Annotated in this window: 54 protein-coding genes (1 of these 54 running past the window's edge); 13 read left to right on the forward strand and 41 right to left on the reverse strand. The window is 45.7% G+C overall.

Annotated features, from left to right (window positions below; genetic code table 11):
* Positions 1 to 34 precede the first annotated feature (34 nt).
* The 10 genes from ACESTD_RS12605 to ACESTD_RS12650 all read right to left on the reverse strand — a co-directional run bounded on the left by ACESTD_RS12605 (position 35) and on the right by ACESTD_RS12650 (position 10,345).
* Positions 35 to 397, reverse strand: a complete 363-nt coding sequence (locus tag ACESTD_RS12605) for a hypothetical protein (RefSeq protein ID WP_173675129.1) — start codon at positions 395 to 397, stop codon at positions 35 to 37.
* A 462-nt stretch (positions 398 to 859) separates the two neighbouring features.
* Positions 860 to 1,969, reverse strand: a complete 1,110-nt coding sequence (locus ACESTD_RS12610) for a glycosyltransferase (RefSeq protein WP_117887257.1) — start codon at positions 1,967 to 1,969, stop codon at positions 860 to 862.
* A gap of 73 nt (positions 1,970 to 2,042) precedes the next feature.
* Positions 2,043 to 3,155, reverse strand: coding sequence for an acyltransferase family protein (locus ACESTD_RS12615; RefSeq protein ID WP_178068866.1), 1,113 nt, complete (start codon positions 3,153 to 3,155; stop codon positions 2,043 to 2,045).
* Positions 3,156 to 3,159: 4 nt separating this feature from the next.
* Positions 3,160 to 4,140 (reverse strand): glycosyltransferase, encoded by a 981-nt coding sequence (locus ACESTD_RS12620; protein WP_117887259.1) that lies wholly within the window; start codon positions 4,138 to 4,140, stop codon positions 3,160 to 3,162.
* A gap of 5 nt (positions 4,141 to 4,145) precedes the next feature.
* Entirely contained in the window at positions 4,146 to 5,219 is a 1,074-nt protein-coding gene (locus ACESTD_RS12625; protein ID WP_117887260.1) for a glycosyltransferase, read from the reverse strand.
* 2 nt (positions 5,220 to 5,221) lie between these two features.
* Positions 5,222 to 6,334, reverse strand: a complete 1,113-nt coding sequence (locus ACESTD_RS12630; RefSeq protein ID WP_117887261.1) for an EpsG family protein — start codon at positions 6,332 to 6,334, stop codon at positions 5,222 to 5,224.
* A gap of 8 nt (positions 6,335 to 6,342) precedes the next feature.
* Positions 6,343 to 7,872, reverse strand: coding sequence for a hypothetical protein (locus ACESTD_RS12635; protein ID WP_117887262.1), 1,530 nt, complete (start codon positions 7,870 to 7,872; stop codon positions 6,343 to 6,345).
* Entirely contained in the window at positions 7,872 to 8,801 is a 930-nt protein-coding gene (locus ACESTD_RS12640) for a glycosyltransferase family 2 protein (RefSeq protein ID WP_117887263.1), read from the reverse strand. The genes ACESTD_RS12635 and ACESTD_RS12640 overlap by 1 nt, the downstream gene beginning before the upstream one ends.
* On the reverse strand, positions 8,798 to 10,219 hold the full coding sequence (locus ACESTD_RS12645; RefSeq protein ID WP_373158914.1) for a lipopolysaccharide biosynthesis protein: 1,422 nt from the start codon (positions 10,217 to 10,219) through the stop codon (positions 8,798 to 8,800). The genes ACESTD_RS12640 and ACESTD_RS12645 overlap by 4 nt, the downstream gene beginning before the upstream one ends.
* A gap of 3 nt (positions 10,220 to 10,222) precedes the next feature.
* Positions 10,223 to 10,345, reverse strand: coding sequence for a hypothetical protein (locus ACESTD_RS12650; RefSeq protein ID WP_255343536.1), 123 nt, complete (start codon positions 10,343 to 10,345; stop codon positions 10,223 to 10,225).
* A 289-nt stretch (positions 10,346 to 10,634) separates the two neighbouring features.
* Between ACESTD_RS12650 and ACESTD_RS12655 the strand changes: the two genes are divergently transcribed.
* Positions 10,635 to 11,264 carry a BT4734/BF3469 family protein gene (locus tag ACESTD_RS12655; protein ID WP_008663369.1) on the forward strand — a complete coding sequence of 210 codons (630 nt, stop codon included), beginning with the start codon at positions 10,635 to 10,637 and terminating at the stop codon, positions 11,262 to 11,264.
* Positions 11,265 to 11,318: 54 nt separating this feature from the next.
* Positions 11,319 to 13,094 (forward strand): DUF3987 domain-containing protein, encoded by a 1,776-nt coding sequence (locus ACESTD_RS12660; RefSeq protein ID WP_120151752.1) that lies wholly within the window; start codon positions 11,319 to 11,321, stop codon positions 13,092 to 13,094.
* Between the two features lie 124 nt (positions 13,095 to 13,218).
* On the opposite strand, the gene ACESTD_RS12665 is transcribed toward ACESTD_RS12660, so the two are convergent.
* Entirely contained in the window at positions 13,219 to 13,437 is a 219-nt protein-coding gene (locus tag ACESTD_RS12665; RefSeq protein WP_005829478.1) for a DUF4248 domain-containing protein, read from the reverse strand.
* A gap of 208 nt (positions 13,438 to 13,645) precedes the next feature.
* On the opposite strand from ACESTD_RS12665, the gene ACESTD_RS12670 reads away from it, so the two are divergent.
* Genes ACESTD_RS12670 through ACESTD_RS12680 form a run of 3 tightly spaced genes read left to right on the forward strand, consistent with a single transcriptional unit; the run spans position 13,646 to position 14,694 of the window.
* Positions 13,646 to 14,131: a DNA-binding protein gene (locus ACESTD_RS12670; protein WP_005829481.1), complete on the forward strand. Its 486-nt coding sequence runs from the start codon at positions 13,646 to 13,648 to the stop codon at positions 14,129 to 14,131.
* A gap of 39 nt (positions 14,132 to 14,170) precedes the next feature.
* The gene (locus ACESTD_RS12675) at positions 14,171 to 14,278 is read left to right on the forward strand and encodes a smalltalk protein (protein WP_005829485.1); all 108 of its coding nucleotides are present in this window, start codon (positions 14,171 to 14,173) and stop codon (positions 14,276 to 14,278) included.
* A gap of 2 nt (positions 14,279 to 14,280) precedes the next feature.
* The gene (locus tag ACESTD_RS12680) at positions 14,281 to 14,694 is read left to right on the forward strand and encodes an N-acetylmuramoyl-L-alanine amidase (protein ID WP_117588785.1); all 414 of its coding nucleotides are present in this window, start codon (positions 14,281 to 14,283) and stop codon (positions 14,692 to 14,694) included.
* Positions 14,695 to 14,707: 13 nt separating this feature from the next.
* Here ACESTD_RS12680 and ACESTD_RS12685 read toward each other — a convergent pair whose 3' ends face one another.
* The 17 genes from ACESTD_RS12685 to ACESTD_RS12765 all read right to left on the reverse strand — a co-directional run bounded on the left by ACESTD_RS12685 (position 14,708) and on the right by ACESTD_RS12765 (position 30,777).
* Entirely contained in the window at positions 14,708 to 15,415 is a 708-nt protein-coding gene (locus ACESTD_RS12685) for a PIG-L deacetylase family protein (protein WP_229084531.1), read from the reverse strand.
* Positions 15,416 to 15,421: 6 nt separating this feature from the next.
* Positions 15,422 to 16,432: a pseudaminic acid synthase gene (gene pseI, locus ACESTD_RS12690; RefSeq protein WP_117887268.1), complete on the reverse strand. Its 1,011-nt coding sequence runs from the start codon at positions 16,430 to 16,432 to the stop codon at positions 15,422 to 15,424.
* 2 nt (positions 16,433 to 16,434) lie between these two features.
* Positions 16,435 to 17,115, reverse strand: a complete 681-nt coding sequence (locus tag ACESTD_RS12695) for a methionyl-tRNA formyltransferase (RefSeq protein WP_117887269.1) — start codon at positions 17,113 to 17,115, stop codon at positions 16,435 to 16,437.
* 25 nt (positions 17,116 to 17,140) lie between these two features.
* Positions 17,141 to 18,568: a UDP-2,4-diacetamido-2,4,6-trideoxy-beta-L-altropyranose hydrolase gene (gene pseG / locus ACESTD_RS12700; protein WP_117887270.1), complete on the reverse strand. Its 1,428-nt coding sequence runs from the start codon at positions 18,566 to 18,568 to the stop codon at positions 17,141 to 17,143.
* A 21-nt stretch (positions 18,569 to 18,589) separates the two neighbouring features.
* Positions 18,590 to 18,943 (reverse strand): DUF86 domain-containing protein, encoded by a 354-nt coding sequence (locus ACESTD_RS12705; RefSeq protein ID WP_229034671.1) that lies wholly within the window; start codon positions 18,941 to 18,943, stop codon positions 18,590 to 18,592.
* A gap of 7 nt (positions 18,944 to 18,950) precedes the next feature.
* Entirely contained in the window at positions 18,951 to 19,244 is a 294-nt protein-coding gene (locus tag ACESTD_RS12710) for a nucleotidyltransferase family protein (RefSeq protein WP_117887272.1), read from the reverse strand.
* A gap of 103 nt (positions 19,245 to 19,347) precedes the next feature.
* The gene (gene pseF, locus ACESTD_RS12715; RefSeq protein ID WP_117887273.1) at positions 19,348 to 20,031 is read right to left on the reverse strand and encodes a pseudaminic acid cytidylyltransferase; all 684 of its coding nucleotides are present in this window, start codon (positions 20,029 to 20,031) and stop codon (positions 19,348 to 19,350) included.
* On the reverse strand, positions 20,028 to 21,191 hold the full coding sequence (pseC, locus tag ACESTD_RS12720; RefSeq protein ID WP_005829502.1) for a UDP-4-amino-4,6-dideoxy-N-acetyl-beta-L-altrosamine transaminase: 1,164 nt from the start codon (positions 21,189 to 21,191) through the stop codon (positions 20,028 to 20,030). Before pseC ends, pseF begins: the two co-directional genes overlap by 4 nt.
* Entirely contained in the window at positions 21,188 to 22,210 is a 1,023-nt protein-coding gene (gene pseB / locus ACESTD_RS12725) for a UDP-N-acetylglucosamine 4,6-dehydratase (inverting) (RefSeq protein WP_373158912.1), read from the reverse strand. Before pseB ends, pseC begins: the two co-directional genes overlap by 4 nt.
* 14 nt (positions 22,211 to 22,224) lie before the next feature.
* Complete coding sequence (locus tag ACESTD_RS12730) at positions 22,225 to 22,713, reverse strand: UpxZ family transcription anti-terminator antagonist (RefSeq protein WP_117887275.1); 489 nt, start codon at positions 22,711 to 22,713, stop codon at positions 22,225 to 22,227.
* Positions 22,714 to 22,748: 35 nt separating this feature from the next.
* Entirely contained in the window at positions 22,749 to 23,285 is a 537-nt protein-coding gene (locus ACESTD_RS12735) for a UpxY family transcription antiterminator (RefSeq protein WP_057098066.1), read from the reverse strand.
* Between the two features lie 542 nt (positions 23,286 to 23,827).
* On the reverse strand, positions 23,828 to 24,937 hold the full coding sequence (locus ACESTD_RS12740) for a PspC domain-containing protein (RefSeq protein ID WP_195391391.1): 1,110 nt from the start codon (positions 24,935 to 24,937) through the stop codon (positions 23,828 to 23,830).
* An 82-nt stretch (positions 24,938 to 25,019) separates the two neighbouring features.
* Positions 25,020 to 25,346 (reverse strand): PadR family transcriptional regulator, encoded by a 327-nt coding sequence (locus ACESTD_RS12745; protein WP_005825341.1) that lies wholly within the window; start codon positions 25,344 to 25,346, stop codon positions 25,020 to 25,022.
* A gap of 222 nt (positions 25,347 to 25,568) precedes the next feature.
* Positions 25,569 to 26,759 carry a [FeFe] hydrogenase H-cluster maturation GTPase HydF gene (gene hydF, locus ACESTD_RS12750; protein WP_057281193.1) on the reverse strand — a complete coding sequence of 397 codons (1,191 nt, stop codon included), beginning with the start codon at positions 26,757 to 26,759 and terminating at the stop codon, positions 25,569 to 25,571.
* 11 nt (positions 26,760 to 26,770) lie between these two features.
* Positions 26,771 to 28,189 (reverse strand): [FeFe] hydrogenase H-cluster radical SAM maturase HydG, encoded by a 1,419-nt coding sequence (hydG, locus tag ACESTD_RS12755; protein ID WP_117588774.1) that lies wholly within the window; start codon positions 28,187 to 28,189, stop codon positions 26,771 to 26,773.
* Between the two features lie 52 nt (positions 28,190 to 28,241).
* Positions 28,242 to 29,300 (reverse strand): [FeFe] hydrogenase H-cluster radical SAM maturase HydE, encoded by a 1,059-nt coding sequence (gene hydE, locus ACESTD_RS12760; RefSeq protein WP_117964394.1) that lies wholly within the window; start codon positions 29,298 to 29,300, stop codon positions 28,242 to 28,244.
* A 16-nt stretch (positions 29,301 to 29,316) separates the two neighbouring features.
* Positions 29,317 to 30,777 (reverse strand): monomeric [FeFe] hydrogenase, encoded by a 1,461-nt coding sequence (locus ACESTD_RS12765; RefSeq protein ID WP_005825346.1) that lies wholly within the window; start codon positions 30,775 to 30,777, stop codon positions 29,317 to 29,319.
* A gap of 107 nt (positions 30,778 to 30,884) precedes the next feature.
* Here ACESTD_RS12765 and ACESTD_RS12770 point away from each other — a divergent pair, with 107 nt between their 5' ends.
* On the forward strand, positions 30,885 to 31,382 hold the full coding sequence (locus tag ACESTD_RS12770; protein WP_057255989.1) for a GNAT family N-acetyltransferase: 498 nt from the start codon (positions 30,885 to 30,887) through the stop codon (positions 31,380 to 31,382).
* Positions 31,383 to 31,471: 89 nt separating this feature from the next.
* Here ACESTD_RS12770 and ACESTD_RS12775 read toward each other — a convergent pair whose 3' ends face one another.
* The 3 genes from ACESTD_RS12775 to uvrA all read right to left on the reverse strand — a co-directional run bounded on the left by ACESTD_RS12775 (position 31,472) and on the right by uvrA (position 36,441).
* A complete protein-coding gene (locus ACESTD_RS12775) occupies positions 31,472 to 32,992 on the reverse strand; it encodes a peptide MFS transporter (RefSeq protein WP_061411889.1) in 1,521 nt (506 codons plus the stop codon).
* 117 nt (positions 32,993 to 33,109) lie between these two features.
* Entirely contained in the window at positions 33,110 to 33,589 is a 480-nt protein-coding gene (gene ybaK, locus ACESTD_RS12780) for a Cys-tRNA(Pro) deacylase (RefSeq protein WP_005825350.1), read from the reverse strand.
* A 17-nt stretch (positions 33,590 to 33,606) separates the two neighbouring features.
* Positions 33,607 to 36,441 carry an excinuclease ABC subunit UvrA gene (gene uvrA / locus ACESTD_RS12785; protein WP_373158911.1) on the reverse strand — a complete coding sequence of 945 codons (2,835 nt, stop codon included), beginning with the start codon at positions 36,439 to 36,441 and terminating at the stop codon, positions 33,607 to 33,609.
* Positions 36,442 to 36,630: 189 nt separating this feature from the next.
* Here uvrA and ACESTD_RS12790 point away from each other — a divergent pair, with 189 nt between their 5' ends.
* A complete protein-coding gene (locus ACESTD_RS12790) occupies positions 36,631 to 38,421 on the forward strand; it encodes a LysM peptidoglycan-binding domain-containing protein (RefSeq protein WP_373158910.1) in 1,791 nt (596 codons plus the stop codon).
* 73 nt (positions 38,422 to 38,494) lie between these two features.
* On the forward strand, positions 38,495 to 39,196 hold the full coding sequence (locus ACESTD_RS12795; RefSeq protein ID WP_373158909.1) for a porin family protein: 702 nt from the start codon (positions 38,495 to 38,497) through the stop codon (positions 39,194 to 39,196).
* A gap of 168 nt (positions 39,197 to 39,364) precedes the next feature.
* On the opposite strand, the gene ACESTD_RS12800 is transcribed toward ACESTD_RS12795, so the two are convergent.
* The 5 genes from ACESTD_RS12800 to ACESTD_RS12820 form a co-directional block, all read right to left on the reverse strand.
* Positions 39,365 to 39,826: a DUF4293 domain-containing protein gene (locus ACESTD_RS12800; protein ID WP_373158908.1), complete on the reverse strand. Its 462-nt coding sequence runs from the start codon at positions 39,824 to 39,826 to the stop codon at positions 39,365 to 39,367.
* A complete protein-coding gene (locus tag ACESTD_RS12805) occupies positions 39,826 to 40,161 on the reverse strand; it encodes a DNA-directed RNA polymerase subunit omega (protein ID WP_005825356.1) in 336 nt (111 codons plus the stop codon). The genes ACESTD_RS12800 and ACESTD_RS12805 overlap by 1 nt, the downstream gene beginning before the upstream one ends.
* Before the next feature lie 34 nt (positions 40,162 to 40,195).
* Positions 40,196 to 41,017: an outer membrane protein assembly factor BamD gene (locus ACESTD_RS12810; RefSeq protein WP_005836575.1), complete on the reverse strand. Its 822-nt coding sequence runs from the start codon at positions 41,015 to 41,017 to the stop codon at positions 40,196 to 40,198.
* 197 nt (positions 41,018 to 41,214) lie between these two features.
* Positions 41,215 to 41,640: an amino acid-binding protein gene (locus ACESTD_RS12815; RefSeq protein WP_005825359.1), complete on the reverse strand. Its 426-nt coding sequence runs from the start codon at positions 41,638 to 41,640 to the stop codon at positions 41,215 to 41,217.
* A 45-nt stretch (positions 41,641 to 41,685) separates the two neighbouring features.
* Positions 41,686 to 42,984, reverse strand: a complete 1,299-nt coding sequence (locus ACESTD_RS12820; RefSeq protein ID WP_005825361.1) for a phenylacetate--CoA ligase family protein — start codon at positions 42,982 to 42,984, stop codon at positions 41,686 to 41,688.
* A gap of 116 nt (positions 42,985 to 43,100) precedes the next feature.
* Here ACESTD_RS12820 and uvrB point away from each other — a divergent pair, with 116 nt between their 5' ends.
* From uvrB to ACESTD_RS12840, 4 genes are all read left to right on the forward strand, one after another.
* The gene (gene uvrB / locus ACESTD_RS12825) at positions 43,101 to 45,161 is read left to right on the forward strand and encodes an excinuclease ABC subunit UvrB (protein ID WP_005825363.1); all 2,061 of its coding nucleotides are present in this window, start codon (positions 43,101 to 43,103) and stop codon (positions 45,159 to 45,161) included.
* An 87-nt stretch (positions 45,162 to 45,248) separates the two neighbouring features.
* On the forward strand, positions 45,249 to 46,304 hold the full coding sequence (locus ACESTD_RS12830) for a linear amide C-N hydrolase (protein WP_117588770.1): 1,056 nt from the start codon (positions 45,249 to 45,251) through the stop codon (positions 46,302 to 46,304).
* Positions 46,305 to 46,436: 132 nt separating this feature from the next.
* The gene (locus tag ACESTD_RS12835) at positions 46,437 to 49,763 is read left to right on the forward strand and encodes an exodeoxyribonuclease V subunit beta (protein ID WP_117990896.1); all 3,327 of its coding nucleotides are present in this window, start codon (positions 46,437 to 46,439) and stop codon (positions 49,761 to 49,763) included.
* Positions 49,764 to 49,806: 43 nt separating this feature from the next.
* Entirely contained in the window at positions 49,807 to 52,698 is a 2,892-nt protein-coding gene (locus ACESTD_RS12840; RefSeq protein ID WP_117990895.1) for a PD-(D/E)XK nuclease family protein, read from the forward strand.
* A 121-nt stretch (positions 52,699 to 52,819) separates the two neighbouring features.
* On the opposite strand, the gene ACESTD_RS12845 is transcribed toward ACESTD_RS12840, so the two are convergent.
* The 5 genes from ACESTD_RS12845 to ACESTD_RS12865 all read right to left on the reverse strand — a co-directional run bounded on the left by ACESTD_RS12845 (position 52,820) and on the right by ACESTD_RS12865 (position 57,307).
* On the reverse strand, positions 52,820 to 53,947 hold the full coding sequence (locus tag ACESTD_RS12845; protein ID WP_005836562.1) for a response regulator: 1,128 nt from the start codon (positions 53,945 to 53,947) through the stop codon (positions 52,820 to 52,822).
* A gap of 41 nt (positions 53,948 to 53,988) precedes the next feature.
* Positions 53,989 to 54,924, reverse strand: a complete 936-nt coding sequence (locus tag ACESTD_RS12850) for a UDP-glucuronic acid decarboxylase family protein (RefSeq protein ID WP_005825375.1) — start codon at positions 54,922 to 54,924, stop codon at positions 53,989 to 53,991.
* 165 nt (positions 54,925 to 55,089) lie between these two features.
* Entirely contained in the window at positions 55,090 to 55,623 is a 534-nt protein-coding gene (locus tag ACESTD_RS12855; RefSeq protein WP_005825377.1) for a ParB/RepB/Spo0J family partition protein, read from the reverse strand.
* Complete coding sequence (locus ACESTD_RS12860; protein WP_005836560.1) at positions 55,620 to 56,909, reverse strand: DUF3440 domain-containing protein; 1,290 nt, start codon at positions 56,907 to 56,909, stop codon at positions 55,620 to 55,622. Before ACESTD_RS12860 ends, ACESTD_RS12855 begins: the two co-directional genes overlap by 4 nt.
* A 2-nt stretch (positions 56,910 to 56,911) precedes the next feature.
* Positions 56,912 to 57,307: a hypothetical protein gene (locus tag ACESTD_RS12865; RefSeq protein ID WP_117990893.1), complete on the reverse strand. Its 396-nt coding sequence runs from the start codon at positions 57,305 to 57,307 to the stop codon at positions 56,912 to 56,914.
* 192 nt (positions 57,308 to 57,499) lie between these two features.
* Between ACESTD_RS12865 and ACESTD_RS12870 the strand changes: the two genes are divergently transcribed.
* On the forward strand, positions 57,500 to 57,671 hold the 5' portion of the coding sequence (locus ACESTD_RS12870) for a chromate transporter (protein ID WP_005825383.1). It continues 380 nt past the right edge of the window; the window shows 172 of its 552 coding nt (coding positions 1-172); it begins with the start codon at positions 57,500 to 57,502; its stop codon lies beyond the right edge, outside the window.

Genomic DNA, 57,671 nt, shown 5'->3' on the forward strand with positions numbered 1-57,671 from the left:
CGGACATAATAAAAATGATTCAGACCGGTAACACTCAACATAACCCCTCCAACTTCTCTACCATACGAACCAAATCCTGGTAGCTTAAATTCTTTTGGGACAAATGCAAGCCATTGCTGATACGAATCCCAACCCAAATACGAACCGGGTGATCATCTCTGCTTGGTGATACCGGTTGAGGTTGATCACTAGCCCTGGATTTTTCCTCATGACCAATTGCAGGAGCACCATCAACCTGGACTTCAACTACTTTTTTACGGGTATCCTTGTACCATTTCTGAAAGATGTTATAAGGAACTTTGTTCTTAACGCAAAACGATTGGAGAGATTCTCCATGAGGCAAAGCCTCGGTCTGGTATTGAAAGTAAAACCTTTCAAGATCTTCACTGCTATACATAAATTCTAAAATTTTTGTTCGCAGCGAAGATAGAGGTTGCAATCAATAGCCATTTTTTGACTGCTTACAAAATTGTAGAAGGATAAGCACCCAAGCATTCCTTCTCAACAAGCACCTTTATAAGCTAATACAAATCCTCCTCTATTTCGGAAATAAACACGACTTTCATTCAAACAAGACCTTTATATATACGAGGTTGAGGTCTATTTAAAACTCCTCACTGAAAATAACACATCGTATATCATCACGCGCATCCGCAATGACATTTGAACTCTTTCTATTGTTCGTGTAAGTAACCATAGGTTCGGTAGCTTTCTTCATTATTGAATATTGTTCTTTATATGGCTTAATTTTATTCATTGTTCCAATCTTCCTCCTACAATGATACCAATGATTCTAAAAAGTTCTAATTATCTCCCACCTATTTGTACTTTTAAGTGTAACTTCCACTGATAGTAGCTACTATTTCAATAGTTTATCATAGATCTCCAAATAAGCTCCCCCACAAGAATTTGCACTGAATAGTTCATTGGCACGTTTTTGCGCATGTGCTCCCAATATTCTGCTTTGTTCCGAATTGTCAAACAGATAATTCATTTTTTCAGCTAAGACATCAGCATCTCGCGGTGCGATAACAAACCCAGTCTCATTTGTATTCACCCAACTGGTGCCTGTCCCCAGTTCCGTTGAAATCATCGCTTTCCCATAATGACACGCTTCCAGAAGAACCACTCCAAAGCACTCGCCACGAGTAATGGAAGGCAGCACTACGAACGAACATTTCTTGAATAAATACGCAACATGCTCATTAGATTGATAGCCCAACAAATGAACATTATTGATGTCCTCATCTCTAATTCTCCGGTTGAGTTCCTTAAAAAGAGGGCCACGACCTGCAATCAGGATATTTTTGTTTACCTTTTTAGCTGCATCAAGCAAATAATGTAGCCCTTTGTATGTACGAAGCACTCCCACGAACAAGGCAAACTGCCCATATTCATTCACTTGCCGGGCAAACTCTTCTTCAACCGGATGATGCTCATTAAATCTCTCGTCTGAAACCCATAATCCTATCGGATGAATTTTATCCTTGCAGACATTTAAGATAGACTCGGTCGAAGCCAGATTAGGACTGGTGGGCACAATGACACTCGCTTTTTTAAATAACCTTTTCACAAAAGGTGCATAACCATTCATCAGCACTCCCCGCCCTTCTATAGGTGCATGAAAAGTTATCACGATAGGCTTACTCGTTTTATGAAACAGCGTAAGAAGTTCCGCAAAAGGGTAAGGATAATGCAGATGTATAATATCTGTATTCTTTATTATCCTTGAAAAATTCTTCATCAAACCGACACTCATAGGCATTGAAGAAAGACGGATATTCGTCTTATAAGAAATGCACTTTATTCCATCATAGTCACAGACTCCCGGCTTTTTTGAAAGGGATATTACTTCCACTTCATATCCATGCTTCATCGACATCAGACCAAGTTGATGAATCACTTCTTGGATACCACCGTCCGGTTCATCCGGATAGAATGTTTTAAAAATGTGAGTTATCTTCGCCATCTTTCGTATATTGGTTTTGAATTAAAATTCCCTTAAGCTTATTTCGAATTGTTGCCGTAACTTAGGATTCCCTTTACCTTCCTCCAGTAATAATTGCAGTAAACTTGGGAGAAATCTTTTTCAAGCAATAGTAAAGAGCCAATGCAATCGTAACTGTCAACAAAATATTAAAGAAATAGACAACAACCATTGCGAAGTCACTTGCCGGATGCAAAGTGACATACAACAACTTGCGAATGTTCGATAACAACCAAGGATCGTGTATTGCAAAAACAAAAAAGCTGGCAGAAGCTAAAAAAGTTGTGCTTCTAAAATTATGCTTAGCCACTATTGCAGCAGACAAATTAAGAGTACTAAGAATGCCTGCTATTTTTATTAATTTAAATAGCCATTGAACATCATGTCCTTGGACCATAAAAGCATAATGAACAGCCACCATTAGTAAGTAGAAAATATATGGATAATATCCATATATTCTAACTATATTTACAAAGTTACGCTTGTAGATACTAAAGACTGCACCTAATGAGAAAAAGAATAAAGCTTCTGTGCTTAAACCTCTTATACCGATATAGGGCAATGAATAGCCGCAAAGCCAGAATACAGCAATAAGCCAAATAAGAAGACCTTTAAAACGGCTAAGCAGACAATAAAGAACTGGAGAGAATAAAGACAGAACCATTAAATCTCTTATGAACCAAAATTGATAAGCTATAGGATATGTCATCGTCTTCTTATCATCAAGTATTCCCCAAAACGAAGACAAATAATAATCCAGCCCGGCATTATTAGGAAATTGAAACCATTGTCTCGTTAGAGGAAGGTGAGATACCGCAAAAAAACAAATCAAAAAAGAGGCATTCCAAAATAAATAAGGTATCAGCAAAGTACTTATTCTACGTTTTATCTTGTAAATGTATGTTTGCAGAGAATAATCAGCTTTGTAGAAGAAGAGAAAACCTGAAAAGAAGAAAAACAAAGGCACAGAAATCCAACCTATATATTGTGAGAACAATTGACCTATAAAAGAATAGGTAGGCATGTGTGTTTCACTCCCCATTACCTCATTGCCTACAATAATAGAAGGTCTATAGTTATGAATAAACACAACTCCCACTATGAGAGGAAAACGCAAAAAAGCTATAACCCTACTTTGCAATTCATCCGCATTTTGCTTGCTAAACATAAGTTCAAGACAGTTTTAGTATATTTCGAAATTGCCCCAATGCATAGGCTTTATCATAATGCTTAAATCCGCGTGGCACCCTCCGTTCTTCAACAGCTTTTATCATATCGTCTAAGCTCTCAAAAGTACTATTTGATAATAAAAAGCGATTGATTATGGTGTCGTATGCCAATATGGACAAGTCGGCATTTATTGCCTCCACCAAAGCCATAGGCAACATTTCTTGAAGAAAGGAAGAAAATAAATAAATATCTGAAGATATTAAATAACGTTCTACATCATTTACACATCCCACAGCAATAATGTTGTTGCCCCTATATTCATCTATCAAGTATTGTTCTTCTCCCTCGCCTGCAATCAAGAATTTCACGTTGGGCTCATTGCTCATCAGCGAAGCCATTTTCAAGCAATCTGCCAATCCCTTGCCTGGCTTGAAGATAGCAGAAAACATAATAATCAAATCATCATCGGCAATATGCAGTTCCTCTCTTACCGTTTGACGAATAGTAGAATAATCTTTTTTCTCATATCTTTGAATATAAAAGTTTATAAAAGTATGAACGGGTATGCGGATATATTTCTTTACCAACTGTTCTGTACGAGGAGTTATCAAAAAGAAATCTGTGCATATCCAATTAATGAGAAGCGAGAGAATAAAAAACTTCCGTTCACAGAAGAAGAGGTGCTGCAAGTAAATTACTTTTTTACCTTTTAGCTTAGCTGCAATTTTGTACTTTATCAGCCGCAGAAGATTTATATTACTATGAATAAATATGTAGTCAGCCCCGGCTATCAAGTCACCGGTAAGCCTATTCTCTATGTCATGGTTCTGATTGCGAATCATCGCCTCATATTCAGCACTGTGGCTTTTGGCTATAAAGCAAGAAGACACGCCCATTTCGCTCAAGGCAGAAGCATAGTTAAGTGCCACATTTTCAGCCCCTCCCCGCTTCAATGTGTTCAAAAGTTGTAATGCAATTTTCATTTAAATTATTTGTTGGATACGTATTGATACAACACTTCAGCCAAGTGCTCCCATTGCAAACCATCTGCCAAAGATTGTAAATGTTGTTTTTTATAAAGATATTCTTCGGCATTGGCAGTGGCTGCATTAATTGCTTCAGCCAAAGCTTCAGGCGAAGCCTTTTCCAGAAAGTAAGCCGTATCGGCAGGTAACTGTTCGGGAATTCCTCCCACCTGCGTTGCGATTGCAGGAATGTTATATCCCAATGAAACAGCAGCAACGCCGCTTTGCGATGCTTCTAAATAAGGCATCAGCAGTAAGTGATTCTCATTCACAAACTTATCAAACTCGTCATTCGTCAAGTATTTATTGACTATCCTTACATACAAGTTGTTATCAAATTTTAAAGTAGAGATACATTCATCAAATTTTCCCGCCAAAGTGATTGTTCCTATTCTGTCGTAGTCTATCAAAGGTAATGCGTCTGCCAACAAATCAACACCTTTATAATAATTGATTCGACCTATCATCAATAAGTTATATCTCTTGGGCAATACTTCAATTTTGGTTTTATTATCACCATAAACAATTACTCCGTGAGGTATAATAATGGAAGGTTTTTGCACGCCTATATGTACTTCCACCCTTTGGCGCACAAACTCAGACAAGAACACCCAATGAGCAGCATTCTTCATTGCCACATCCATCATCTTTTGATGAATTACCGAAGTCTCGCCTACATGCATCACTCCATCATGTATAACTAAAAAAGTGGGTACCTTGCACCACTTACATAGAGACACAAAGACTGTATCCCAATTGTGAGGTCCAAACACCAACACCCTATCATATCTGCCCCGCCAAATCTTTAGCAGAAGAAGCAATAAATAATAAGGCAGAAAGAAAGTCCACGACCAAAGCTGTCCTATTAATCCCTTATAGACTTTTATCTTCTTCGCTTTTCCGCAAAAGGGTTCTTCGGTTGAAGCAGCTATCCATACATCTATTTTATCAGTAGGAAAGTGGTTGAGCAGTTGGTTGGCATAGTACACGCATCCCCCTTCATATCCCAAACTGACACACAATATCTTTTTACTCATAATCAGCCAAACAATACATTGTGATATAGATAGTGTTCATCTTGTCCCAATTGGAACACTCTGATAACAGCATACAGACACACAACAGCCAGAAAAACTATCTTCCACCTCATATTCAGTTCTTTGTAGATTGCGGGATAGAGAATGCAATAAGATGACATAAACAAATAGCTGAAGCGTACGGGTAGCGTATCGAATTCCGCAAGAAAGAGCCTGCAAAACAGCATACAGAAAAACAGATTGTAGAACAATGTCATATTCTTCCCCAAAGCATTCAGTTTATCATAAAACAGTAGTAACAATATTCCGCTGCACATCCGTTCCAGATAGCCGATAGAAACGGCTGAATAATTATTGAACATACTCTTTACCATATACTCCTCCGTACTACTCAAAACACGCCCCCCTATCATAGATGCACCTTGAATCAAAAGATTGGAAAAAAGATTAATATGCGATAGAACCATAAAGTTTCCCACTAAGAAGATACCCCAATATACGTATTTATGATACTTCTTTGTAAGAATGAAATAGAGTGGAAAATAGACAATGGAACTCGTGTGAAATCCAAAGCCTATCAGATTCAATATAAAATAAGGCAATGCCTTGCGTTGTATCAAGAAAGGAATGGAAAGGTAGAAAAACGAGATACTCTTCATGTTGCGCATCACATTTACCGAATCCAGAAACAATGCAAAGTATATAAGCATTGAAAGCATAAAAAAAGACGAATACCGCCGGAACAACCAACATATCACCACCAAATCAATTAGGGTGGATAGGGTCATAAAAAAACTAAGATTGTCCCATACACTGTTTTTTACGAAAAACATGTAATACTGGAACAATGGCTCAGCATTTGAATTTTCCAAACGTGCTACAAAACTATCAAAATCTGTATGACAATCATGAAAAAATGCATCGTATGCTTCCCAATCGTATCCCACCTCGTGACGAAGGCCAATAAACAAGAAGTAAATGATCCCCCCAAAAAAGGTATCTACATTGTCGGTATCAATACCTCTGCACCGTTGCCTTGTGTTCCATGCAATAATAGCAATAAAACACAAAGCAACAAGTACATAGGGTAATGACTGACTTGTACTTGCACCCATATATACAGTTAAGCTTCTGCAGTAGGTAAATTCAAAATCTTTTTCTTGAACAATTTACTATAAACACCAATGAAGCTTTTAGTTACCAAATAATAGAGTAATCTGGAACCCAATAGCTTTTGGTTATCATAAAGCAAACATGAATGTTTAAACGAGCCGAGATGAAATCTATAAGTCTCAAAATTGTACTTCCAAAACGTAGAGGCCGGTGAAAGATATTGCAAGTAATAAAATCCCATCTTGATTGCATTGGTTCTATCCTTGGGCGGGAGAACGGATTGAAGCAGCAGACGATGCAGCTCTTCTTCATTCTCGGGATTATAGGTAATACCCAGCTCGCGATATACTGCTCCACCCAACAATATCACCGGCTTACCATGATATACAGCTTCGGCACCGGTAGTAGAGCCCCACACCACTACTACGTCTGCCCTATCTATCAGCGCATAAGTACTTAAACTGCTTCCGCCCGGGATAACAGTCATGTTAGGATATTTCTCGCCTAATTTCAGCAAGTCTGTATGATACTTGTAGGGCACATTCGTTAGATTGGGATGAATACGTAAATAAACTCTCACTTTGGGGTTGTTCTTTAAGAATTCGGCTATATTTACAATCGCATCCAACTGTGTTGGGAATAGCCTAGCTTTATCATACTCATCACCCACTGCTGCAAATTCATCTTCCGAACTATTGAAAATCACGATATTTCGATAGCCTTCATCCCAATTGTCGGGCAGTTTTGCTTTGTTCTGATTAGCTATGTAATTTTTATCACCCGCATAAGTACCCGTCTTTCTTTGTATGAAAAACATATTTCCAACATGTTCTTTTTCAGCTTCAGACAGCACAGACTGATTCCAAGTATTATAAATCATCTCTGTATTTAAAATAATGCTGTGAGGAATATTCCCACAAAAATATCTTTTAAGGTATTTGTGATGGAACACGCAGATTGATTCACACGAAACGAAAGGAATATTGTGCAATTGGCTTATCTCCCATTCGGGACGTGCATCATTAGCACGGCCATTGAACAACAACACCTTATCAGGCTGTACATCAGTAATGATTCTATCTACCATTAAAGTGCGTCGAACGGTAGAACGTAACAACTCATCAAAATAGGCACGGAACACACCATCCAGTTTAGGGTTGCAGTTGCGTGTGTGTGAGATATAGTTGGAAAGACTCGACATACCTACTGATACACCATTATATTTAAGTGCTTTTATCTCTGACAAAGATTTGTATTGAGGATGAAAGTTTTTAGCCTCTACCTTTATTTTCTCTGTTAAAACACTACATAAAGAGATTTGGTGTATACCCTCGGAAAGTTTCTTTCGCATACGCGTAGTATAACAACTACACAATTTACACTTCATGGGGTTGCGTTTCATATTCTCCCAACATATTTCCGCTTGCGGATCGCAATACACGAAATAAACCTCATGCCCCAATCGGTAATATAACTCGGCCTCGTCCATCATATACACAAATGTATTGGGCGAAACACCTGCAAAAATCAATATTTTCATCAGTCAAATTTATGTTTTATGTGATAGATTATTTTAAACAATCCTATCCTTTCCAAAAAATCCATGATATGCTTTTGGCGTACCTGCTTTTTTATCTGCACCCTAAACAGTGCTTTCATTTCATCTTTGGTACGAGGCAGACTAAACATTTTCTGCATACTATCATAATTCTTGTCAATGAAATAATCATTGTTGCGAATGGCATTTTCAGCCCAATGTCGATGATTCTTACTGCGTGCTCCTCCGGAACACATCGCTGAAGGCAGATTTATTTGGTTGGCCGAACTGGTATAATAAATGGTATATCCAGCCAAAGTAGCCCGAATCAAAAAGTCTGTCTCTTCACGATAGGCATTTCCTTCTATTTTCACATCAAACTGCATTTCGCGCGCTACTTGGGTCTTACAAAGACAAGAAGCATGACAAAATGGGACCCTAATCGGCTCTTTCACTGTATATGTAAAGTTTGTGGACAAAGTGGATAAATCAACAATCTGATTAGCCTCAGTAGCGATTCGATTGCGATAATGTGACAAAAACTCATCCAGTTCATCGATTTGTTCAGGAAAGAAAAGCGCCAATGCTCTTCCTCCCACAATATCGGCATTTTTCTCTCTCATTACATTCAGCAAGTTACGGATAGAACCGGGATAAAGCACCGAATCATCGTCACCAAAATAAATATACTCTGACTGAACTTTGCTAATAGCAACATTTTGTGTGTAAGGTTGCTTCGAGTTTACTTCATTACGGAAATAACGTAAAGTGGGAAATCTTGTTTGCAACTCCTTCACCACTTCAGCTGTATTGTCTGAAGAACAATCATCAACCAATATCACTTCACTCACATCCTCCTGAAAATAAGTAGGAATAGTTATGGGCAACAGACGAGCTCTGTTGAAAGATGGTAACACAACGCTTACATTCATTGAAATATCTTTTTAATTTGAAATTTGTTCAACATAAAGAAATAGACTAAAACAATAGGAATCATTACCATAATCTTAATCCACCACAACGTTTGTGACAAATATTGCGCCACCACTACCGCTAAAAGCACTATCAATAGGATAACGATGATTCTATTCAATTTACCCATCCAAACCTTCGTGTTTTTATGAAAATAAGGTACAAAAAATGGAATAATAGCTATTGTCCAATAAGACACCAACGTAGAATATACCACTGATACATACCCCAATATTGGAATCAAAATAATGGAAAGAAAAATATTCACTGCTCCCGGCATAAAAATAAGCCATAAAAGTTGCTTTGAGTCTTTCTTTATGAAAGCCACATTGGAAGTAAAATTATAGAAAGGTAACAATACATTGGCAAAACATATAATACTTGCAATGGCACTGCATGATTGGAAACTCTCGTTACGAATAACGACTCGATAAATATCCGGCATCCAAATAGCTACTGTAAAAACGGCAGTCAAGGTTGTAAATTGACAAAAATAATAGAGACTCCTATAATCACTAAACCTTTTATCCCGATAAGTTTTTTGCAACTGCGGAACCAGTGCAACGACTAACGAAGTGGTAATAATAGTAATATAATCGCCCATCATATATCCATTTGAAAACAATCCAATATCTTCCAAGGATACTTGATAGAGATTCATTATAATACGCGAAGAAGAAGAGAGCAATACAAAGCCAAGAGCATGAGGAATGAGCGGCCATGACAACTTCAACATATCCACTAATTTTTTCCACTTTCGGTCTATAATAGGTTTTATGCCTTCTTTTTTGAAAAGTAAGGGACAAAATAAGGTAAATGATACAATAGCTGTGACAGCTACACCAAAAAGAAAGCCCCAATAGCCAGCCTTAAAAAAATAAATAGATACAAACGAGACAGTCATACCACAGATACTACCTAACAAAGTACGATAAACCAATGGCTTCGGAGTTCCTTTCAAAGGATAGAGATGCTGTGCAATCACAGTATTTCCAAAAAGAAGAAGAGGTACACAACTAATCATAGCAATCAGAAACCTTTTTTGAATACAAACTTCTGACAACATTCCCATTATAACACAAATATAGACAATACTCAGTAATATACCTGAAAGATAGAAATAACATATAACTCTTCCCCATAATACCCTCCAATGGTTAGAATATTCATAATAACTATTGGTAAGAAACAGATTAAGTCCCAAAGGAGCTATAGTAATAAATAGTCCGGAATAAGAGGTAATCACTCCCCAAATGCCATAATCAAAAGGGGTAAGAAAAGGAGTTATTAAAGGCAAAAGCAAAAGGTTTACTAATGAAGCCAATTTGGGCATCACACCAAAACCAAATGCTTTCTTTAAGATACTGATTAGAAACATAAATTACTCCCTTTTTCTCACCTTCAGCCATTCCTCCAGCCACTCATTCACCATCTGCCTGATTTCATCATCCTCCAAATCCATGGAGTAGTAATAAAAAAGTGACTGATAAGCACTTAATCTCACATCCAGCCCTTTTTTATTTTTCCATACGTAGTTGTACAAATATGGGCTTCTTTGGCAAGAGTATTAATATTCAAGTCTTTCTCTTTACGCCATTTCTCAAATAAAGCACCCAGTATAGGGTGGTCACTGTTTACATTCATCGTCGTCTTGTATTATGTTATCAGAATTAAAAAAGTACATGTTATTAAACGTTATTTTAGGTTTCTCACATTTAAAATATTTTCCATATACAGAAAATATTTAATGAGAAAAGAGCCCTAACTTCGCACAAAATCTTTAAAACAACAAAATGGAAAATCTATTCAAAATGTCACTTTTCATGCCGCCCATATCGCCGATAAAAGACGAAAACACCGGAAAAACCGTAAAAAGTGCCACACTCACCCCATTCAGGACAATGAGCATTGACGAAGTACACCGTCTTATCACCTCCGACCAGAGACTTGCCGAACTGACACTCGCCATAAGAAATGCCGCAGCACAAGGAGACGAAATTACCGCACGATTCCTCAAACAACAGACACTACCCTACGTCACTCCCTGCGGCGTATTCACCCGACGACGGAGCGACTGCCTCACGGAACCCTCCGGCCTGGTTGTAGTCGACATCGACCACCTTGAATCCGCAGAAGAAACGGAAAACTTACGGCAACAACTGTTTGATGACCCCTATCTATGCCCTGCGCTGGTGTTCATCAGCCCCACCGGACGGGGCGTAAAAGCGTTTGTTCCTTGTCTTCACGGACAGAATCCTGCAGAAGGAATACAATGGGCCATGAACTACGTCCACTGCATGTATGACGCCGAAAACACACAACCCGGAAAAGGAGTGGACACTTCGGGGAAAGACCTCGTACGCGCCTGTTTCCTCTGCCATGACCCGAAAGCACTGCTCAGAAAAGTTGTGAACTTCGAATGATGAGTCATTGCAAATCACCGACTACAAATTACTAATTATAAATTACCCAATCCGATGGAACCACTATCTTCATTGCACCTTCTGGCCGAAGCAGTCAGAAATGCAGGAGCAGACATTGCTCCAACCTATCAAGAATATATACAACTGGCATTTGCCATTGCCACCGACTGCGGAGAAGCAGGACGGCATGATTTTTTAAGTCTGTGCAGCCTGTCGTCCAAGTACGACCGACGGGCAGCCGACAAGCTCTTCAGCAATGCCCTGAAGACCGGCCGTAACGACGTGCATCTGGGAACCGCCTTTCATCTGGCCGAGCTTTGCGGCGTGAAGATTCAGCATGAAGCCGCACCCGCCATTGGTACACTTGGTACACAAAGTTCACCCCTCTCTTCTACCTCACACACACGCGCACGCGAGGAAGAGTCCGCATCGGGCATTGAACCACTGTCTCCATTACCCACTTTCGACGAACACCTCCACTGGCCTTATCCCCTGAATCGCATCATGAGCTGCGGAACCTCACTCGCCCAATACGATGTACTGCTACTGGGTGCCATCACCGTATTGGGTGCCAGTATGGGAAAACACGTCCGATGTTCCTACGGAGGAAAAATGATGTCCCCCTGCCTGCAAACCTTTGTAGTAGCCCTACCTGCATCCGGCAAAGGAGTGCTCTCCTTGGTACGCCTGCTTGCCGAACCCATTCACGATGAAATACGTGAGCAGGTAGACGAAAGTATGGCATGTTACCGCCGCGAAAAAGCAAAATACGACACACTGGGCAAGGAACGCGGAAAAACGGAGACTCCCGTAATGCCTCTCAACAAGATGTTCCTCATCTCGGGCAACAACACCGGAACCGGCATCCTGCAAAACCTGATGGACTCCGACGGTACCGGACTGATATGCGAAAGCGAAGCCGACACCATCTCCACCGCCATCGGTTCGGAATACGGACACTGGAGCGACACCATGCGCAAAGCCTTCGACCACGACCGACTGTCCTACAACCGGCGCACCGACCACGAATACCGAGAGGTAAAGAAAACTTATCTTTCCGTACTTCTGTCAGGCACCCCCTCACAAGTGAAACCACTGATTCCCACTGCCGAGAACGGGCTCTTTTCCCGCCAGGTATTCTACTACATGCCTGCCATACATCATTGGCAAAACCAGTTCGACCGTAATGACGGCAATCTTGAAGATACCTTCAAGGCTCTGGGCATGGAATGGAAGGACAAACTGAAAACCATTGTCATGAACGGAATATTCACCCTTCACCTTACGGACGGACAGAAAGATGAATTCAACCGGCTCTTCTCCCGGCTTTTCGTACGCTCCGGACTGGCCAATGGAAACGAGATGTCAAGCAGCGTGGCACGTCTGGCCATCAACATCTGCCGCATCATGGAAGTGGTGGCCATGCTCCGCGCAATGGAACAAGGGGAAATCACCGCCTCGCCTTACGTGTCGCCCGACCCCCACACAGCCACAGACAATCTGAAAGACCACATTGTCAGCCGATGGAATCTCCTCATTGCTTCCGATGACTTTCATGCCGTACTCTCACTGGCCGAAAGCCTTTACCGGCATACCACCCATATCCTCTCCTTCCTGCCCAACACCGAAGTGGCAAGCCGCGGCAATGCCGACCGGGATGCGCTGGTAGACAGCATGGAAGAAGAATTCACACGGGCCTCTTTCCTGCAGAAAGCCGGAGAGATGGGCATCAAATCGGAAACCGCCTCCACCTGGCTCAAACGTATGCAGAAACACGGGCTGGTGGAAAATGTGGATGGCAAGGGAAACTACCGGAAACCCAAAGTCTGACATTCACTTCGCTTCACGCACGCGTATGTGTGTGAGGCGAAAGGATGGATGAACCTCTGTACCAAGTGTACCAACCTCAGGTTTACGCTTCCCAACCTGACCTTTACGCCGCCCAACCTCAAGTTTAAGGCTCTCCCAGTGCAGCCACTATCAGCCGCACCTGGGCAGGCGTATAAGAGCGGGAACGGGAAGAACCGCCCAAGGCGGAAAGTCCGTCACGCAAATCGGGACAAAGGTCTATCCAGTGTTTCAGTTTGCGGAAGGCAGCCTCCGGACAAAGATTGGGACAATAGATTTGGGCCAATTCAGTACGCCCGTATGTACGTATGACAAAAGAATCCATAGTTGACAGTTACGATTTATATTTCATCAAAAGTAACTATAAATCATGACATTATCAAACTTACAAGCGTAAATAACCGACTAAAACAGACCCAAACAGACGAGAACCTGCAAAAACCGGCAAACGCCCGTATCCACAGCCTTATCTTTGCATCGTTGAGTTCAACACAGCAAATGTTTTTATCCTTTAACTTCTAAATTTTAATTGTATGATTCGTTACAAAAAGTATCAAGTGACGGGCGAAGACAGCCCACTGAAAGGCCTCTGGTATGCACGCCCCGTAATCGAAGAAACCTTCGACATCGAAAAATTGGCCAAGCACATGTCCAATCACAACACCCCCTATTCGAGTGGTGTCATCAAGGGGGTACTGGCAGACATGGTTTCCTGCACCAAAGAATTGATTCTGGACGGCAAGAACGTGAAACTGGATGACCTTGCCATCTTCTCCGTAGGAATCGTCAGCAAGAAAGGGGCGCAATCCGCTGCCGACTTCTCGCTGGCCAACAACGTGAAGGGGCTGAAGCTCCGCGCCCGTGCCACCGGCGAACTGAGTAATGCCCAAATCAACCTGGATGGACAGCTGAAGGAATCTTCCCTGTACACCGTAGGCGGAAAAGCTCCCGATGGCAGTGGTTCCGACGGCGGTTCCGGAGGAAGTGACGGCAATCAGGGCGAGAATCCGTTAGGATGAGAATAATTACAAATTACTAATTATCAATTACCAGTCATCATGAGTGAAGACAAAAAGTCAAAATCCGTATGGGGCATTGTCCTCAAAGTAATCATCACCGTAGCTACCGCCATAGCGGGAGCTTTAGGTCTGGGCGCTTGCAAATAGCCATGCGTACGATTACCCTGCTCATTGTTCATTGCTCAGCCACGCCTCAAGGCGTGGCCCTGGGCTTTGAGGATTGCCGCCGCGACCACATCCACCACCGCGGCTTCCGTGACATCGGCTATCATTTCTATCTGACCCGCAACGGCGAAATACACCGCGGTCGCCCGTTGGAAAAAATAGGTGCGCATTGCCTCAATCACAACCGCCATTCTATCGGCATCTGTTATGAAGGAGGACTAGACGCTGCAAGTTTTCCTGCCGATACCCGTACATTGGAACAGAAGGCTTCGTTACTGGCACTGCTACGTGAGTTGAAGCGTATCTTTCCACGGGCGCTGATTGTGGGGCACCATGATTTGAATCCGACGAAAGCTTGTCCGTGTTTCGATGCGGAAAGGGAGTATAGGGGGCTCTAAAAGGCTCCCTTCTTCATTCTATCATCCGCACTATCTGAAATGCCTCGGCCAAGTGTTTGCCTACGGTATAGCCGCGAAACCGGGCAAGGGCTTTCAATGCCTCCGAAGAGCGCGGATGCGGAAAAGCACGGCTCTCAAACTCATAGGCTGCCATGGCAGCACATTTTGCTTTCAAATCATCCTCCGAAATCTCCATATAGAAATTGGCTGTGAAATGGCGTGGGTCGCAAGTAGCCTGCCACTCACTGGCTGATGGGGTCTCGAATGTAAAAATAGCCTTCACCGGTTCGTCCTCCATAGGGCGTGTGGCAGTCATCACTGCTTGAAAAGTCATCTGATGGTCAATATTAAGGTCGCCACCATGGTGGGTAAAGATAAAGTCCGGACGAAACTGTTCCTTCTCATGCTCCACTACCTTTACGATATCAAGCAGTGCATGGCTGTCAAAACGATTGTCGGAAAAATTATATGCCTGCACGCTGTGATAGCCTATCAACTGCCGCGCCGTCTCCACATTCTGATGATGCCTTTCCAAGACTTCCTTCCACTGTTCCGTGTCACGGGTATCTGAGCGTGAAGTAATCCCCTCTCCCATAATGATGACCCGGGTCTGTACTCCTTGTGTCTTGACTAGTTTGTGCATGGTAGCGCCTAGGCCCAGCAGTTCATCATCGGGATGGGCGGCAACAACCATGATACGTTTATTGGTAAACATAGCCATAAAAAATTATTCTAATATATCATTAAAGCTCAAGGGAGTACCTCTTTCAATGTCATGAGCAGCCTTTTTACCTAATACTTCGTCTAAATATTTAGGCTCCAGCCCATTCCCCGGACGTATCGAACGAACATTATTTTCCGTGAAAACATCACCGGCTTTCATACTGTTCACAACAAATAAAGAACGACAAAACTCACGTCCTTTTATCATTGTTGTATCTGTAGGATAAATCACATGCCCTATAGCATCTTCAACCTCCCTGACCTGCTTCACCATTAAAGCAAACTCATCGGGTTCCATCGAAAATGAGGCATCAGGTCCTCCAATTTTACGATCCATGATAAAATGCTTTTCTATCACGGTGGCCCCCACAGCAACGGAAGCCACAGAAACGGTTGTTCCCATCGTATGGTCAGATAATCCCACCGGAACTTGGAAACGTTTCCTCATATCTGCAATTACAGACAGATTGGCATCTGAAATCTGGGCCGGATAAGCAGACGTACATTTCAATAAAGTCACCTGCTCATTTCCTACACTTCTACATGTCTGCAAGGCAAGCTCTACATCATTCACCGTAGCAATACCGGTAGAAATAATCATAGGCTTACCTTTAGATGCAGCATATTTTATCAATTCTATATCGGTAATCTCGAAAGAGGCAATTTTATATATCGGATTATCCAAGGTTTCCAGAAAGTCAACAGCACTTTTGTCAAAAGGGGTAGAAAAACAAACTAACCCCTCTTCTTTTGCCACATGAAAAATTTCTTCATGCCATTCCCATGGAGTATATGCCTTTTGATACAAATGATACAAATTTTCTCCATTCCAAATAGTACCATGAATTTTGAACCATTCTTGGTTACTGTCAATAGTCATGGTATCTGCCGTATAGGTCTGTATCTTCACGGCATCCGCACCGCACCGCTTTGCCGCACGAATAGTGTCAAGAGCCACCTGCTTATCATGATTATGATTTGCCGATAGTTCGGCTATAATAAATGTCTTATTCATGATTACTTCTTTGTTATTTTTACGTCAGCCACAATACTACCATCCGCTTTGATGGACGCACGTGTAAACTCATATCTGAACTCTCCTTTTTCAATATAGGCATGAGGATAGCCATCAGCATCCAGCATACGAATATAATCGAAAATCTCCTCCAATTTTTCCAGTCCACTCATATCGCTCTGTTCAGGCTTTCGTCTTTTAAAGACAACGGGGTCTCCCTCTTGTGGCACCGGCTGCAGATTATTTTGAATAATTTCAACTATCATCTTTCCAACAAGCTTATTGACCCTGACAAAAATTTCTTCGGCAGTTCCCGATAAAGACAAATCCATTTTTAAATAGACCGGTCCGGTATCTAATCCCACTTCTACACGGAGAGCTGAAAGTTTTGTCGCCGTCAGTCCCCGAACAATAAGATTTTGCAATGGGCTTCCCCCACGTCCATAGGGTAAATCAGTCATGTGGAATACGATACATTCATATCGTTCAAAAATAGCAGAAGGAATTATATAAGACCAATGCGGAATAAATATTTTAACCGGTGATATTGAACCAATCCGTTCAACTGTGAAATCCTCTTTTTGAGATATTAAGTAAAAAGCATATTGAGGCATTGTTGACTGGAGATAACTAACCAACTCTTTATTCCAACTCTTTTCAGAAACGATTAAAATATTTTCCATCTAGTTCTACTCTCTAAAATAATGTTTAGTTATTAATATCCTCATTAATCAATAACTTATATATCAAAATATCGTCAGAAATCAAACTGTCTCTACACTCAAGAAAACCGTTTTTGAGAAAAACCTTTTGGGAGGATACATTTGCCGCCTTTACATGAGCAACCAAAGAATTAACATTCTTCATGCATTTAACTTTCTCACTTATTAATTCTATAATGACATAGCCTAAACCTCTACCCCGATATTCCGATGCAATGGAATAATCAATCAGAGCTTCACCCTTTTCAATATTCAGCCTCACTTGTCCCACTGGCATACCGTTCTCTATTAAAATATAAATCTTCACATCTTCCTTTTGCAAACATCTGGTAAACCAATTACAATGCTCCTCATAATTAATCTCATCTGTATTAAATGCGCTCTGCCTGACTATGGGGTCATTTACCCACTTATAAAGCAAATCCCTATCCATAGAACGAACTTCACGTAAATAGCAGTTATCCGCTAAGTTTCGGAAAAATGAAATATAACGCCTCTGAACACAATTATTCACACTGGTATTGCTTAATCGCAAAAAGCTCACATTACACAAATCAACAGACGGTTGCCTTACATTCCCTAACCCTATGATCCAACCATTTGAAATGAGCAAATCATAAAACTCCTTTTGATTGTCTACATACCATCCCGCCGCAACTTTAGCACCACATGCCAATGCTTCTATACAAACCGAACTGGCAGAACAAATCACTAAATCGGAGTCGCAGAAAAGGTCTGCCATTTCTTGTGCCGTAAGGCGCGAACGATAAACAAGGCGACTGTCCTGCACACACGATGAATGAGGAGTGTAAGCATCTCCTACTACTGCCGTAATACTGTTCACAGTACAGAGTCGAAGTACCTGATTCACAAAATAACCAGTTATATCATGAATGTCACTTCCTCCGAAACATACAGCCACTTTCTCTATTCTATCTGAAGAAATACTTTTCCTTTTTGCCGCCTCTAAGAACGGCTTGCGCAACAGTGCCCAATCAAATCCCAAACAGAGCCTGGTGTAAAATTCCACGTCGAAAAGTGCAGGATTGGTCTGACCATGGTTAATCACAACATCAGCCACATAGTGCTTGTCGTGCATATCATCCACACACACCAGGCGGCACCCTTTTTGCTTGATGGCACGCTGGTAATCGGTAGTGAAGAAATAATTGTCGAGCACCACAATTTCATCACCTTGAAGACTAGAAAGGAACTCATCATAATGCGCTTCCTCTTGCAAGGTGACAAAAGGACACACTTTCTCCATCTCACTTACCTGATATGAGGTGGGATGGCAAGTAAAGAAGGTACAATCAAAATCGTCCTTCAGCATATCGGCCAAAGCCAGAGTACGGATAAAGTGGCCGTAGCCGATGGTAGCGCTTGCGTCGGCACGGAAATAGATTTTTTTCAAGAAATGAAATGAATTAAAGAATTACAATTCTTTTCTAATCTTCTTTATAGTTGCCAGCATGAAAGGAAGATAATTCTTCACCACATCATAAACAACTGCTGCATCAAGGTCAAAGTAATGATGTGCTATGATATCTCTCATTCCCATTGCACCTTTCCAATCAACTTCCGGATATTTAGCAAATAGCAGTTTTTCTGTAAGTTTATCAATACCTTTAAGTCCTTCACCTATAGCCATCAGAAGCATGCAGGTACTTTCAAGGCGTTCCATCCCTCCGGGAGATACAAGGTAGTAATGATAAGAATCTATAGGACGAGAATTATCCAAGATTCGCTCAATCGCTTGCTCTATCTTACCCAACATGGCTTCAACCATTTCCCTTTTATGCATAAACGCCTTCCTCTATTATGTTCTGTTTCAATATTCCATCCATATCTTCACGTAGCCTCACAATATCCACTGCACAGCCAAACAGGTGTTGAAGCTCTTCTTTAATGTGAACCAAACTGAACATATTGGGTGTCTGCAATTCTACACAAACATCCACATCACTCTCAACCGTTTGTTCACCACGCGCTACAGAGCCGAATATTCCCATACGCATAATGCCGTATTTAGAAGCATTTTCAGCCATATATTTACGCAAAAGAGTAATGTATTCAGACGTTGTCTTCATATTTCTTTGTTTTTACTACATACAAAGATAGGGATAAATATCAAAACTAAAAACATTCAGAATCTTTTTCTACCTACACTCCCTTTAAAACCATACACGAAAGTTATTTATGAAGCAACTCATACTTCATCTCTGCCAATGCCCAGTCAGTCAGTGTATCAAGGTCCTGCACTTCAAGTTCGGAAAGTACCAACCCGGCTGTATTCTCACCCCAAAAAGTCCGGCTCTCCACAAAGGGAGCAGTGCGAGAGAAATAGAACTGACCGGCATCGTGATAAATCGGTTCTAAATCTTGGGAACGTGTATTTTTGTATTCGGGATAAACCATACTAATTTTTCCATCCACGATGTGAAGGCTGCGCTGTATGGGATAGGAATAAGCCACACAAGTGAAGACGGAATCTATCTCCGAATTCATTTTTCCGTATGCTTCCCGGAGTCTTTCGGGAGTGACGAAAGGAGCCGTTGAATAAATGCAACAAACCGTTTCAAACTTCCTGCCTTGCTCTTTATACTTCCTCAGTACTTCAAGAATTACATCATCAGTACCGGCATAGTCATTTGACATCTCGGCACTCCGCATAAAAGGAACTTGAGCACCATATTTACAAGCTATCTCAGCAATCTCTTCATCATCGGTAGAAACCATCACCTCATCAAAAAGACCGCTTTGTAAAGCTGCCTCTATGGAATATGCAATAATAGGTTTACCCATAAAGGGCTTGATATTCTTACGCGGAATACGTTTACTGCCGCCACGTGCAGGAATGATTGCTATATTTTTCATTTCGCTACAAATTCTATAACCTTTTCAATCACATACTCCTGTTCCTCGTCCGTCAGCGTGGGATACATCGGAAGACTCAGACAATGTTCGTAATACTCTTCTACTATAGGTAAATCGCCTTTCCTATTGCCCCACTGCTGATAGTAAGGCATCAGATGAAGCGGAGCATAATGAACCTGCGCATAGACATTGTTCTCGTGCAGATAATTATAAAGACCCAAGCGGTCAGCTACTTGAATGATATAAAGGTGATAAGCATGATAGACATCGGCAGTATTGAACGGAGTCTTGATACCATCTATTCCGGAAAACGCTTCATTATAGCGTCTTACGATTTCATGACGACGTTCAAGACCTGCTTTCGCACGCTCCAGCTGAGAAATACCCAAGGCAGCCTGAAAATCAGTCAGACGGTAATTATACCCTAACTCCTGCATCTCGTAATACCAGCCACCATGATGCTCGTGCAATAAGGCAGGGTCTTTCGTAATGCCATGCGTACGGTAAAGACAAAGCTTGTCATAGAGCTCCTTGCTGTTGGTGGTCACCATGCCTCCCTCACCCGTAGCGATATGTTTCACGGGATGGAAAGAGAATACGGCACAGTCGGCAAAACAACCGTTGCCACAATGTTGTTTCTTGCCTTTACTGTCCATGAAATAGCCACCGGGAGCATGACAGGCATCCTCGATAATCCACAAGCCGTACTCGTCGGCAAGCTTTCTGAACTCTTCCAGATCCAAAGGATAGCCTGCAAAATCAACCGGAACAATACCTTTGTAAGTACCGCGGGGAGAAGCTTTAAGCATGGCTTCGAGTTTACGGATATCCATGAGGTAAGTATCCTTGTCAATATCACAGAATACCACCTCGCCGCCACAATAGCGGATGCAGTTGGCACTGGCAGCAAAGGTCATGGGAGTGACAATCACCTTGTCACCCGGCTTTACATTCAGTGCGGTAGCTGCAAGATGAAGCCCTGAAGTGGCATTGTTCACCGCTACGGCATATTGTGCACCTACATATTCGGCAAATTTCGTTTCAAATTCCCTGATTTTGGGACCTTGTGTCAGGTAATCGCTTTTCAAGGTATCGATGACTGCCCGGATATCCTCATCTGTGATATGCTGACGACCGTATGGAATAGGCTTGCTTATCATTTCACCTCGAAATTAGGGTCAACGTATTTCTTTATATTCTCGCGCATAGTCTCTACTGTCTCCCACTCCGTATTGTTGTCACTGCTGTAGTGGAAACCGTCGGGAACGGGTACTGCATTGTGATGTCTGATGAACTCTTCGCGACTGTGCTTGAAAGATACGGAAGGAAGAATGACATAATATCTGCCCAAATCGATTGTATCAAGAGCATCGGTTACAGTAATCATCTCCTCGTGCATCTTCTCTCCCGGACGGATGCCCACTTCCACCTGCGGCAGATTGGGTGCAATGGCGGTAGCCACGTCCTGGATATGATAGGAAGGAATCTTAGGAATAAAGATTTCACCACCCAGGTGATGTCCGATGGCATACATGACCAAAGCGACACCGGCTTCCAGCGAAATGTTGAAACGGGTCATGCGCATATCGGTTATGGGAAGTTCCTTCGCCCCGTTGTCACGCTTGTTGATAAAGAAAGGGATTACGGAACCGCGGGAACCCATCACATTGCCATAACGGACTACGGAGAACCGGATGTTCTTGGAACCGCTGATATTGCTGGCGGCAGTAAACAGCTTGTCGGAAGTGAGCTTGGTGGCGCCATAAAGATTGATGGGGGCACAAGCCTTGTCGGTAGAAAGGGCCACCACATGCTGTACACCGGTGGCAAGAGCAGCCTTTATCACATTCTGCGCACCGTGTACATTGGTTTTGATGCACTCTTCGGGATTGTATTCAGCGGTATCCACCTGCTTGATGGCGGCTGCATGGATAATCACGTCCACTCCTTCGCAAGCCCGCGTCAGACGTTCGAGGTCACGGACATCACCGATAAAGAAACGCAGTTGCGGATACTTATGACCGGGATATTTCTGTTTCAGCTCAAATTGCTTCAGCTCATCGCGGGAGTAAATAATGATTTTCTTTACTTGCGGATAATCACGGAGGATGGTTTCCACAAACTTCTTTCCGAAGGAACCCGTTCCTCCGGTAATCAATACGGATTTATTGTTAAGCATTATAATGAAAAGTTTTATTCATCGATATATTCCCACGGATAGGGATTGTCTGTCACATTCTGAAACTCATCAACCGCTTCCTGCTGTTCGGGAGTAAGTGATAAGGAATCCCAGGAGGCGATGATGGAACGGCCCTCGTCGGCCAAAGACTCGTCGAACACTTCACCGTAGCAGGCGGTAAGCAGACGGAGCTTCAGTAAGGAAGCGGGAAGGGCATCGAGCACATCCCAACAACAGTCCAGCACTTTCTGGACATGCCGCTGCTTTTCGCCATGGTCGACAAAAGAGGCGCTGTAACCCATAAGAAGGGCAAGACAGACATTTGCCTGCTCGTCGATGGTAGTGCCTTTTACACCCGACCGGTACAAAGCCATGGTAAGACGGTAGACCTCACCGTTCCGCCGTGACAAGTCATCGCTATAGACGGGACTGCCGTCCATACCCAAATACATCAGTTCGTGCGCAGCACGCTGAAGAGTGATTGCTTCTTCGGAAAGAGACATAAGCAATTATAGAATTAAGAATTAAAAATTAAAGTTCAGCCGATTACTTCTATAAGATCGGGATGGATAGTGGCCATGGCAACAGCTATGACACCTTGTATTTCGATAACCACGCGACGGTCACGTGCGCCCTTTACCTTCAGAAATATCCCCTCTTGCCCCTCAAATTCACCGCCGGTAATCCGGACTTTGGTACCTTTGGACAAGTTCAATTCATCCGGTTGAAAATAAAGAAGATGATCATCGTAAGTGCCGGATACGGCAATGAAACGCTGCATCTGACCGTCTGGGACAATAATCTTCTGCCCACTGCGGGTATCGGTGATATATTGCAGATAAGTGACTTGAGACTTGACACGCTGCACATCGGAAGGACGGGCATGGACAAAAAGCAGATTATGAACGACCGGAACCAGAGCACGGACTTTTTTCCTTTTTTTTATACATATCTTGTATTGCATAGGAATGAAACAGCCCAAGTTTTCTTTCTTGAGCAGATGCATGGCATCCGGTTCTCTGCGGTAGGTGGCACGCATAGCATACCAGATTTCGACCTCTTTCTCTATTCCCATTTTTATGCTTTTGTTCAGACAAGGGTGTTCTCCTGGGGCTTTAAATTCCTTGCATACACTTGGAATTCAATCACTTGCGGACACTTTATGTAGAATACGACAAGCTTTATGCCCTTCTTGTCAACAGATTTTTTGCAGTCATTCATTACCTAACAGGTAAAATGCTGTAAACGAATCTATTGCAAGCAAAAAGCGTTCAATAGACGTTCGTTTTTTGAACGTCAATATTTAAGAAAATTAAAGAGGGAAGATTACTTAAAAATTAGTAAAAGGAAGAAGTTAGAGAAATACAATGCAACAGGCTTACTGACAAAGTATTATACTCACTAAAAAGAAATTTATAGAATATTTTTATTAAACATTTTGCGAGATTCAAAAATACACGTTATCTTTGCGTTCATTAAACGAACGTTTAAAAAACGCCTTTTCCAAACGTAATATTTCACTGTATAACAACCAATTACAACCAAATAAAAAATATCGTGTTTATAGAAATCAGATTCCTACAAACACGATATCAATTAAAAAAGAAATTACTATTCTCAGAAGTTAAATATACCCAATTCCGGGAAAGTAGCCCCTTGCACTGCAAAACAGATTCCGAAGCAAGCCGCACTTACAATCCAAAGGATAACCAGCGTCCACTTCAAACCGGAATTCATCGGCTGCCATTTGAATATCTGACTGAAGATGGCCCATACAAGACTGACCAAAGGAATTCCTACCAGCAAGATTCCTGCAATGTACATCACAATGGCAGACAACGGAGAAGTAGGCAGTACCACATCAGCCATCGGGAAAAAGGAAATGAGAGCCGCACCACCACCAACAGCCACCGCTATCGCAGCAAACAACAGCGCCACGAATACCACTCCAAACACAAACAGTATCGGACTGCAAATAATGGCGAATATCACCAGACAGATTTTCAACAGCCAACCGACTACCATCACCAGCGTATCTCCCAACTTCTGCAAGAAAGTACGGGGCTTGTCCGACCTCATATAATCATTCACCCCATTGGCAACCTTCTCGAAGCCATCCGTCACCGTCTTTCCGATATTCTCTACCGTAACAGCCTCACCGCGCATGCTTAACTTCTCGGCAGCCGTGCGGGCTTCCGGGATAATCAGCCAACATACGATATAAACCGGTATCAACGTTCCTACCCCACAAATCAAGACGACAAGCAGCAACAGACGGAGCAAAGTCACATCCCAACCCAAATAGGCAGCCATTCCACTGATGACACCACCCAGCATTTTGTCATCCGGATTGCGGTATAGACGACGGCGTGTAGTGCCATAAGCGGTATTATTGCTCCATGCACCGGCACCATAACCACCTCCGGCATTTGTACTACCGGCATCGGCACTGCTGCTCTCTCCTTCTGTCTCCATGTCCTCCGGTTTTCCCATGCGGGCAATCACCTCTTCCACATCGGCTATTGTGATTACTTGCGAACCGGCCGACAATTTCTCGGCAAAGAGTTCGGAAATACGGCGTTCAATATCATCTACAATCTCGTCGGCACCGGCTTCCTTGCGGAAGTGCATCTTGAGATTACTCAGATAATTATCCAAAAGACGGTATGCGTCATCATCAATATTGAAAACGGTTCCACCTAAATTTACAGTTAATGTCTTTTTCATAACACACTATTTATTTACAATTTGACTATTTACGATTTACTATTTACCATTCGACGAATGCGGCATATTCTCTGTGGTCATTTCAAGAATTGCTGATGTGATTCACCGTCTCGTTCAACTCTTTCCAGGATGTTTCCAGTTCACCGAGAAAGACTTCTCCTTTTTCCGTCAACCGGTAATATTTACGGGGAGGACCTTGCGTAGACTCAATCCATTCATACCCCAAAAGGTCGTCGTTCTTCAAGCGGGTGAGCAACGGATAAAGTGTACCTTCCACCACAATCAGTCTGGCTTCTTTCAACTTCTGAATGATATCCGAAGCATAAGCCGGCTCTTTGTGAAGCAGCAGCATGATGCAATATTCAAGCATGCCCTTGCGCATTTGCGACTTTACATTGTTTACATCCATAATGGTATTTACTATTTGACAATTTACGATTTACTATTTGGCTGCACAATAGAGTAATGAGTATCCTTATTCATTCTATTGTTGTTCCTTGTATGGCACAAATATATGTATTATACCAGTACCTTGCATTACAAAGTACCATATATTAAACATTATTAACAAGAAAAGTAGTTCACGCTACTCTATAACATCAGTAACGTGAACAGAGAGGAAGAGGGATATTTACTGATGGATAACAATTTTATCCAATATACCGGTCAGACTCGCAATTGCTACTCCGTAGTTGGTTATGGGGATGTGCTGTGCGCGGGCATGGGCTATACGATTGAGAACGTACTTCCGGTTGAACATGCAAGCGCCGCAATGGATAATTAAATCATATCGGGACAAGTCTTTGGGAAAGTCATTTCCAGATACAAAGTCTATCTGCAATTCCTCGCCGATGCGCTTTCGTAACAGGCGGGGAATTTTGACGGTGCCGATGTCCTCGGTCAGCGGGGCGTGGGTGCAGGCTTCAGCTATCAGCACACGCGATTGGGGTGTCAGGCTATGAATAGCGGCAGCTCCCTCTACAAAGGCATTGATGTCTCCTTTGTAACCGGCAAAAAGAACCGAGAAGGAAGTAAGACTACTCTCGGCAGGCTTTTGTTGATAGACGATGGGGAACACCTGAGAGTCTGTGATTATCAGCTTAGGCGGACGGGCAAGGGCTTGCAGGGAGGCTTGCAGCTTGTCGGTGGTACAGCTCATCACTAAGCATTTTTTATCCAACAGTTCGCGGATGGTCTGCACTTGTGGAAGAATGAGACGACCTTTGGGGGCTTGTATATCCTGGGGCATCACCAGCAGGACGATATCTCCTTCACGTACCAAATCGCCCGTGATAGTCTGCTCACCAAAATTCTCGGGAAGCTTTTCGAGAATAGCATCGAAAATGCCTTGAATGCCGGTACCCTCTTTGGCACTGACCACAACGGGAGCCTGCCCGCATTCCTTTTCAATCCGAAGCACCACGGAAGCGGTGTCTTGACGGGAATCGGCTTTATTCAGTATCAGTATCACGGGGATTTCGCGCTCAGCCAGTAGCTTTAGCCATTGCTGTTCCAGCGTTCCGTCAGCTTCATAAAGCAAGAGGGCGATGTCCGCTTTCTCCACCGTCTTTAAGGTACGCTCCACGCGCATACCGCCCAGTTCGCCTTCGTCGTCATCAAAACCGGGGGTATCGATAAAGAGGCACGGGCCCAAAGGATATACTTCCATGGCTTTGGTCACGGGATCGGTAGTAGTGCCGGGCGTTGCGGATACCAATGCCGTGTCTTGCCCGGTCAAGGCATTGACAAGGCTGGACTTTCCGCTGTTCCGTCGTCCAAAGACGGCAATGTGCAGGCGGTTAGAACGAGGTGTATTATTCATAAATCCGAAATCTAAAATCTAAAGTCTCTTTTCCCCTCCCCTATCTCCTGAAGATTACGTTCGGCTATCGCCCGTATCTTGGGGTTCGGGATATGCTCCATCTCCTCACGAATCAGCCGCATGCCCTTCTCCTTGGTTTCGGAGGAGGCATAGTCCTCCAGATATTCTTTTAATGTCATCAGTGCATTGGGCTGGCAGCAGTTTGCTATCTGTCCGCGCTTGACGAGCGACATGAAGCGGTCTCCGGTACGTCCCTCGCGATAGCAGGCGGTGCAGAAGCTGGGGATATGCCCCAGGTCGAGCAGCCAACTCACCACTTCATCCAGCGTGCGCCGGTCGCTCACATCGAATTGGGAGGAATCTTCCTCTTTGGCTTCCGGCACGGCATAGCCTCCCACGCTGGTGCGCGAACCGCCGCTTATCTGCGAAACGCCCAGTTCGAGCACCCGACGGCGTACGGCTTCCGACTCACGGGTGGAAATAATCATTCCCGTATAAGGCACCGCAATGCGGGTAACCGCCACAATACGGCAGAACATCTCATCCGAGATGGCATCGGGAAAATCCTCGGTCGAAATATCATCTGCCGGACAGATACGCGGCACGCTGATGGTATGCGGACCCACGCCAAAGGTAGCTTCCAGATGTTCGGCATGCATCAGCAGTCCTACGAAGTCATAACGATAGGTGTTCAGACCGAACAATACGCCGATACCTACGTCGTCGATGCCACCCTCCATAGCACGGTCCATCGCTTCGGTGTGGTAGGCATAATTACTTTTCGGTCCCGTGGGATGCAAGGCTTCGTAATGCTCTTTGCTGTAAGTCTCCTGAAAAAGGATATAAGTGCCGATGCCAGCCTCCTTCAGCAGCCGGTAGTTCTCCACTGTAGTGGCGGCTATGTTGACATTCACCCGGCGGATGGCCCCATTCTTGTGATGAATGCTGTAGATGGTGCGGATAGACTCTAAGATATAGTCGATAGGGTTGTTTCGAGGGTCTTCTCCGGCTTCCAGCGCCAGGCGTTTATGCCCCATGTCCTGCAAGGCGATAACCTCGCGGCGTATCTCCTCTTGCGAGAGTTTCTTGCGGGGGATGGTACGGTTCTTGGCATGATACGGGCAATAGACGCAACCGTTCACGCAATAGTTGGAAAGGTAAAGCGGGGCAAACATCACAATGCGGTTGCCATAGAATTTCCGTTTGATTTCACGTGCCAGATGATAGATGCGCTGCACCAGTTCCGGCTCGTCACATTCCAGCAGCAGGGCCGCCTCCCGATGGGAAAGCCCCTGGCACAAAGCAGCCTTGTCAATCAAACTTTCGATGAGCGGACGGTTGTTGCGGTTTGCCTGCGCATACTCCAATGTATCCAATATCTCCTGGTGATTGATGAATTCTTCCGCTTGTCTTGACTTTATGTTATACACTTCGTAAATTGATAATTGGTAATTAAAATAAAGAATGAAGATTTGAAAATTATCAATTATCAACGGTCAATTCTCCATTCTCATAATCTCCTCTCTCTTTTGATACCTCGTAGCCTATCCCTTTCAGTTGTTCCTCCAATTTTAGCAAACCTTCTGCCGCTTCGGCACCCGCAGAAGCTTTGTTATCATAGAGGGAGTACTTCGCCCGCTGATGAGAAGGCGAAAGATTAGGCATCACGACATTGGCGCCAGCCAATATTCCCCGTTCCCGTCCGTCCGGAGCAAGTGTGGCCAGGGCAGTGGTAGCAGGTATCAGTGCCGCGGGATGCATCAACCGGAAGATAGAAAGCAACTTCAACGTCAACTCCATATCTCCCGGCGGAAAAGAGGAAAACGGAGTATCGTGATGCGGAAGAAAAGGTCCCATGCCTATCATCTCCGGCTGAAACCGTTCGATGAAGAGAATGTCTTCTACCAAATGGTCCACCGTCTGGTAAGGACTGCCCACCATGATTCCGGTTCCCACTTGATAGCCTATCTCTTTCAGCCAGTCCAAGCATTGCAACCGATGGGAAAGGGACATCTCCGCAGGATGAAGCCGGTGATAATGCCCTTCGTTGCAGGTTTCGTGCCGCAACAGATAGCGGTTGGCACCTGCCAGGAAGAAACGTTCGTAGGCTTCCCGCGATTTCTCGCCCAAGGATAAGGTAATGGCACAATCCGGGAAGGATTGCCGGATGGCGGCAACTGTCTCCACCATCCCCTCATCCTTCACCGCCGGCGCTTCGCCCCCTTGCAGCACAAAGGTACGGAAACCCAACCGATAGCCTTCATGGCAACACGAAAGAATCTCCTCCTGCGCCAGCTCATAACGGACTATGTTCCGGTTCTCCTTCCGTATGCCGCAATAGTAGCAGTTATTGCGGCAACGGTTGGTTATCTCAATCAGTCCGCGAATGAAGATTTTATTGCCAAAGCAGGCAAGCGCTTCTTCCCGGGCAAGCTCCTGCAGGTAGGCTGCAAGTTCTGTGTCCCGACAAAGAAGCAAGGCTTTATACTCTTCGGCATCCAGCCTGCGATTGCTCCGCAATTTGTCAATCAAATGCTTCATATAAACGGACAAAGGGCTAATACGTCTCTTTTCTCTTTGCCAACTCCTGCGTCAGCTGGCGCTTTCCGGCAGTTATTTCATTATGCGAACATGGCCCGGTAATACAACCACCCTCGCAAGCCATCACTTCAATAAATTGCCCCGGAGCCTTGCCCGACTTGGCGTAAGCACGCAACGCACCGATAGCCTTCTTATCCAGATTAGCCACTTGTACGGCATTGATTTTATCTGCCTCTTCCTTCAGATAGGCTTTCACGGCACCCATCACGCCTCCTGCCTGCGCAAAACCATGCGCCTCGCGCACGGAAGTGAAACTCATGGAATAGGGCTTTGCCTGCTCCATCTGAATATCCAGCCCGGCAAGCACGGAAGCCACCTCCTCGAAAGTCATGATAAAGTCCACCGCCTCGTCGCGCTGCGCCTCTTTGCGCTTGGCAACGCAAGGACCTATGAAGACCACCTTCGCATCCGGATACTTCTCTTTAGCAATGCGGGCAGCATAATACATCGGCGAACCGGTGCCCGACACGTAAGGCTTCATGGCAGGAATATGCTTGTTCACCAACTCTATATAAGACGGACAGCAGGAAGTCGTCATAAACTTCTGACCCTCCTCCAGCTTCTCAATCAGCTCGTGCGCCTCGTTGCTGACGGTATCCATCGCTCCCTGAGCCACCTCGATGACATCCGTAAAACCGACCTGTTTCAATGCGCCATATACTTGTTCAATAGTCGTCTTGAACTGCCCCAGGATGGACGGAGCCACGATAGCCACCACCTGCTCACCCTTGCGGATTCTGTGCAACACGTCGAACACCTGCGATATTTCGAAAATTGCTCCGAATGGACATGCATTGAGACACTTTCCGCAATAGATACATTTGCTTTCGTCAATATGCTCTATCCCCTTCTCATCCTTACTGATGGCTTTCACGGGACAAGCTTCCTCACAAGGTACGGGAATATAAACAATGGCATGGTAGGGACAACTCTTATGGCAGATGCCGCAACTGATACACGCATCATGGTCAATCCATGCCTGCCCGCTCTCCTTGACGTGCACTGCCTTCTTGGGACAATTTACCTGGCAACTGCGTGCCGTACATCCGCGGCAGAGGTTCGTAATCTCGTAGTTAATCTGCACACATGCCGAACAAGCTTCGTCAATCACACACATGATATTGTCTTTCGGCCTGCCATTTTCCGCTCTGTCCAGTGCACGGGCAGCGTACTCCGACAAGGGGGTCAGCTCATCCGTCTCGTCCTCCATATCGAGTCCCAGAAGCGGCAATGACTTGTACTTCCACACCGCGCGCTCTTTGTGCACACAGCAGCGTCCCGCGTGCTTGGACCTCTTCGGACTCAGCTCGATGGGCAGCCGGTCTATTTTATCCACAAGTTCGTTGTTATTCCACAGCTTTACCAGTTCCTTCAGTAATCTGTGGCGGACAATCATAATGTTGCTCGTAAATGCCATAATTTTTAAAATCAAAATTAGTTAGTTCGGTAACGGTCTGCAAAGATAACGATTGTTTCACAAAAAAGGCTTAACTTTACACCCCAAACAGTATAAATACAACCGATATGTTTACCATAAGAAAAGCAACGACAGCAGACTGCGCACTGATTCAGAAACTTGCGCAGCAGATATTCCCTGTCACGTATAAGGATATCCTTACTCCCGAACAGACCGACTACATGATGGAATGGATGTATTCATTGGACAATATCCGCAAGCAAATGGAAGAGGAAGGTCACGTCTACTTCCTGGCCTACGAAGAATGTGAAGCGGCGGGCTATGTGTCCGTACAGCAGCAAGGAGAAAATTTATTCCACCTGCAAAAGATTTATGTGCTCCCCTATTACCAGGGTGCACATTGCGGCAGTTTCCTCTTTCGCGAAGCCATCAAGTACATCAAGGAAGTGCATCCCGGCCCTTGTCTGATGGAATTGAATGTGAACCGTAACAACAAGGCACTGCAGTTTTACGAACATATGGGAATGCGGAAACTCCGTGAAGGGGATTTCCCGATAGGAAACGGATATTACATGAATGACTACATCATGGGACTGGAAATCTGAGCCCCGGCATTAAAAGCCCTCCAAAAACTAAAGGCTGCGCAGTTCATTACGAACATTGCGCAGCCTTTAGTTTTATCTTTCGTTTCCGATTACTTCGCCACCTTTTCAAGCCATTTCAGCATGAACAGCATGGTGAACATCGAAATGCAGCACGCTACTACAAATACCGTCCACGTCATCCAGATAGGAATACTTTCGTAAAGGATAGCACCGATAACGAGCAACTGATTACCAATGGCAGTAGCACCGAGCCAACCGCCCTGCATGATACCCTGATATTTGGGAGGAGCCACCTTGGACACGAATGAAATGCCCAACGGAGAAATGTACAATTCGGCAACAGTCAATATCAGATAGGTAACCATCAGCAACAGCGGAGTCACCTTCACCGGAGAGGTACCCAAAGCGATTATATCCTTGTGCATCGGCAAGTTGCTTACATAAGAACCGATAGCCATTATAAGGAAGCCGGTGGCAGCAATACCCATACCGATGGCAATCTTCCGCGGAGTGGAAGGCTCTTTACCCTTGGCACGCTGTGCTGCAAAGACAGCCATGATGACCGGTGTCAGAGATACAACGAAAATCGGGTTCAAAGACTGGAACAGCTCAGCGGAAATAGCCATGCCGAACAAATTCAAATCTGTATATTCCTTGGCAAAATACGTCAGTGTCAACCCATTCTGATGGAACGAGAACCAGAAGAAAATTACCACACCGAATACGGCAAACAATGCATACATGCGCTGTCTTACCTCTTGTGCGCTCATCTCCACTGCAGTGGCATCGCCCGCTTTTGCAGCCACCTTCTTGCTGGGATCGGGGAATTTCTTTCTGTTAATGACGAAAATTACCAAAGAAAGAACCATAGCCAAGATAGCTACACCGAATGCATAATGGAAACCGGTGGTAAACACGTTCAGATATTCATTGGCAAATACCGTCATATCCGTTACGGGTGTTCCGGAAATAGTGGCTTTCGTTGCCAGTGCACTATAAGTGTCCACAGCTTCGGGAGTCAGCGTTCCTGCCAGATGTCCGTGGCAAAGGGCAGGCAGGTCGGCATCATAATTGTAGCCGAATGTGGACAGCCACCAGTTACGTACGCCTACTGCGGCAAACGGAGCAAAGATGGCACCTACATTGATGAACATATAGAATAAGGAGAAACCAGAATCACGCATGCTGGAATATTGGGGATTGTCGTACATCTGCCCTACCAGCGCTTGAAGATTTCCCTTGAAAAGACCATTTCCGAAAGCAATGACAAACAAGGCCGCACAAGTAATCACCAAAAACAAGGTTTTATTGGCAACCGGTGTAGGAGACGGGATGGCAAGCATCAAGTAGCCTACCGCCATCAAAACAATACCGGCAAAGATGGTACCTTTGTAATTACGGGTTCTGTCGGCAATAATACCACCTATCAATGCAAGAATGTAAATAGAAAAATAAAATGTTGAGTAGATCAAACCTGCCTCTTTTCCATCCAGTCCGAACTTGGCTTGCAGAAAAAGTACAAGAATGGCCATCATGGTATAAAAGCCGAAACGCTCGCCCAAATTAGCAAAGGATGCGGCAATCAGACCTTTAGGGTGTTTGTTGAACATAAAAATTAGTTTTTAGAATTAGTAATTGGATTGATTTCTTGAATAATTCCTGCAAATATATAAATTCTATTGAAGATTTCCTTATAAAATTAAAATATCTCGGCAGAAATAGAAGATTTATTCATTAAAAAGAATACAAACCTCTGCATGCACTTCCCTTACCAAATCCTTCGGATCCAACTTAAGCTGCAAACCGCGTTGTCCGGCACTGATATAGATATACGGAAACCGCAGGCACGTTTCATGGATATAGGTAGGGAAAGGTTTCTTCATGCCGATGGGTGAACACCCACCCCGGATATAGCCAGTCAGAGGTAAAAGTTCCTTAACCGGGATAAGGTCACATTTTTTGTTTCCTGACGCTTTTGCCGCCAGCTTCAAATCCACTTCGTGCTCACCCGGGATGACACAGACAAAATAACCGGATTTATCACCGTGAAGAATAAGTGTCTTGAACACGCAGTTGATGTCCTCGCCCAAACTGGCGGCTACATGTACGGCGCTCAAATCGTTCTCATCCACCTCGTAGGGAATGAGTTCATAGGCTATCTTGGCTTTGTCGAGCAACCGCGCTGCATTCGTCTTATTAATTTTCACCATAACAAGTTACAAAATTAGTAATTATCCCCCAGCTCTTCACGCAGGAATTTCGGAGTATAGCCTTTCTCGCTCTTCGCCACCTCTTCGGGTGTTCCGCAGGAGAGGAGTTCCCCTCCCCCCTTGCCACCTTCGGGACCCATATCAATGATGTAGTCCGCCATCTTGATGACATCGAGATTATGCTCTATGACGATGACGGTGTTTCCTTTGTCAACAAGTTTGTTCAGTACATTCATCAGTACACGGATATCTTCAAAATGAAGTCCGGTGGTAGGTTCGTCGAGGATATAGAGTGTCTTGCCCGTATCACGCTTGGAGAGTTCCGTAGCCAACTTTACGCGCTGGCTCTCACCTCCGGAGAGCGTGGTGGAGGACTGTCCCAGCTTGATATAGCCCAATCCCACTTCCTGGATAACCTTAATCTTATTCAATATCTGGGGCACATTCTCGAAGAACTCCACCGCACGGTTGATGGTCATATCCAGCACATCGGCAATGGACTTGCCTTTAAAGCGCACTTCCAGCGTCTCGCGGTTATAGCGTTTGCCGTGGCACACCTCGCAAGGCACATACACATCCGGCAGGAAATTCATCTCAATGCATTTGTAGCCGTTGCCCTGGCAAGCCTCGCAGCGTCCGCCACTGACGTTGAAGGAGAAGCGTCCCGGCTTGTACCCGCGTATCTTCGCTTCGGGCAAGCCGACAAACAGATTGCGGATATCGGAAAACACACCGGTATAAGTGGCAGGATTGGAACGCGGCGTTCGTCCCAAAGGAGACTGGTCCACATTCACCACCTTGTCTATATATTCCAGCCCTTCAATACTGTCATAGTCCAAAGGATCCTGCAGTGAACGATAGAACTTCTGCGAAAGAATAGGCTGCAACGTCTCGTTGATAAGCGTGGACTTGCCACTGCCGGAAACACCGGTAACGCAAATCAGCTTGCCCAGCGGGAACTCTACATCCACATTCTTCAGATTATTACCCTTGGCGCCACGCAGCCACAGACTGTGTCCATTGCCCTCGCGACGCTTGGCAGGCACCTCAATGGCACACTCACCATTCAAGTATTGGGAAGTCAGCGTATGCGTCCGGAGCATTTCACGGGGAGTACCGGCAAAGACAACATCCCCTCCCAGCCTACCGGCTTTCGGCCCCATATCAATGACATAATCGGCGGCGAGCATCATATCCTTGTCATGCTCCACCACAATGACGGAGTTGCCAATGTCACGCAGTTCCTTCAAAGAGTGTATCAAGCGCTGGTTGTCGCGTTGGTGCAGGCCGATACTCGGCTCATCCAATATATACAGCACATTCACCAGCTGTGAACCTATCTGCGTAGCCAGGCGGATACGCTGGCTTTCACCACCGGAAAGGCTGACGGAACTACGGTTCAGCGAAAGATAATCCAAACCTACATCGAGCAGAAATTTGAGCCGTGTACGGATTTCCTTCAGGATTTCACCGGCAATCTGCTGTTGCTTGCTACTGAGATACGGGTCTACGTTTACCAGCCAGTCATACAGCTCATTGATGTCCATCGTAGACAATTCGTAGATGTTCTTGTCGTGAATGCGGAATGAAAGCGCTTCCTTATTCAACTTGGCGCCATGACATTCCGGGCAAACGGCAGTCTTGGCAAACTGGTCCGCCCACTTCTGTGCCGTGGCAGAAGCATCCTTCTCCTGCAGCATCTGGATATACTTTACAACCCCCTCAAACGTCACAAAATAATCGGAAGAGGTGCCTATCAGTGAACTCTTTATCTTGATACGCTCGTCCGAGCCGTAGAGAATCTCGTCGATGGCATCCTCCGGCAAGTCTTTGACCGGTGTTTTCAGCGTCGCTTCATATTTCTCCAGCAAGGCGGTAATCTGCCAGAAAATCATGCTGTTCTTGGCTTTCCCCAACGGTGCGATGGCACCTCCGGCAATGGAGAGCTCACGGTCGGGAATCACCTTGTCAATATCAATCTGGCTGACCACCCCCAACCCTTTGCACTTAGGACATGCCCCTTGCGGCGAATTGAAGGAAAAGTTGTGCGGCGCCGGTTCCCGATAGGACAACCCCGTCACGGGACACATCAGCCGTTTGCTGTAATGGCGCACGCTATCCGTCTGCGCATCGAGTATCATCAGCAATCCGTCACCTTGACGCATGGCAGTGGCCACGCTGTTCTTCAGGCGTGTGTCATCCTTGTCCGTCACCACCAGCTTGTCTATCACCACCTCCACATCGTGGTTCTTATAGCGGTCCAGCTTCATGCCGGGCAAGACTTCGCGTACCTCACCGTCCACACGTACGTAGAGATAGCCTTTCTTGCGCACCTGCTCGAAGAGCTCCTTGTAATGCCCCTTACGGCTGCGCACCAGCGGAGCAAGGATATAAATGCGTTTTCCTTTGTAATCCTTCAGGATAAGGTCGAGTATCTGTTCCTCGGTATACTTCACCATCTTCTCGCCGGAGAGATAAGAATAAGCTTCTCCTGCACGGGCATACAACAAACGAAGGTAATCATAAACCTCTGTCGTTGTACCCACCGTGGAACGTGGATTCTTATTCGTGGTTTTCTGCTCGATGGAGATAACCGGGCTCAGTCCCGTTATCTTATCCACGTCCGGACGTTCCAGATTTCCCAGGAAATTACGGGCATAGGCTGAAAAGGTCTCGATATAGCGGCGCTGCCCTTCGGCAAAAATAGTATCGAATGCCAAAGAGGACTTGCCGCTTCCGCTCAGGCCTGTAATCACAGTCAGGCTGTTACGGGGAATCTCGGCATCGATATTCTTGAGGTTGTGCACGCGCGCACCATATACATTGATATATTCTGTTTCTTCTTGCATGTTGATTTATCCTATCGTTTTAACTGCAAAAATAACTGTTTCCCCCCGAATATCAGCCGAAAAGCGCTATTTTTCAGTTTTGAAATGCACAATATTATTTCTTAACGCAATCCTTTGGTTTGAATGCCACAATATTCGTACCTTTGCAGCTACTTTGGGAAATTGTAAACATAAACCAACGATTACTGAATGAAAACGATTAACCGCATTATCTGCTCCCTGCTGCTTGCCAGTGCATGCAGTATCGGTGCAATAGCACAAGAGAATCAATCTTATTTTCTGCATACTATCGAAAAAGGACAAAGTCTCTACTCCATCGCCAGCATGTACGGCGTCAGCCAGTCGGACATCATCAAACTGAACCCCGGCAGTGACGAGAAAATATTCATCGGACGCACATTGCGTATTCCACGCAGCGCTGCCAACATACAAAAAGAAACATACCATACCATCGAAACCGGTGAGACCCTTTACCGACTGACCGTGAAATACAATGTATCTGCCAAAGCCATCTGTGACGCCAACCCGGGACTGAGCGCCGAGAATTTCCGTATCGGACAAGTAATCCGTATCCCTTCCACAACCGAGACCCAAACCATGGTCCCGGTTGAGACACAAAGCAGCACTGTGGTTGCCAACAACAATATTCTCGGCCCCGTAGAGTCACGATGCCGTGACATGCATAAAGTGAAGCGGAAAGAAACCGTATTCAGCATCAGCCGTGAATACGGCATCAGCGAAGCCGAACTGATAGCCGCCAACCCGGAATTAAAAGGCGAAAACAAAATAAAGAAGGGAACCTTCCTCTGCATTCCCTATCCCAAAGCACAGACGGAGCAAAATATCCAGTCGCAGGCAATACCTACCGACAGCGAGCTGTTCCGTGAAAACCGGAAAAAGACAGAACGCTTCAGCACCATCAAGGCTGCCGTCATCCTTCCCTTCCTGGACGGGGTATCAAAGAGCGAGTCTTCCCGTATGGTGGAATACTACGAAGGCCTGCTGATGGCCGTAGACAGCTTGAAACGTACTGGCACTTCCATTGACTTGTACACTTACAATTCTGGTCCCGAAAGTGCCTCGCTGAACTCCATCCTGGGCAAAAGCGAGATGAAAGACATGGACATCATCTTCGGGCCTCTGTACCAACAGCACATCAAACCTCTGGCCGAGTTTGCCAAGAAACAAGACACACGCCTGGTGATACCATTCACATCGAAAGACAACACGGTATTCCAGAATCCGACGGTCTATCAGATAAATACCCCCCAATCCTATCTGTACTCCGAGGTGTACGACCACTTTGTGCGCCAGTTCCCCAATGCCAACGTCATCTTCATTGAAGCCAGCCAGGGCACCAAGGACAAGGCAGAATTCATCAAGGGACTGAAAGATGAACTGCGCAACCGTTCCATCCCGATGAAGAGCCTGAAAGAGGATGTCACCGTAGAATCCCTGAAAACAGTATTACGCACGGACCGTGAGAATATCTTTATCCCCACATCCGGCAGTAACCTGACATTGATTAAGATACTTCCCCAATTAACCTTATTGGTGCGCGAACAACCCGAAAGCCGTATCCATCTGTTCGGCTATCCGGAATGGCAGACCTACACCAAAGACCACTTGGAAGCCTTCTTTGAACTGGACACCTATTTCTATTCCTCTTTCTATACCAACAACCTGCTGCCTGCCGCCATCAACTTTACCAAAAACTACCGCAGATGGTATGGCAAGGAGATGGACGAGCGCTATCCCAAATTCGGAATGCTGGGCTTCGATACCGGTTATTTCTTCCTGAAAGGACTTGCGCGCTATGGCTCTTCTTTCGAGAAGAACATGCAGGGACTGGATTTGATTCCCATCCAGACCGGCTTCAAGTTCCAACGGGTAAACAACTGGGGAGGCTTCATCAACAAGAAGGTGTTCTTCGTGCACTTCACCAAGAACTTTGAGCTGGTGAAGTTGGACTTTGATTAGGGATTAAGGATTAATAATCTGATAATCCACTATATAACTATTAACTTGTAGCTTGTAACTTATAACTTATAACATGAACCTGAGAACAATCATCATATTCGCCCTGCTGGTGTGTGCATGTATATTGCCCCTGCATGCGCAGGTGGGCGAGCAACGCCACAACTTCGCTGTGGGCGTCAATGGAGGCATCAATCTGAATAGCGTAAGCTTCTCTCCCTCTGTCAAGCAGAAGAATCTGATGGGTATCAACGGCGGTGTAACAGCCCGATACATTTCCGAAAAATACTTCAGTATGATTTGCGGTGCACAAATCGAGCTGAACTTCTCACAACACGGTTGGGACGAGTATTACGAGGACTATCCCACACTGAGCTACACCCGCACCATGAACTATGTGGAAATACCGTTCCTGGCACATCTGGCATTCGGCAAGGACCGCGGTTTGCAATTCTTCATCCATGCCGGTCCGCAGATAGGTTTCCTGCTTGGCGACAGCGAAAAAATAGACGGCGACTGGGACGGCACTGTAGCAGAATCCTACACCAACATCACCGTGGAACAGCACGGCAAGGCCATAGACAACAAATTCGACTACGGCATTGTAGGCGGAGCAGGCATAGAGCTGCGCACCAAGGCAGGCAATTTCATCGTAGAAGGAAGATACTACTATGCTTTATCCGATTTCTATGGCAGCACCAAGAAAGACTTTTTCTCACGCTCCGCACACGGAGTCATTACGGCCAAGATAACTTATCTCTTCGACTTGAAGAAATAATGCTTATAGGAAACACCCGTTTCCACACGTAGGGACGACAATTTCCTCTAATGGGAACAGTATAATGGAACGACTGTAACCTCAAGCGGAAACGATAAAAAAGCAGACCACGTATTCCGAATGAAATACGTGGTCTGCTTTTTGTTATTATCAAGTAGATAAACCTTCTTATCTTCTTAAACGGTCTGCCGCCTTCACCATCACCTCATCTTTGTAGATGGCACGGAAGGCCAGATAGTTGAGGATGATGGCTACCACCGGAAGGCAAAGCGCCCATCCCAACTGGAAAGTCATTGCATCCAAATCACCCTTCAAAATAAACATAAATACACAGAAGGCTATGTAGTAGCCTATCAGCAGAATGCTGCTGAAAATCGTCATGCGTATTTGCAACATACGGTTACGGAAAAGGAATATCGTACAGAAGGCAACAAGTGCACTGAGCAACAATATCCCGAACAAGCCCCAAGTAGACTGAAATCCTCCGTCGGCCAAAGCCACTCCCAGAGGTTTGAAAACATGCGCTGTCACTCCGTCCGATCCGATGAACTGTCCTACAGGCATGCAAATTGCCACAACCAACAGGATAGTTACCAACAACAAATAAACAGATTGAATACGTTGTATCATTACTGTAATTTTTCTTTTTCCTTAGCCGGGTTACGATAGTAAATCTTACCCTCCACATATTCTTGCGTTGCAATCAATGTCGGCTTCGGCAGTTTTTCGTAATAGCGGGAAATCTCAATCTGTTCCCGGTTTTCGAACACTTCTTCCAAATTATCATTGTAAGAGGCAAACTCAGCAAGCTTTTTGGAAAGGTCATTCTTGATTTCCACACTAATCTGGTTGGCACGCTTTCCGATAATCGCTACGCTTTCGTATACATTACCGGTATCCTCACACAACTCCATCATATCACGGGTCACCGTAGTTGTAGGAGCATTTGTCTTTCTGTAATCCATAAATTTATCTATAGTATTAATTACAAATTATTAATTACTCTTGTTCTTCACCTCCCTCGCCCAGCATTTTCTGTGACTCCTTGAAGATTCGGTCGGCTTCCTTCGTATACTTGCTTTCAGGGAATTCGTTTTTAAAGGCATAACATTCATCCACCGCTTCACGGTAACGTTCGGCTCTTCTATCTTCCACACTATACACTGCCAATTCATACTTGGCACGCAAGATAAGAATGGACAAGTCTTCACGCAGGTTGGTATAAGGATAATCCTTCAAGGCATTCTGGGCGGTGATGACGCAAGCCTGATAGTTGTTGCCCAGATAATTACCCATGTTATAGTAAAGCTTTGCAGACAGATACTCTTTCATTACCAGCTTGTCCTGCAAGGCAAATATCATGTTCTGCGCTTCTTCTTTCTTGGAACTTTGCGGGAAGTATTCCATAAACATCTGCAACTGCTGGATGGCGCTATACGTACCGGATTGGTCCAAACGCGGCTCCGGAGTATCCAGATACAAGGCTTTACCGGCATGGAAACGTGCCAGTTCGGTGAATGTGCCGCGGGGATAAACGTTGTAGTATTGAATGAAAGTCTGCGCAGCAGTCTGATAATCCTTCTGGTTATAGTAACTCATGCCCAACATATAGAGGGATTCCTCTGCCTTATCAGTACCTTTGAGAATGGCAATCAATTCGTTGAGCAAAGTGGCAGCACGGTTGTACTGGCCTTTTGCGAAGTAATTTTTTGCCGCTTCGTACTTGTATTCGTAATCTGTGCTTTTCAGCAATTTGTTGTATTCTCCACACGAGGAGAGCAGCAATGCTGCAAGCAGAGTTATTAGGATGTTCTTCTTCATTACTTTTGTTCAAATAATGCGCAAAGATAGGGGTTCGCATCGAATAAAGCAACGATACGAGCCTTAATTTTTCAAAAACCAGACGAACGGGCAGGAATTAGGGATGAATGGTGAAAGATTAGGGATGAGGACTATGCAGGTTGATAGCACAGTCACTAATCACTAATCCCTAATCCTTCCTCCCTAATCCTTCGTTTTCACAGTTTATAGAGTTCGCTTGCCGCCAGCAAATCGACCTTTTTTTCTGTCAATACACGGATACAGTTATCCATGTCGTTGGGACGGATGATGACATTGGCCGTTTCACCATTGGCAAAGGAATACATGTACTCGATGAACACGCCTTCATCGGAGAGGAAACGGAGCACTTTCGCCAATGAGCCGGGGATATTGGGACAACTGATGCCTACTACATCCGTTACGTTCACTGCGAAGTGATTATCTTTCAAAGCCTTATATGCTTTATCCGGTTCGGAAACAATGCCACGAAGGATACCGAAATCGGCATTCTCTGCAATACATAGAGCAGAAAGGTTGACACCTTCTTTTGCAAGAACTTCAGTCACCTCTGTGAGGCGACCGGATTTGTTCTCCAGAAAAATGGAAAGTTGTTTTGCTACCATAGGTTTATTTACTATTTGACGATTTACCATGTACAATTTGGCGATTTACAATTTGCGGTTGTCGATAACGCGCTTGGCTTTACCTACGCTGCGCTCAATACTGCGTGGTTCTACCAAACGGACATCTACGCCGAGACCGAGTACGCTCTGCAGGCGGGCCACAAGCTTCTTCTTCAGAGCCAGCATCTTGTTGATTTCGTCGGAATAGTATTCGGGACGAACTTCAACCTGCAACTCCATGGTGTCGGTATTGTTCTTGCGGTCTACCAGCAAGAGGTAGTGAGGCTCGAACTCCGGCATTTCGAGGATAACGGACTCTATCTGCGTGGGGAACACGTTGACACCACGGATAATCAGCATGTCATCACTACGTCCCAAGATGCGGTCCATACGAACCAGTGTACGTCCGCAGGAGCACTTATCGTAGTGCAGGGCGGTGAGGTCCTTGGTACGGTAGCGCAACAGCGGCATCCCCTCTTTGGTAAGGTGAGTGAACACCAATTCGCCGGTTTCTCCAGGGGCAACCGGTTCGAGGGTCTTCGGGTCTACAATCTCGGGGAAGTAATGGTCTTCATTGAGGTGGGTACCGTGCTGGCACTCGCATTCGTAACCTACACCGGGACCGGCAATCTCACTAAGCCCATAAATATCAAATGCCTTGATACCCAGCTTGGTTTCAATATCCCGACGCATACTTTCGGTCCACGGCTCGGCGCCGAAGGCTCCCACTTTCAACTTAAACTCTTCACGGGGAAGACCGGAGTCTTTGATGGCATCTGCCAGATAGAGGGCGTATGAGGGCGTGCAGCAAAGTACGGTAGAACCGAAATCATGCATCAGTGTAATCTGCTTCTCCGTATTGCCGCTGGACATCGGGATGACGGAAGCGCCGATATTCTCGGCACCGGCATGCGCACCCAGTCCGCCGGTAAAAAGTCCGTAACCGTAGGACACCTGGAAAATATCCGAGCTACCGGCACCATAGGCGGTAAAGGCCCGTGAAAGGCATTCGGACCATGCTGAAAGGTCTTTTCGGGTATAGCCTACCACAGTGGGTTTTCCGGTTGTGCCGGAAGAGGCATGAATACGCACAATCTGGCTCATAGGTACGGCACAGAGGCCGAAGGGATAATTGTCCCGCAAGTCGTACTTGGTGGTAAAAGGCAGTTTTACAATATCATCTATACTGTTTATGTCATCGGGAGTAACTCCCAGTTCCTGCATTTTCTTACGATAAAAAGGAGTGTCATGATACACACGCTCCACAGTCTTTTTGAGACGAATGCTCTGGATTTTACGAAGGCTTTCGCGATCCATGCATTCGATGCTTTCATTCCAAATCATGTTCTTCGTTGTATTACAATTATTAATGGTTGTTATCAATATAGCTGCAAAGTAAACAAAAAAATTTTGTTTATCTCAAAGATTTTACCGAATATTGCCGCTTCTAAGAAGAGAAAATGAACAAATTCGAACTGACATCCGCCTACCAACCTACCGGTGACCAGCCGGAAGCCATCGCACAGCTGACCGAGGGCGTGCGCGAGGGACTTCCCGCACAGACACTGCTTGGTGTCACCGGGTCCGGAAAGACATTCACCATAGCCAACGTCATTGCCAACATCAACAAGCCAACGCTGATATTGAGCCACAACAAGACGCTGGCTGCCCAGTTGTACAGCGAGTTCAAGGGATTCTTCCCGAACAATGCCGTAGAATACTATGTGTCCTACTACGACTACTATCAGCCCGAAGCCTACCTGCCATCATCGGACACCTATATAGAAAAAGACCTCGCCATCAACGACGAGATAGACAAGTTGCGCCTTGCCGCCACCTCCGCCCTGCTTTCGGGCAGGAAAGATGTAGTGGTGGTATCCTCCGTTTCGTGCATCTACGGCATGGGGAACCCGGCAGACTTCTACAACAACGTCATCGAAGTGCAGCAAGGCAAGAATTTCAGTCGCAATGTCTTCCTAAGACGCCTGGTGGACAGTCTTTACGTACGCAACGACATTGACCTGAACCGCGGCAATTTCCGCGTGAAAGGCGATACGGTGGACATTTATCTGGCTTACGCCGACAACTTGCTGCGCGTCACCTTTTGGGGAGACGAGGTAGACAGTATTGAGGAAGTGGACCCTATGAGCGGCGTTACCGTCGCCAAGTTCGATGCCTACAAGATTTATCCCGCCAACCTCTTCATGACCACCAAGGAAGCCACGTTGCGTGCCATACACGAAATAGAGGATGACCTTCACAAGCAGGTGCAATGGTTTGAAAACGAAGGCCGCCCATTCGAGGCCAAACGCTTGCAGGAACGGGTGACCTATGATATGGAAATGATACGCGAATTGGGACATTGCTCCGGCATTGAGAATTATTCTCGCTACTTTGACGGACGTGCTGCCGGTACCCGCCCCTACTGCCTGCTGGACTTCTTCCCCGAAGATTTCCTGATAGTCATTGACGAAAGCCACGTCAGCGTCCCGCAGATACGTGCCATGTACGGAGGTGACCGCGCCCGCAAGATAAACCTAGTGGAGTACGGATTCCGCCTGCCGGCTGCCATGGACAACCGCCCGCTGAAATTCGATGAATTCGAAGAGATGGCCAAACAAGTGATTTACGTCAGCGCCACACCGGCAGACTATGAGCTGATGAAATCCGAAGGCATCGTAGTAGAACAAGTCATCCGCCCGACGGGACTGTTAGACCCCATTATTGAGGTGCGTCCCAGCCACAACCAAATAGACGACCTGATGGAAGAAATCCAAGTACGCATCGAGAAGAACGAGCGTACCCTCGTCACCACCCTCACCAAACGAATGGCTGAAGAACTGACGGAATATCTGCTGAACAACAACGTGAAGTGTAATTATATCCACAGCGACGTAGACACTTTGGAACGTGTGAAGATTATGGGTGACTTGCGCGAGGGCGTTTACGATGTACTTGTTGGTGTCAACCTGCTGCGTGAAGGACTCGACCTGCCTGAAGTCTCTCTCGTTGCCATTCTCGATGCAGACAAGGAAGGTTTCCTTCGTTCCCACCGCTCACTGACACAGACTGCCGGACGTGCCGCCCGTAACGTGAACGGTATGGTCATCATGTATGCCGACAAAATAACGGACAGCATGCAACTGACCATCGACGAGACCAACCGCCGTCGTGAGAAGCAGTTGAAGTACAACGAAGAGCACGGCATCACACCACAGCAAATCAAGAAAGCCAAGAACCTCAATGTGTTTGCCACCAACGAGGCTTCCGGCGAAGCCGTCCTCAGCAGCGAGAAGTTCACTTCCAGCACTCCCCGCCCCTATGTGGAACAAGAAAGTACATCTACGATGGCTGCCGACCCTATAGTACAGTACATGAGCCGCAAGCAACTGGAAAAGAGTATCGAACGTACCAAGAAGCTTATGCAGGAGGCTGCCAAGAAACTCGATTTTATCGAAGCCGCACAGTATCGGGACGAGGTGCTGAAGATGGAGGAATTGCTGAAAGAAAAAGACGAGTAAGGGATTTCACCTCTTTTTCTCAAACTATACTCCCCTCCTTTTGTTATTCTATGAAACAGAGTATTAATTCATAAAGACAAAAGCGAGATGAATAAACCAATAAAGACAATAGCTGTTGCACTGGCTGCCATAGCCTCCATGAGTGTGCAACAAACAGAAGCGTGTACCCGAGCCACCTACATCGGTCCTGACAATACAGTCATTACAGGACGTACGATGGACTGGAAAGAAGACCTTATGAGTAACATCTATGTATTCCCACGAGGCATGCAAAGGGCAGGCTACAACAAAGGGAATGCAGTGAACTGGACTTCTAAGTACGGTAGCGTCATTGCCGCCGGTTATGACATAGGTACCTGCGACGGTATGAACGAGAAAGGTCTGGTTGCCAGCCTGCTCTTCCTTCCGGAGTCCGTTTACCACCGCCCGGGAGACAACCGCCCGATTATGGGCATCAGTATCTGGACGCAATACGTACTCGACAATTTTGCAACCGTACGCGAAGCTGTGGATGAACTGAAAAAAGAATCCTTCCGCATTGATGCACCAGACCTGCCCAACGGAGCCGCTTCCACCCTGCATCTGGCCATCACAGATGAAACCGGAAACACGGCTGTCCTGGAATACATAGACGGAAACCTTGAGATACATGAAGGCAAGCAGTATCAAGTAATGACCAACTCTCCCAAATATGAACTCCAGCTGGCTATCAACGACTATTGGAAAGAGGTAGGCGGACTGAATATGTTGCCGGGAACCAACCGCTCCAGTGACCGCTTTGTACGCGCATCGTTCTACATCAATGCCATTCCGCAAACAGCGGATGCAAAGATTGCCGTACCCAGTGTATTGAGCGTAATGCGCAATGTTTCTGTACCGTTCGGTATCACCACACCGGACAAGCCCCATATCTCCTCCACCCGTTGGCGTTCTGTATCCGACCAGAAGAACAAAGTATATTATTTTGAGTCCACACTGACCCCTAACTTGTTCTGGCTCGACCTGAAGAAAATCGATTTTAGCCCGAATGCAGGAATCAAGAAACTCTCACTGACAAACGGAGAAATCTATGCCGGAGATGCCATAAAGGATTTGAAAGACAGCAAAGGATTTGTATTTCTTTTCCAGACGCCGGTAATGTAGCACAGCCCCTACACATAGCCCCTCAATAATGGATGCTTCCCACTTCTTTCTATAAGAGAAAGCAGGGAAGCATTTATTTTTCTCATTATTTTTGTGTACGTTTGCAGATACATACTCAATGCAGCAATTTACATGGAATTATTAGTATACAAAGCCTCTGCCGGCTCAGGCAAGACCTTTACGCTGGCTGTGGAATACATCAAGCATTTGATAATCAATCCACGCGCCTACCGGCAGATACTTGCCGTAACCTTCACCAACAAGGCTACGGCAGAGATGAAGGAGCGCATACTGACACAGCTTTACGGTATCTGGAAGGGAGCACCTTCTTCCGAAGCATACTTGGAGAGAATTAAAAATTATAAATTAAAAATTAAAGAAGAAGGCGGGGACGGATTGACGGACGGGGAGATTCGTCAACGGGCCGGCATGGCACTGCAATACATGCTGCATGACTACAGCCGTTTCCGCGTGGAAACCATCGACTCCTTTTTTCAATCTGTGATGCGCAACCTTGCCCGCGAACTGGAACTGAGTCCTAACCTGAACATAGATCTGAACAACAGTGAAGTGCTGAGTGATGCCGTAGACAGCCTCATCGAGAAGCTTACCCCCACTTCTCCCGTGCTGGCATGGCTGCTGGACTACATCGACGAGCGCATCCGCGACGACAAACGCTGGAACGTATCGAATGAGGTGAAAAGTTTCGGACGAAACATCTTCGATGAAAGCTACATAGAACGCGGCGAAAAACTACGGCAATGCCTTCGTACTCCGAACACGTTGAAACTCTACCGGGATGTGCTGCGCGATATGGAAACCGAGGCTCTGGAACAGATGAAAAGTTTCTACGACCAGTTTGAAGGCGAACTGGAAGGGCATGCCCTCACTCCCGAAGACTTGAAAGGAGGTGCCCGAGGCATCGGCAGTTACTTCCGCAAACTGCGCGACGGCAGACTGTCTGACAAAGATGTGCTGAACGCCACCCTGCAAAACAGCCTGGCAGATGCAAAAAACTGGGCAACGAAAACATCCTCACGGAAGGACGACATCATCTGTCTGGCAAAAACCAGCCTGATACCTCTACTGCAGGAAGCCGAAAGAATGCGTCCGCAACGCAACCGCACCCTGAACAGTTGCCGTCTCTCGCTCCAGCACCTCAACAAACTGCAACTTCTCAATCATATCGACGAAGAGGTACGCACGCTAAACCGGGAGCACAACCGCTTTCTGCTCTCGGATACCAACGCCCTACTGCACAAACTGGTGCGCGAGGGTGACTCTTCGTTCGTCTTCGAGAAAATCGGCGCCAACATACGCAACGTCATGATTGACGAGTTCCAGGACACCAGCCGCATGCAATGGGACAACTTCCGCCTGCTGCTGCTCGAAGGACTTTCGCAAGGAGCCGACAGTCTGATTGTGGGAGATGTGAAGCAGTCCATCTACCGCTGGCGGAACGGGGACTGGGGAATACTGAATAGTTTAGGCAATGAAGAATTGAAAATGGAGAATAGAGAATCAAGTTCTCCATTAAACAACTTCCCCGTCCGTGTGGAAACCCTAAAAACAAACCGGCGTAGCGAAACCAACATTATCCGTTTCAACAACCAGGTATTTACCGCTGCCATAGACTACCTCAATGCATTACACCTAAACGAACTGAAAGAGGATTGCCTACCCCTGAAACGCGCTTATGCCGACGTAGTGCAGGAATCGCCCAAGAGCACGGAGTACGGCTACGTAAAAGCCACCTTCCTAGAACCGGACGATGAACACAACTATACAGAGCAGACCCTTCTCGCTTTAGGAGAAGAGGTGCAACGGCTGCTGGAAGAGGGCGTAACACTGAATGATATCACCATCCTTGTCCGCAAGAACAAGAATATCCCGCCGATAGCCGACTATTTTGACAAAGAACTGCATCTTTCTGTCGTGTCCGACGAAGCTTTCCGTCTGGATGCCTCCCTTGCCATCTGCATGCTGATGGATGCCCTGCGCTGCCTATCGAATCCGGAGAACAAGATTGCGGAGGCTGCGCTGATGGAGAATTACAAATTACAAATGACAAATGACGAGCAGTCGGGATTCATCATAGCCACTCCCCTGCCCGAAACCTTTACCTCCCGACGGGAAACGCTGCGCTTGATGCCTTTGTATGAGTTACTGGAAGAACTGTTCAGCATCTTCGGCATGAGCCGCATTGAAAAGCAGGATGCCTACCTCTTCTCCTTCTTCGATGCTGTGACGGAGTATCTGCAAAGCAATTCTTCCGAACTGGCCAGCTTCATCCGCTACTGGGACGAAACCCTTTGCAGCAAAACCATCCCCAGCGGTGAGATGGACGGCATACGCATCCTCTCCATCCACAAGTCCAAAGGACTGGAATTCCATACCGTACTGATTCCCTTCTGCGACTGGAAGCTGGAGAACGAAACCAACAACCAGCTGGTGTGGTGCGCCCCACCGGAAGAGCCTTATAATGCCATCAGCTTAGTACCGGTGAACTATTCCACCACCATGGCGGAATCCATATATCGGCAGGACTATCTGCACGAACGTCTTCAGCTGTGGGTAGACAATCTGAATCTGCTGTACGTGGCCTTTACCCGTGCCGGCAAGAACCTCATCCTCTGGAGCCGGAAGGAACAGAAGGGAACCATATCCGAACTCCTTGCCAACACCCTGCCCCACATAGCCAAAGACGGAGCAGGCAGTTGGGACGAAGAGGCTTCCATATATGAGAACGGCAAGATTTGCCCTTCCCCCGTCCCCGTCTCACAGCATGACGCAGACAACCCTGCTAACGACGAAGCTAAACCTCTATACTACGAACAGAAACCTCTATACTGCGAACGTAAACCTGAGGTTTACGAACAGCAACCAGTCAACAGACTTTCGCAAAAGCCGGTCAAACTGCCCGTCCACATGGAGAGCATGCTCCACGACATCGAGTTCCGGCAATCCAACCGTTCGGCAGACTTCATAGCAGGAGTGGACGAAGCAGAGTCCAGCCAGCGCTTCATCAACCGGGGACGTTTGCTGCATACCCTATTCTCTGCCATCGAAACGGAAAAAGACATTGACAATGCCATCAGCCAGCTCGTCTTTGAAGGTGTGATTGGACGGAGTGAGACGGAAGAAGAAATACGCAATCTCACCCAACGCGCTTTCTCCCTGCCTCAAGTCAAGGACTGGTATTCAGGAACGTGGCAGCTATTCAATGAATGCGACATCATCTGGCAGGAAAACGGTGAACTGCGGACACGCCGCCCGGACCGCGTGATGATGCGTGGCGAAGAAATCGTAGTGGTGGACTTCAAGTTCGGAAAGCCAAACAAGAAGTACAACAAGCAGGTGCAGGGATACATGCAACTGCTGGTCCGCATGGGGTATGTCGCAGAAAATATACGGGGTTACTTGTGGTATGTAGAGGAGAACAACATAGAACCGGTATAACTCACTCCCCATCCACTATTAATTATCAATTATCAACTAAATCATGGAAACATTCCTCCAACTGGTCGCCCGCGACCTTTACGCCAAAATAGGAAACGACCTCTCGCGCACCGCCATCGTTTTCCCCAACAAACGTGCCAGTCTGTTCTTCAACGAATATCTGGCAGCTGAAACGGACCGCCCTTTGTGGTCGCCTGCCTACGTCAGCATCAGCGAACTGTTCCGGCAACTCTCTCCATTGAAGTCCGGTGACCCTATCCGCCTGGTATGCGAACTGTATAAGGTGTTCCGCGAAGAGACCCGCAGCGAAGAAACTCTGGATGACTTCTACTTCTGGGGAGAACTGCTCATCAGCGATTTCGATGACGTAGACAAAAACCTTGTAGATGCCGACAAACTCTTCAGCAACCTGCAAGAACTGAAGAACATTATGGACAATTACGACTTCCTCGACCAAGAACAAGAAGAAGCCATCCGCCAGTTCTTCCAGAACTTTTCCATAGAAAAGCGCACGGAGCTGAAAGCCAAATTCATCTCCCTCTGGGATAAACTGGGCGACATCTACCGCCACTACCGCCGCAATCTTACAGAACTGGGCATCGCCTACGAAGGCATGATGTACCGCAATGTCATGGAGCAACTCGACACCGACCGACTGCGCTACGACCGCTATGTATTTGTCGGCTTCAACGTGCTGAATAGAGTAGAAACCCGTTTCTTCCAGCTCTTGCAGGATGCCGGAAAAGCAATGTTCTATTGGGATTACGACGTGTTCTACACCCGTCTTCCCCTTGAGCAAAAGCCGCCCTATACCCACGAAGCAGGCGAATTCATCCTCCGCAACCTAAAGCTGTTTCCCAACCAACTGCCCGAAACTTCTTTTGATGTACTGCGGAAACCCAAGAACGTACGCTTTATCTCCGCTTCTACCGAAAATGCACAAGCCCGCTACTTGCCGCAATGGATTAGGGGGAATGAAGAATTAAGAACCCCTTCTTCATTCAAAGACACTGCCGTTGTCCTTTGCAACGAATCCCTACTGCTTCCCGTCCTCCACTCCATTCCGGCAGAGGTAAAGAACGTCAACATCACAATGGGATTTCCCCTTGCCCAAACTCCGGTGTACAGTTTTATCAACGCCCTTGTAGAGCTACAGACTACCGGCTACCATGCAGGTACCGGACGATACATCTACGAAACCGTAATCACGCTGCTGAAACACCCTTACACCCGGCAACTTTCCCCCAATGCCGAAACACTGGAAAAACAGCTTACCCGGGACAACCGCTTCTATCCCCTTCCCTCGGAGCTGAAGCAGGACGCATTCCTTGAACAAGTCTTTACACCACAGAACGGCATCGCCGCCCTATGCAGCTACCTCACCGAACTGCTTCGCGAAGTGGCCGTCCTCTACCGCCAGGAAAAAGACGTGGAAGACATCTTCAACCAGCTGTACCGCGAGTCTCTGTTCAAAAGCTACACCCTCGTCAACCGCCTGCTCAGCCTGATAGAGACCGGCGAATTGAGTAGTGTGCGCACAGACACGCTGAAGCGACTGCTGAACCGCTTGCTTACCTCTGCCAACATTCCCTTCCACGGAGAACCCGCCATCGGCATGCAAGTAATGGGGGTGCTGGAAACGCGTAACCTCGATTTCCGCAACCTCATCATGCTCTCCCTCAACGAAGGGCAATTGCCCAAAGCCGGAGGCGACTCCTCCTTCATTCCCTACAACCTGAGGAAGGCCTTCGGCATGACCACCATAGAACACAAGAATGCCGTCTATGCCTACTACTTCTACCGCCTCATCCAACGGGTAGAAAACGTCACCTTATTATATAACATCTCTTCGGACGGACTGAACCGCGGGGAGATGTCCCGCTTCATGCTGCAATTCCTGGTAGAGTCGCCGCACAACATCTCCCTTGAGTACCTTGAAGCCGGACAATCTCCACAACAAGCCCTGGAAATTGAGATTCACAAGACACCGGAGATGTTGCAACAGATGTTCGACGCCTACGACATCCACCGACGTCCCAAAGCGTTCTTCTCCCCCTCCGCCCTCAATGCCTATCTGGACTGCCGGCTGAAATTCTACTACCGATACGTAGCCGGCCTGAAGGCTCTCGATGAAGTAAGCGCCGAAATAGACTCCGCCCTCTTCGGCACCATCTTCCACCGTTCTGCCGAACTGGTGTACAACGAACTGACAACCAACGGACGGGAAATACGTAAAGAAGACCTGGAACAGTTACTGAAAGACGATGTCCGCCTGCAAGCCTATGTGGACAATGCTTTTAAAGAAAAGTTCTTCCATGTGCCCCTTACGGAGCAACCGGAATATAACGGTACGCAGCTTATCCATTCCAAAGTCATTGCCTCTTACCTGCGCCAGCTTCTGCGCAATGACCTGCAATATGCCCCGTTCCGTATGGAGGGTATGGAACAGGACGTCAGAGAAATGATGGAAATAGATACTCCGCAAGGAAAGCTTGCCTTACAGATAGGCGGTACCATCGACCGCCTGGACAGCAAAGGAGACACGCTACGTATCGTGGACTACAAGACAGGCGGTACTCCCAAGACTCCTGAAAATATAGAACAACTGTTTACTCCCGCCGACAACCGTCCCAACTATATTTTCCAGACGTTTCTGTACGCCGCCATCCTCTGCCGCAAGCAATCGCTGAAGGTAGCCCCTTCCCTGCTCTACATCCACCGGGCAGCTTCCGAAAGCTACTCCCCGGTCATCGAAATGGGAGCGCCGCGACAACCCAAGGTACCGGTCAACAACTTCGCTTTCTTCGAAGACGAGTTTCGCGAACGGCTGCACGGACTCCTGCAGGAGATATTCAGCCAAGAAGAAACATTCAGCCAAACAGAGGATACCCGGAAATGTGAATATTGCGATTTCCGCAGTCTGTGTAAGAGATAAAAAAACAGACCATCCGTTCATAAGAAACAGATGGTCTGCACGACCGTAACAGACGGTCTATTTGAGTCTGACGGATGGTCTGTTTTACTTCAACGGACCATCCGTTCTATTTTCTTCGTTATCACTTCTTCACCGGAATAGAGAAGCTGAATATGGAGCCTTCGCCTTCCTTGGAAGTAAACCACAGTTTACCGCCATTCTTCACGACAAAATCCTTGCATAGCAACAAGCCCAGTCCCGAGCCTTCTTCGTTGTTCGTGCCGAACGTGCTGAAATGCGTATCAGTATGCAACAACTTCTTCTGCCCCTCCTCGCTGATGCCACAGCCATAATCCTGGACGCTGACAACTGCCATACCATCTACTTCCTCCATCTTCACCAGTACCTCTGAGTTCTCCTTACTGAACTTAATGGCATTACTCAACAAGTTACGGACCACTGTCTTCAGCATGTCAATATCAGCGTTGACCATCATTTTTTCCGGTTTCATCTCGCGGATTCTTATCTTCTTCAGGCTTGCCACCATACTGAAAATCTCAATGACACCGTCTGTCACTTCGACGAGGTCCACATCCTGATAAACCACGTTCAACTTACCGATTTGACTCTTTGTCCATTTCAGCAGGTTATCCAGCAATGAAAACACATCCTCCGTAGTCTGATTAGCCATCGTCAGAAGCTCGTACATTTCGGCGCCAATTTTCTCAGATGGCAAGTTCAATATCAGCATATTCAGCACCATTTTGATGGATCCCATCGGAGAACGTAAGTCATGGGCAATCACCGAATAAAGCTTGTCACGCCCGGCAATAGTACGTTGCAGTTCTTCCGTCTTACTCAAAATCAACCGTTTGGCAGCTACCAAAGATATTTGGTGGGTAACACGGATAATCAATTCCTCCTTATTGAAAGGCTTAGAGATGAAGTCATTCGCGCCAACCTGAAACCCCTTCACAATATCTGCCGTACTATTCAGTGCGGTCAGAAAGATGATTGGAATATCAGCTGTATTCGGATTTGACTTTAAATGTTGAGCTACTTCAAAACCACTCATGTCCGGCATCATTACGTCAAGCAAAACCAAATCAGGATTTTCCTTTTCCACCTGTTCCAACGCTTGCCGCCCGTTACTTGCAGTAGCAATCGCGAATTTCTCATTTGTCAAAAGCACTTTCAACAATAAAACGTTTGACATCACATCGTCAACGATGAGAATCTTGTATTCGGAAGGATTTATTTCCATGTTCATCTTTCTATATTGTTTTTCCCGTTATCAAAATTACTATTTAGTTAGGAACGATATTCCTTAAAATACTCTATTATATACTGTAAACCCTCTTCCAGCTCTATAGTCGGTTCCCAGCCCAACTTTTCCTTTGCCAGAGTGATGTCCGGCTGACGCTGTTTGGGATCATCATGAGGCAGTGGCTTGAAAATCAGTTTCGACTTGGAATTCGTCAGCCTAATGACCTTTTCCGCCAGTTCCAATATGGAGAATTCATTCGGATTTCCCAAGTTTACCGGACCGATAAAATCGTCCTCCGTGTTCATCATCCGCACCATACCTTCTATACAGTCATCTACATATTGGAAACTTCGCGTCTGATTACCCGAACCGTATATTGTAATATCCTGGTTCTGCAATGCTTGAACCACGAAATTGGAAACCACCCGTCCGTCATTCGGCAACATCCGAGGACCGTACGTATTGAATATACGGATAATCTTGATCCGCACTCCATTCTGGCGGTGATAGTCCATAAACAATGTCTCGGCACAACGCTTCCCTTCATCATAACAAGAACGGAGGCCAATTGGATTTACATTTCCCCAATAACTTTCCACTTGGGGATGAATAACGGGGTCACCGTACACTTCGCTGGTAGAAGCCTGCAATATCTTGGCATTCGTCTTTTTGGCCAGTCCCAGCATATTGATGGCGCCCAATACAGAAGTCTTGATGGTTTTAATGGCATCATATTGGTAGTGGATGGGAGAAGCAGGACAAGCCAGATTATAGATTTCGTCCACATCTGCCTCATAAGGGGTTTCCACATCATGCAGTACAAATTCAAAGCGGGGATTGCTCTTCAGATGAGTGATATTTCCTTCCGAACCGGTGAAAAGATTATCCAGACAAATCACCTGATGCCCGTCGTTTATCAATCGGGTACAAAGATGAGAACCTATAAAACCAGCACCGCCACTAACCAAAATTTTCTTCATGTAATGTTTTTTATAGTGCCTTAAAGCACATAGGACCTATTCTGTTTGTTTTGATGCTGACAAATGTAGGCGATTTGACTAAATTATGCAAGTTTGCAACGAAATATTTCACTTGTTAATGAATATAAAGAGGCAGATTAAAAAATCCACCCCTGAAATATTCATTTATTTATCCGCCACATACTCTTCTTTCTTATCCGGAATGCTGAAGTTCTTGTTCGCAAACAAGTCTGCCAGACCCGAAATTTGCTTTAAACGCAACACTTCGTCGCGATCCATTCCGATATTCTTCATTATCCATTCATCAGACATACCGGCTCTGTCCAATTCCGCAACAATATGGCACATCAACTCGATATTATGCGTACCACGGGCACGATTATGACGGATAGTGGACGCCATACGGTTGGAAAGTTCCTTGTCAATCACGACCACGGGAAGCAACCCGTTTTCGCGCTGATAAATTCTTTTGGATGTCTTCAACACCTGATAACGGTGGTAACCGTCCACCAGGATGTAGTTATCCTCTTCCTCATCATAGTAACAGACACAAGGCATGGTGAAACCATCTTCCCAGATGGAAAGCTCCAGAAGCTTCATTTCGGGCGGTGCCACTACATTCGGATTGTAATCGTTTGCTTGTATTTTCTCTATTGGAATTGCCCTTACGTTATATACCGGACTTTTATCTACGCTCATAACATCATATTTTTGAATTGTTCCATTATCTTGTCTCTTTTGTATGCCTCTTCCTTGTTCAAGGCAAAACCCATGTACTTGCAGGCATGGTCATTCTTCAGGATGCATATGCACATCCGCTTATAAGTGGGAATTTCCCGGAATTCCGCGATGTCAATATCATCCAGATAATCCATGCGCACCGGCTTCTTGTTTGTCTTGTAATTCGTGATATTTATCACTTCAATGGACACTCCTGCATCCCTCAGCTTCTGGATGGTCTCGTCAGCCAGACACCCCCCTTTTGTACGCCAGAATTCAATGCTGACGGTAAGCTTTTTCAAGTAGTTCCTCCGGGTCTCTTCCGGCAAGGTGGAAAGCAGGAACTGCATAAAGCCTTTCCACGTATACCCTTCGGGCAGTCGGACCGTCTGCCACCCCATAGCACGCGTCCCTCCGTAAATACCGGTAAAGTTCACCCCGTTGACCCGCCCTATCATTCTTCCCCAAGTATTCGGGTCGATGACACGATACAGCTTCAGGCTCTCTTGTGCCTCACAAAGAAAAGGGCTTGCCACACGCTGGCGTTCGATATTGACTCCGGCTTTATAATATAGGTCATACAAATGGTTATAGTCAAAGCCGAATTTGCCATTGGCCGTCCAGATATCCGTCGTCTTCCAATCATAAATGGGATAAGCATTGAAAATGTCATTGCCTATCTTCGAGGTCCAGCGGTAATTGTGGTACATCTGATACTTCCGGTTCAGATGGATGCTGCGCCAGCGGTTAAAACTCTCTTGCGTACGGATGCCTATAAGAAAGCAGGCACGCACTCCATCCTTCTTCTCATGCAGCCATTTGGCAAAGTGCATCTGGAACTCATAATCCCACATTTCGGGAGTGTAGAAAGGAAACGTCTCTTTAGTGAGGCAGCCTTTCGGCATCTTCCTTACCCAAATGTCCTCCAAATCCTCCTGCCACGGACGCCAGTAACTCTGGTACATCGACGTACAAGTCGTTACACGGAAAGGCACACAAACACGGTACACCTCCAATATATCCTTATTCGCCTCCAATACCCGGTCCACATAATCAATGGTCATGCTGTACTGTATCTCATAGTCCATATGGAATACACACAGTTTACGGTTCAGCCGGTTCCGGCGGATATAGTCTATGCACAAATTCAGCAACACTCCACTATCTTTTCCTCCCGAAAAAGAGACGCATATCGTGTCAAATTCCCTAAAAATCACATCAAGACGTTCTTGCGCCAGTTCATACACATTTTTGGGTGTAGCCATAATTATCTGTTTTTCTTCATTTTCACGTAACGGGTCCATACCTTGTCTTCCAAAAAGCCCAGCTCGCTGAAGACATCCCTATCTTCAACAAAGCTAACAGCCGTCAGACTACCCTCCTCGCCCTGCTTCTCAAGTACCTTTTCCAGAAGCAATTTTAGCGTGTCAACATTCCTTTCCTTAATATAATAGTTGTTGATGACACATTCATACTTCTTGTGCTCCACCGGCACAAAACCTACAACATGTTTATTATCCAGAGCAACAAACCACTCGTACTCTTCCGATGTCCGGAAAGGGTAATTGTAGTTCTGTTTCAGCACTTCCGGGCTCATAACCAAAGGGGCTACAAGCTCGTACAGCTTTTTATCCGTACCATGTAATTGCACTATCTGTATCATATCTACATTTATATTATTTGTAATTACGTGTTAAAGATAAAGCTTATTTACGACGGAATATTCTCCTTTTAAATAGATTTAAGAATATAGCCCTGTAATATAAAATATTAATAAATAAATATTATCCCCCTAATTTGTATATGTTGATTAATTTGGGTTTCTTTGCAAAAGAAAGTCACCCGAAGAGAAATAATGAAATATTTACTGCTTTTTATGACCTTTGCCAAGATAGGAATGTTCACTATCGGTGGCGGATACGCTATGATACCTCTCATTGAACGGGAAATCGTAAAAAAGAGATGGATGAGTAAAGAAGATTTCATGGAAATGTTTGCGTTGACCCAGTCACTTCCCGGTGTTTTTG

The sequence above is a fragment of the Bacteroides sp. AR20 genome (assembly GCF_964250605.1).
GTDB classification, from domain to species: domain Bacteria; phylum Bacteroidota; class Bacteroidia; order Bacteroidales; family Bacteroidaceae; genus Bacteroides; species Bacteroides uniformis.

Excerpts from the sequence above, each read along its gene's own strand:
- ACESTD_RS12610 (WP_117887257.1), bottom strand. The coding sequence starts at position 1,969 with ATGGCGAAGATAACTCACATTTTTAAAACATTCTATCCGGATGAACCG.
- ACESTD_RS12680 (WP_117588785.1), top strand. The coding sequence starts at position 14,281 with ATGCGTACGATTACCCTGCTCATTGTTCATTGCTCAGCCACGCCTCAA.
- ACESTD_RS12835 (WP_117990896.1), top strand. The coding sequence starts at position 46,437 with ATGGAATTATTAGTATACAAAGCCTCTGCCGGCTCAGGCAAGACCTTT.
- ACESTD_RS12675 (WP_005829485.1), top strand. The coding sequence starts at position 14,171 with ATGAGTGAAGACAAAAAGTCAAAATCCGTATGGGGCATTGTCCTCAAA.
- uvrB (WP_005825363.1), top strand. The coding sequence starts at position 43,101 with ATGAACAAATTCGAACTGACATCCGCCTACCAACCTACCGGTGACCAG.
- ACESTD_RS12625 (WP_117887260.1), bottom strand. The coding sequence starts at position 5,219 with ATGAGTAAAAAGATATTGTGTGTCAGTTTGGGATATGAAGGGGGATGC.
- ACESTD_RS12620 (WP_117887259.1), bottom strand. The coding sequence starts at position 4,140 with ATGAAAATTGCATTACAACTTTTGAACACATTGAAGCGGGGAGGGGCT.
- ACESTD_RS12710 (WP_117887272.1), bottom strand. The coding sequence starts at position 19,244 with ATGAAGACAACGTCTGAATACATTACTCTTTTGCGTAAATATATGGCT.
- ACESTD_RS12765 (WP_005825346.1), bottom strand. The coding sequence starts at position 30,777 with ATGGCATTTACGAGCAACATTATGATTGTCCGCCACAGATTACTGAAG.
- ACESTD_RS12850 (WP_005825375.1), bottom strand. The coding sequence starts at position 54,924 with ATGAAGAAAATTTTGGTTAGTGGCGGTGCTGGTTTTATAGGTTCTCAT.
- ACESTD_RS12635 (WP_117887262.1), bottom strand. The coding sequence starts at position 7,872 with ATGAAAATATTGATTTTTGCAGGTGTTTCGCCCAATACATTTGTGTAT.
- ACESTD_RS12705 (WP_229034671.1), bottom strand. The coding sequence starts at position 18,943 with ATGGTTGAAGCCATGTTGGGTAAGATAGAGCAAGCGATTGAGCGAATC.
- ACESTD_RS12660 (WP_120151752.1), top strand. The coding sequence starts at position 11,319 with ATGGAACCACTATCTTCATTGCACCTTCTGGCCGAAGCAGTCAGAAAT.
- ACESTD_RS12670 (WP_005829481.1), top strand. The coding sequence starts at position 13,646 with ATGATTCGTTACAAAAAGTATCAAGTGACGGGCGAAGACAGCCCACTG.
- ACESTD_RS12795 (WP_373158909.1), top strand. The coding sequence starts at position 38,495 with ATGAACCTGAGAACAATCATCATATTCGCCCTGCTGGTGTGTGCATGT.
- ACESTD_RS12855 (WP_005825377.1), bottom strand. The coding sequence starts at position 55,623 with ATGAGCGTAGATAAAAGTCCGGTATATAACGTAAGGGCAATTCCAATA.
- pseF (WP_117887273.1), bottom strand. The coding sequence starts at position 20,031 with ATGAAAAATATAGCAATCATTCCTGCACGTGGCGGCAGTAAACGTATT.
- ACESTD_RS12805 (WP_005825356.1), bottom strand. The coding sequence starts at position 40,161 with ATGGATTACAGAAAGACAAATGCTCCTACAACTACGGTGACCCGTGAT.
- ACESTD_RS12685 (WP_229084531.1), bottom strand. The coding sequence starts at position 15,415 with ATGGCTATGTTTACCAATAAACGTATCATGGTTGTTGCCGCCCATCCC.
- ACESTD_RS12815 (WP_005825359.1), bottom strand. The coding sequence starts at position 41,640 with ATGGTAGCAAAACAACTTTCCATTTTTCTGGAGAACAAATCCGGTCGC.
- ACESTD_RS12645 (WP_373158914.1), bottom strand. The coding sequence starts at position 10,219 with ATGTTTCTAATCAGTATCTTAAAGAAAGCATTTGGTTTTGGTGTGATG.
- hydF (WP_057281193.1), bottom strand. The coding sequence starts at position 26,759 with ATGAATAATACACCTCGTTCTAACCGCCTGCACATTGCCGTCTTTGGA.
- hydE (WP_117964394.1), bottom strand. The coding sequence starts at position 29,300 with ATGAAGCATTTGATTGACAAATTGCGGAGCAATCGCAGGCTGGATGCC.
- ACESTD_RS12630 (WP_117887261.1), bottom strand. The coding sequence starts at position 6,334 with ATGGGTGCAAGTACAAGTCAGTCATTACCCTATGTACTTGTTGCTTTG.
- ACESTD_RS12820 (WP_005825361.1), bottom strand. The coding sequence starts at position 42,984 with ATGATTTGGAATGAAAGCATCGAATGCATGGATCGCGAAAGCCTTCGT.
- ACESTD_RS12845 (WP_005836562.1), bottom strand. The coding sequence starts at position 53,947 with ATGAACATGGAAATAAATCCTTCCGAATACAAGATTCTCATCGTTGAC.
- ACESTD_RS12735 (WP_057098066.1), bottom strand. The coding sequence starts at position 23,285 with ATGGGAATAGAGAAAGAGGTCGAAATCTGGTATGCTATGCGTGCCACC.
- ACESTD_RS12745 (WP_005825341.1), bottom strand. The coding sequence starts at position 25,346 with ATGGATGTAAACAATGTAAAGTCGCAAATGCGCAAGGGCATGCTTGAA.
- ACESTD_RS12830 (WP_117588770.1), top strand. The coding sequence starts at position 45,249 with ATGAATAAACCAATAAAGACAATAGCTGTTGCACTGGCTGCCATAGCC.
- uvrA (WP_373158911.1), bottom strand. The coding sequence starts at position 36,441 with ATGCAAGAAGAAACAGAATATATCAATGTATATGGTGCGCGCGTGCAC.
- ACESTD_RS12810 (WP_005836575.1), bottom strand. The coding sequence starts at position 41,017 with ATGAAGAAGAACATCCTAATAACTCTGCTTGCAGCATTGCTGCTCTCC.
- pseB (WP_373158912.1), bottom strand. The coding sequence starts at position 22,210 with ATGCTTAACAATAAATCCGTATTGATTACCGGAGGAACGGGTTCCTTC.
- ACESTD_RS12605 (WP_173675129.1), bottom strand. The coding sequence starts at position 397 with ATGTATAGCAGTGAAGATCTTGAAAGGTTTTACTTTCAATACCAGACC.
- ACESTD_RS12770 (WP_057255989.1), top strand. The coding sequence starts at position 30,885 with ATGTTTACCATAAGAAAAGCAACGACAGCAGACTGCGCACTGATTCAG.
- ACESTD_RS12800 (WP_373158908.1), bottom strand. The coding sequence starts at position 39,826 with ATGATACAACGTATTCAATCTGTTTATTTGTTGTTGGTAACTATCCTG.
- ACESTD_RS12740 (WP_195391391.1), bottom strand. The coding sequence starts at position 24,937 with ATGAAAAAGACATTAACTGTAAATTTAGGTGGAACCGTTTTCAATATT.
- ACESTD_RS12790 (WP_373158910.1), top strand. The coding sequence starts at position 36,631 with ATGAAAACGATTAACCGCATTATCTGCTCCCTGCTGCTTGCCAGTGCA.
- ACESTD_RS12840 (WP_117990895.1), top strand. The coding sequence starts at position 49,807 with ATGGAAACATTCCTCCAACTGGTCGCCCGCGACCTTTACGCCAAAATA.
- ACESTD_RS12865 (WP_117990893.1), bottom strand. The coding sequence starts at position 57,307 with ATGATACAGATAGTGCAATTACATGGTACGGATAAAAAGCTGTACGAG.
- ACESTD_RS12730 (WP_117887275.1), bottom strand. The coding sequence starts at position 22,713 with ATGTCTCTTTCCGAAGAAGCAATCACTCTTCAGCGTGCTGCGCACGAA.
- ACESTD_RS12695 (WP_117887269.1), bottom strand. The coding sequence starts at position 17,115 with ATGGAAAATATTTTAATCGTTTCTGAAAAGAGTTGGAATAAAGAGTTG.
- ACESTD_RS12615 (WP_178068866.1), bottom strand. The coding sequence starts at position 3,155 with ATGTTTAGCAAGCAAAATGCGGATGAATTGCAAAGTAGGGTTATAGCT.
- ACESTD_RS12665 (WP_005829478.1), bottom strand. The coding sequence starts at position 13,437 with ATGGATTCTTTTGTCATACGTACATACGGGCGTACTGAATTGGCCCAA.
- pseC (WP_005829502.1), bottom strand. The coding sequence starts at position 21,191 with ATGATAAGCAAGCCTATTCCATACGGTCGTCAGCATATCACAGATGAG.
- ACESTD_RS12655 (WP_008663369.1), top strand. The coding sequence starts at position 10,635 with ATGGAAAATCTATTCAAAATGTCACTTTTCATGCCGCCCATATCGCCG.
- pseI (WP_117887268.1), bottom strand. The coding sequence starts at position 16,432 with ATGAATAAGACATTTATTATAGCCGAACTATCGGCAAATCATAATCAT.
- ACESTD_RS12640 (WP_117887263.1), bottom strand. The coding sequence starts at position 8,801 with ATGAATGTAAGCGTTGTGTTACCATCTTTCAACAGAGCTCGTCTGTTG.
- ACESTD_RS12775 (WP_061411889.1), bottom strand. The coding sequence starts at position 32,992 with ATGTTCAACAAACACCCTAAAGGTCTGATTGCCGCATCCTTTGCTAAT.
- ACESTD_RS12860 (WP_005836560.1), bottom strand. The coding sequence starts at position 56,909 with ATGGCTACACCCAAAAATGTGTATGAACTGGCGCAAGAACGTCTTGAT.